The 57,219-nt window shown below is 34.5% G+C and carries 61 protein-coding genes, 1 other RNA gene and 10 pseudogenes (2 of these 72 only partly in view); 42 read left to right on the forward strand and 30 right to left on the reverse strand.

Features of this window, described 5'->3' with window-relative positions:
• From OPR57_RS07090 to OPR57_RS08215, 3 genes and pseudogenes are all read left to right on the forward strand, one after another.
• On the forward strand, window positions 1-27 hold the end of the coding sequence (locus OPR57_RS07090; protein ID WP_265036442.1) for an ankyrin repeat domain-containing protein. Its footprint begins 1,338 nt before the window's first position; the window shows 27 of its 1,365 coding nt (coding positions 1,339-1,365); the start codon falls outside the window, past its left edge; the stop codon is at window positions 25-27.
• A gap of 133 nt (window positions 28-160) precedes the next feature.
• Entirely contained in the window at window positions 161-1,666 is a 1,506-nt protein-coding gene (locus OPR57_RS07095; protein WP_265036443.1) for a type II secretion system protein GspD, read from the forward strand.
• 172 nt (window positions 1,667-1,838) lie between these two features.
• Window positions 1,839-1,892, forward strand: a pseudogene (locus OPR57_RS08215) (WPE palindromic element domain-containing protein); the annotation flags it as partial.
• 149 nt (window positions 1,893-2,041) lie between these two features.
• On the opposite strand, the gene OPR57_RS07105 reads toward OPR57_RS08215, so the two are convergent.
• Window positions 2,042-3,001: a P44/Msp2 family outer membrane protein gene (locus tag OPR57_RS07105; RefSeq protein ID WP_265036444.1), complete on the reverse strand. Its 960-nt coding sequence runs from the start codon at window positions 2,999-3,001 to the stop codon at window positions 2,042-2,044.
• A gap of 46 nt (window positions 3,002-3,047) precedes the next feature.
• Window positions 3,048-4,274 (reverse strand): tRNA (N(6)-L-threonylcarbamoyladenosine(37)-C(2))-methylthiotransferase MtaB, encoded by a 1,227-nt coding sequence (mtaB, locus tag OPR57_RS07110; protein ID WP_265036445.1) that lies wholly within the window; start codon window positions 4,272-4,274, stop codon window positions 3,048-3,050.
• Between the two features lie 169 nt (window positions 4,275-4,443).
• On the opposite strand from mtaB, the pseudogene OPR57_RS07920 reads away from it, so the two are divergent.
• Together OPR57_RS07920 and OPR57_RS07115 are read left to right on the forward strand one after the other, a co-directional pair.
• Window positions 4,444-4,545 (forward strand): annotated as a pseudogene (locus OPR57_RS07920) (terminase gpA endonuclease subunit); the annotation flags it as partial.
• 84 nt (window positions 4,546-4,629) lie between these two features.
• Window positions 4,630-5,536, forward strand: a pseudogene (locus OPR57_RS07115) (IS982 family transposase).
• A gap of 281 nt (window positions 5,537-5,817) precedes the next feature.
• On the opposite strand, the pseudogene OPR57_RS08220 reads toward OPR57_RS07115, so the two are convergent.
• A pseudogene (locus tag OPR57_RS08220) lies at window positions 5,818-5,898 on the reverse strand (WPE palindromic element domain-containing protein); the annotation flags it as partial.
• A gap of 87 nt (window positions 5,899-5,985) precedes the next feature.
• Window positions 5,986-6,222: pseudogene (locus tag OPR57_RS07125) on the reverse strand (IS5 family transposase); the annotation flags it as partial.
• A gap of 210 nt (window positions 6,223-6,432) precedes the next feature.
• Between OPR57_RS07125 and OPR57_RS07130 the strand changes: the two are divergent.
• The 16 genes from OPR57_RS07130 to ispG all read left to right on the forward strand — a co-directional run bounded on the left by OPR57_RS07130 (window position 6,433) and on the right by ispG (window position 16,545).
• Window positions 6,433-7,629, forward strand: a complete 1,197-nt coding sequence (locus OPR57_RS07130; RefSeq protein WP_406831688.1) for an IS4 family transposase — start codon at window positions 6,433-6,435, stop codon at window positions 7,627-7,629.
• Window positions 7,630-7,956: 327 nt separating this feature from the next.
• Window positions 7,957-8,292, forward strand: a transfer-messenger RNA (tmRNA) gene (gene ssrA, locus OPR57_RS07135).
• A 23-nt stretch (window positions 8,293-8,315) separates the two neighbouring features.
• Window positions 8,316-8,753 carry a ClpXP protease specificity-enhancing factor SspB gene (locus OPR57_RS07140; RefSeq protein WP_264338600.1) on the forward strand — a complete coding sequence of 146 codons (438 nt, stop codon included), beginning with the start codon at window positions 8,316-8,318 and terminating at the stop codon, window positions 8,751-8,753.
• Window positions 8,754-8,953: 200 nt separating this feature from the next.
• On the forward strand, window positions 8,954-9,172 hold the full coding sequence (locus OPR57_RS07145) for a hypothetical protein (RefSeq protein ID WP_006279413.1): 219 nt from the start codon (window positions 8,954-8,956) through the stop codon (window positions 9,170-9,172).
• A 67-nt stretch (window positions 9,173-9,239) separates the two neighbouring features.
• Window positions 9,240-9,446 carry a type II toxin-antitoxin system RelE family toxin gene (locus tag OPR57_RS07150; RefSeq protein WP_231115925.1) on the forward strand — a complete coding sequence of 69 codons (207 nt, stop codon included), beginning with the start codon at window positions 9,240-9,242 and terminating at the stop codon, window positions 9,444-9,446.
• 102 nt (window positions 9,447-9,548) lie between these two features.
• The gene (locus OPR57_RS07155) at window positions 9,549-9,770 is read left to right on the forward strand and encodes a hypothetical protein (RefSeq protein ID WP_095742622.1); all 222 of its coding nucleotides are present in this window, start codon (window positions 9,549-9,551) and stop codon (window positions 9,768-9,770) included.
• Entirely contained in the window at window positions 9,751-9,966 is a 216-nt protein-coding gene (locus tag OPR57_RS07160) for a type II toxin-antitoxin system RelE/ParE family toxin (protein WP_265036448.1), read from the forward strand. Before OPR57_RS07155 ends, OPR57_RS07160 begins: the two co-directional genes overlap by 20 nt.
• Window positions 9,967-10,149: 183 nt before the next feature.
• A complete protein-coding gene (locus OPR57_RS07165; RefSeq protein WP_265036449.1) occupies window positions 10,150-10,368 on the forward strand; it encodes a hypothetical protein in 219 nt (72 codons plus the stop codon).
• On the forward strand, window positions 10,359-10,637 hold the full coding sequence (locus tag OPR57_RS07170) for a type II toxin-antitoxin system RelE family toxin (RefSeq protein ID WP_265036450.1): 279 nt from the start codon (window positions 10,359-10,361) through the stop codon (window positions 10,635-10,637). The genes OPR57_RS07165 and OPR57_RS07170 overlap by 10 nt, the downstream gene beginning before the upstream one ends.
• Before the next feature lie 116 nt (window positions 10,638-10,753).
• Window positions 10,754-10,975: a hypothetical protein gene (locus OPR57_RS07175; protein ID WP_265036451.1), complete on the forward strand. Its 222-nt coding sequence runs from the start codon at window positions 10,754-10,756 to the stop codon at window positions 10,973-10,975.
• Window positions 10,966-11,241, forward strand: a complete 276-nt coding sequence (locus OPR57_RS07180) for a type II toxin-antitoxin system RelE family toxin (protein ID WP_265027394.1) — start codon at window positions 10,966-10,968, stop codon at window positions 11,239-11,241. The genes OPR57_RS07175 and OPR57_RS07180 overlap by 10 nt, the downstream gene beginning before the upstream one ends.
• 171 nt (window positions 11,242-11,412) lie before the next feature.
• Window positions 11,413-11,691 carry a YggT family protein gene (locus tag OPR57_RS07185; RefSeq protein WP_006279515.1) on the forward strand — a complete coding sequence of 93 codons (279 nt, stop codon included), beginning with the start codon at window positions 11,413-11,415 and terminating at the stop codon, window positions 11,689-11,691.
• A complete protein-coding gene (locus tag OPR57_RS07190) occupies window positions 11,692-13,797 on the forward strand; it encodes an FtsK/SpoIIIE family DNA translocase (protein ID WP_265036452.1) in 2,106 nt (701 codons plus the stop codon).
• 154 nt (window positions 13,798-13,951) lie between these two features.
• Window positions 13,952-14,425: a hypothetical protein gene (locus OPR57_RS07195; protein ID WP_265036453.1), complete on the forward strand. Its 474-nt coding sequence runs from the start codon at window positions 13,952-13,954 to the stop codon at window positions 14,423-14,425.
• Between the two features lie 196 nt (window positions 14,426-14,621).
• Window positions 14,622-15,239: a TRP75-related protein gene (locus tag OPR57_RS07200; RefSeq protein ID WP_265036454.1), complete on the forward strand. Its 618-nt coding sequence runs from the start codon at window positions 14,622-14,624 to the stop codon at window positions 15,237-15,239.
• 25 nt (window positions 15,240-15,264) lie between these two features.
• Window positions 15,265-16,545, forward strand: a complete 1,281-nt coding sequence (gene ispG, locus OPR57_RS07205) for a flavodoxin-dependent (E)-4-hydroxy-3-methylbut-2-enyl-diphosphate synthase (RefSeq protein WP_265037606.1) — start codon at window positions 15,265-15,267, stop codon at window positions 16,543-16,545.
• Window positions 16,546-16,555: 10 nt separating this feature from the next.
• On the opposite strand, the gene OPR57_RS07210 is transcribed toward ispG, so the two are convergent.
• The gene (locus OPR57_RS07210; RefSeq protein ID WP_265036455.1) at window positions 16,556-16,807 is read right to left on the reverse strand and encodes a hypothetical protein; all 252 of its coding nucleotides are present in this window, start codon (window positions 16,805-16,807) and stop codon (window positions 16,556-16,558) included.
• A 343-nt stretch (window positions 16,808-17,150) separates the two neighbouring features.
• On the opposite strand from OPR57_RS07210, the gene OPR57_RS07215 reads away from it, so the two are divergent.
• Entirely contained in the window at window positions 17,151-18,032 is an 882-nt protein-coding gene (locus OPR57_RS07215; RefSeq protein ID WP_265036456.1) for an Rpn family recombination-promoting nuclease/putative transposase, read from the forward strand.
• Window positions 18,033-18,036: 4 nt separating this feature from the next.
• Here the strand turns inward: OPR57_RS07215 and fumC are convergent, their stop codons facing one another.
• Complete coding sequence (gene fumC / locus OPR57_RS07220; RefSeq protein WP_265036457.1) at window positions 18,037-19,431, reverse strand: class II fumarate hydratase; 1,395 nt, start codon at window positions 19,429-19,431, stop codon at window positions 18,037-18,039.
• 105 nt (window positions 19,432-19,536) lie between these two features.
• Between fumC and OPR57_RS07225 the strand changes: the two genes are divergently transcribed.
• On the forward strand, window positions 19,537-19,665 hold the full coding sequence (locus tag OPR57_RS07225) for a hypothetical protein (RefSeq protein WP_265036458.1): 129 nt from the start codon (window positions 19,537-19,539) through the stop codon (window positions 19,663-19,665).
• Window positions 19,666-19,695: 30 nt separating this feature from the next.
• On the opposite strand, the gene OPR57_RS08100 is transcribed toward OPR57_RS07225, so the two are convergent.
• From OPR57_RS08100 to OPR57_RS07255, 6 genes and pseudogenes are all read right to left on the reverse strand, one after another.
• Entirely contained in the window at window positions 19,696-19,854 is a 159-nt protein-coding gene (locus OPR57_RS08100) for a hypothetical protein (RefSeq protein WP_237357337.1), read from the reverse strand.
• A gap of 52 nt (window positions 19,855-19,906) precedes the next feature.
• Entirely contained in the window at window positions 19,907-20,929 is a 1,023-nt protein-coding gene (gene cgtA, locus OPR57_RS07235) for an Obg family GTPase CgtA (RefSeq protein ID WP_265036459.1), read from the reverse strand.
• Entirely contained in the window at window positions 20,917-22,191 is a 1,275-nt protein-coding gene (gene eno / locus OPR57_RS07240; protein WP_265036460.1) for a phosphopyruvate hydratase, read from the reverse strand. The genes cgtA and eno overlap by 13 nt, the downstream gene beginning before the upstream one ends.
• An 80-nt stretch (window positions 22,192-22,271) precedes the next feature.
• Window positions 22,272-22,421: pseudogene (locus OPR57_RS08225) on the reverse strand (WPE palindromic element domain-containing protein); the annotation flags it as partial.
• Between the two features lie 82 nt (window positions 22,422-22,503).
• Window positions 22,504-22,845 carry a GIY-YIG nuclease family protein gene (locus OPR57_RS07250; RefSeq protein ID WP_406830905.1) on the reverse strand — a complete coding sequence of 114 codons (342 nt, stop codon included), beginning with the start codon at window positions 22,843-22,845 and terminating at the stop codon, window positions 22,504-22,506.
• Window positions 22,846-22,857: 12 nt separating this feature from the next.
• On the reverse strand, window positions 22,858-24,411 hold the full coding sequence (locus tag OPR57_RS07255; RefSeq protein WP_265036462.1) for a UDP-N-acetylmuramate--L-alanine ligase: 1,554 nt from the start codon (window positions 24,409-24,411) through the stop codon (window positions 22,858-22,860).
• 26 nt (window positions 24,412-24,437) lie between these two features.
• Here OPR57_RS07255 and OPR57_RS07260 point away from each other — a divergent pair, with 26 nt between their 5' ends.
• From OPR57_RS07260 to OPR57_RS07280, 5 genes are all read left to right on the forward strand, one after another.
• Window positions 24,438-25,112 (forward strand): septal ring lytic transglycosylase RlpA family protein, encoded by a 675-nt coding sequence (locus OPR57_RS07260; RefSeq protein ID WP_320157492.1) that lies wholly within the window; start codon window positions 24,438-24,440, stop codon window positions 25,110-25,112.
• A 131-nt stretch (window positions 25,113-25,243) separates the two neighbouring features.
• Window positions 25,244-25,477: a hypothetical protein gene (locus OPR57_RS08105; RefSeq protein WP_410541047.1), complete on the forward strand. Its 234-nt coding sequence runs from the start codon at window positions 25,244-25,246 to the stop codon at window positions 25,475-25,477.
• A 72-nt stretch (window positions 25,478-25,549) separates the two neighbouring features.
• Window positions 25,550-25,912, forward strand: coding sequence for a ferredoxin family 2Fe-2S iron-sulfur cluster binding protein (locus OPR57_RS07270; protein ID WP_265036463.1), 363 nt, complete (start codon window positions 25,550-25,552; stop codon window positions 25,910-25,912).
• Entirely contained in the window at window positions 25,905-26,945 is a 1,041-nt protein-coding gene (locus OPR57_RS07275; RefSeq protein ID WP_265036464.1) for a hypothetical protein, read from the forward strand. Before OPR57_RS07270 ends, OPR57_RS07275 begins: the two co-directional genes overlap by 8 nt.
• Entirely contained in the window at window positions 26,929-27,306 is a 378-nt protein-coding gene (locus tag OPR57_RS07280) for a cytochrome c-type biogenesis protein (RefSeq protein WP_265036465.1), read from the forward strand. The genes OPR57_RS07275 and OPR57_RS07280 overlap by 17 nt, the downstream gene beginning before the upstream one ends.
• 470 nt (window positions 27,307-27,776) lie before the next feature.
• Here OPR57_RS07280 and gltX read toward each other — a convergent pair whose 3' ends face one another.
• Window positions 27,777-29,099, reverse strand: coding sequence for a glutamate--tRNA ligase (gene gltX / locus OPR57_RS07285; protein WP_265036466.1), 1,323 nt, complete (start codon window positions 29,097-29,099; stop codon window positions 27,777-27,779).
• A 384-nt stretch (window positions 29,100-29,483) separates the two neighbouring features.
• The gene (locus tag OPR57_RS07290; RefSeq protein ID WP_406831669.1) at window positions 29,484-30,815 is read right to left on the reverse strand and encodes an IS4 family transposase; all 1,332 of its coding nucleotides are present in this window, start codon (window positions 30,813-30,815) and stop codon (window positions 29,484-29,486) included.
• A 102-nt stretch (window positions 30,816-30,917) separates the two neighbouring features.
• Here OPR57_RS07290 and OPR57_RS07295 point away from each other — a divergent pair.
• From OPR57_RS07295 to OPR57_RS07305, 3 genes and pseudogenes are all read left to right on the forward strand, one after another.
• A pseudogene (locus OPR57_RS07295) lies at window positions 30,918-32,312 on the forward strand (magnesium transporter MgtE N-terminal domain-containing protein); the annotation flags it as partial.
• A 62-nt stretch (window positions 32,313-32,374) separates the two neighbouring features.
• Window positions 32,375-32,689 carry a hypothetical protein gene (locus tag OPR57_RS07300; RefSeq protein ID WP_265036468.1) on the forward strand — a complete coding sequence of 105 codons (315 nt, stop codon included), beginning with the start codon at window positions 32,375-32,377 and terminating at the stop codon, window positions 32,687-32,689.
• A 123-nt stretch (window positions 32,690-32,812) separates the two neighbouring features.
• Window positions 32,813-33,241, forward strand: a complete 429-nt coding sequence (locus OPR57_RS07305; RefSeq protein WP_265036469.1) for a hypothetical protein — start codon at window positions 32,813-32,815, stop codon at window positions 33,239-33,241.
• Window positions 33,242-33,318: 77 nt separating this feature from the next.
• Here OPR57_RS07305 and ccmE read toward each other — a convergent pair whose 3' ends face one another.
• Genes ccmE through OPR57_RS07340 form a run of 8 tightly spaced genes read right to left on the reverse strand, consistent with a single transcriptional unit; the run spans window position 33,319 to window position 40,444 of the window.
• Window positions 33,319-33,711: a cytochrome c maturation protein CcmE gene (ccmE, locus tag OPR57_RS07310; RefSeq protein WP_265036470.1), complete on the reverse strand. Its 393-nt coding sequence runs from the start codon at window positions 33,709-33,711 to the stop codon at window positions 33,319-33,321.
• Window positions 33,695-33,832 (reverse strand): CcmD-like small membrane protein, encoded by a 138-nt coding sequence (locus OPR57_RS08230; protein WP_458694356.1) that lies wholly within the window; start codon window positions 33,830-33,832, stop codon window positions 33,695-33,697. The genes ccmE and OPR57_RS08230 overlap by 17 nt, the downstream gene beginning before the upstream one ends.
• Window positions 33,829-34,872 carry a biotin--[acetyl-CoA-carboxylase] ligase gene (locus OPR57_RS07315; RefSeq protein ID WP_265036471.1) on the reverse strand — a complete coding sequence of 348 codons (1,044 nt, stop codon included), beginning with the start codon at window positions 34,870-34,872 and terminating at the stop codon, window positions 33,829-33,831. The genes OPR57_RS08230 and OPR57_RS07315 overlap by 4 nt, the downstream gene beginning before the upstream one ends.
• A gap of 17 nt (window positions 34,873-34,889) precedes the next feature.
• Window positions 34,890-36,254, reverse strand: coding sequence for an NADH-quinone oxidoreductase subunit N (locus OPR57_RS07320; RefSeq protein ID WP_265036472.1), 1,365 nt, complete (start codon window positions 36,252-36,254; stop codon window positions 34,890-34,892).
• The gene (locus OPR57_RS07325) at window positions 36,251-37,693 is read right to left on the reverse strand and encodes a complex I subunit 4 family protein (RefSeq protein WP_265036473.1); all 1,443 of its coding nucleotides are present in this window, start codon (window positions 37,691-37,693) and stop codon (window positions 36,251-36,253) included. The genes OPR57_RS07320 and OPR57_RS07325 overlap by 4 nt, the downstream gene beginning before the upstream one ends.
• Window positions 37,694-37,696: 3 nt before the next feature.
• A complete protein-coding gene (nuoL, locus tag OPR57_RS07330) occupies window positions 37,697-39,553 on the reverse strand; it encodes an NADH-quinone oxidoreductase subunit L (RefSeq protein ID WP_265036474.1) in 1,857 nt (618 codons plus the stop codon).
• 4 nt (window positions 39,554-39,557) lie between these two features.
• Window positions 39,558-39,866 (reverse strand): NADH-quinone oxidoreductase subunit NuoK, encoded by a 309-nt coding sequence (nuoK, locus tag OPR57_RS07335; protein ID WP_265036475.1) that lies wholly within the window; start codon window positions 39,864-39,866, stop codon window positions 39,558-39,560.
• Window positions 39,857-40,444: an NADH-quinone oxidoreductase subunit J gene (locus OPR57_RS07340; protein ID WP_265036476.1), complete on the reverse strand. Its 588-nt coding sequence runs from the start codon at window positions 40,442-40,444 to the stop codon at window positions 39,857-39,859. Before OPR57_RS07340 ends, nuoK begins: the two co-directional genes overlap by 10 nt.
• A 150-nt stretch (window positions 40,445-40,594) precedes the next feature.
• On the opposite strand from OPR57_RS07340, the gene OPR57_RS07345 reads away from it, so the two are divergent.
• Window positions 40,595-42,508, forward strand: coding sequence for an ATP-dependent helicase (locus OPR57_RS07345; RefSeq protein ID WP_265036477.1), 1,914 nt, complete (start codon window positions 40,595-40,597; stop codon window positions 42,506-42,508).
• A gap of 331 nt (window positions 42,509-42,839) precedes the next feature.
• Window positions 42,840-44,168: an IS4 family transposase gene (locus OPR57_RS07350; RefSeq protein WP_406831693.1), complete on the forward strand. Its 1,329-nt coding sequence runs from the start codon at window positions 42,840-42,842 to the stop codon at window positions 44,166-44,168.
• A gap of 13 nt (window positions 44,169-44,181) precedes the next feature.
• On the opposite strand, the pseudogene OPR57_RS07355 reads toward OPR57_RS07350, so the two are convergent.
• Both OPR57_RS07355 and OPR57_RS07360 read right to left on the reverse strand, forming a co-directional pair.
• A pseudogene (locus OPR57_RS07355) lies at window positions 44,182-44,550 on the reverse strand (IS4 family transposase); the annotation flags it as partial.
• Window positions 44,551-44,739: 189 nt separating this feature from the next.
• Window positions 44,740-45,240: a Smr/MutS family protein gene (locus OPR57_RS07360; protein WP_265036479.1), complete on the reverse strand. Its 501-nt coding sequence runs from the start codon at window positions 45,238-45,240 to the stop codon at window positions 44,740-44,742.
• 92 nt (window positions 45,241-45,332) lie between these two features.
• Between OPR57_RS07360 and rlmB the strand changes: the two genes are divergently transcribed.
• The 3 genes from rlmB (at window position 45,333) to OPR57_RS07375 (ending at window position 47,433) form a co-directional block, all read left to right on the forward strand.
• The gene (gene rlmB / locus OPR57_RS07365; RefSeq protein WP_265036480.1) at window positions 45,333-46,094 is read left to right on the forward strand and encodes a 23S rRNA (guanosine(2251)-2'-O)-methyltransferase RlmB; all 762 of its coding nucleotides are present in this window, start codon (window positions 45,333-45,335) and stop codon (window positions 46,092-46,094) included.
• A 79-nt stretch (window positions 46,095-46,173) separates the two neighbouring features.
• Window positions 46,174-46,896 carry a Bax inhibitor-1/YccA family protein gene (locus tag OPR57_RS07370; RefSeq protein ID WP_265036481.1) on the forward strand — a complete coding sequence of 241 codons (723 nt, stop codon included), beginning with the start codon at window positions 46,174-46,176 and terminating at the stop codon, window positions 46,894-46,896.
• Window positions 46,897-47,433, forward strand: a complete 537-nt coding sequence (locus OPR57_RS07375; RefSeq protein ID WP_265036482.1) for a cytochrome c oxidase assembly protein — start codon at window positions 46,897-46,899, stop codon at window positions 47,431-47,433.
• 79 nt (window positions 47,434-47,512) lie between these two features.
• Here the strand turns inward: OPR57_RS07375 and OPR57_RS07380 are convergent, their stop codons facing one another.
• Entirely contained in the window at window positions 47,513-48,223 is a 711-nt protein-coding gene (locus OPR57_RS07380; RefSeq protein ID WP_265036483.1) for an ankyrin repeat domain-containing protein, read from the reverse strand.
• A gap of 115 nt (window positions 48,224-48,338) precedes the next feature.
• Between OPR57_RS07380 and OPR57_RS07385 the strand changes: the two genes are divergently transcribed.
• Window positions 48,339-49,325, forward strand: coding sequence for a quinone oxidoreductase family protein (locus OPR57_RS07385; protein WP_265036484.1), 987 nt, complete (start codon window positions 48,339-48,341; stop codon window positions 49,323-49,325).
• Between the two features lie 93 nt (window positions 49,326-49,418).
• Window positions 49,419-49,592, forward strand: coding sequence for a hypothetical protein (locus OPR57_RS08110; RefSeq protein ID WP_265036485.1), 174 nt, complete (start codon window positions 49,419-49,421; stop codon window positions 49,590-49,592).
• Here OPR57_RS08110 and OPR57_RS07395 read toward each other — a convergent pair.
• Both OPR57_RS07395 and ispH read right to left on the reverse strand, forming a co-directional pair.
• A complete protein-coding gene (locus OPR57_RS07395; protein WP_265036486.1) occupies window positions 49,543-49,716 on the reverse strand; it encodes a hypothetical protein in 174 nt (57 codons plus the stop codon). The genes OPR57_RS08110 and OPR57_RS07395 overlap by 50 nt on opposite strands.
• Before the next feature lie 26 nt (window positions 49,717-49,742).
• Window positions 49,743-50,672 carry a 4-hydroxy-3-methylbut-2-enyl diphosphate reductase gene (ispH, locus tag OPR57_RS07400; protein ID WP_265036487.1) on the reverse strand — a complete coding sequence of 310 codons (930 nt, stop codon included), beginning with the start codon at window positions 50,670-50,672 and terminating at the stop codon, window positions 49,743-49,745.
• 19 nt (window positions 50,673-50,691) lie between these two features.
• Between ispH and OPR57_RS07405 the strand changes: the two genes are divergently transcribed.
• Entirely contained in the window at window positions 50,692-52,527 is a 1,836-nt protein-coding gene (locus OPR57_RS07405) for a peptidoglycan D,D-transpeptidase FtsI family protein (protein ID WP_265036488.1), read from the forward strand.
• 3 nt (window positions 52,528-52,530) lie between these two features.
• Here OPR57_RS07405 and OPR57_RS07410 read toward each other — a convergent pair whose 3' ends face one another.
• Entirely contained in the window at window positions 52,531-52,803 is a 273-nt protein-coding gene (locus OPR57_RS07410; RefSeq protein ID WP_265036489.1) for a hypothetical protein, read from the reverse strand.
• Between the two features lie 191 nt (window positions 52,804-52,994).
• Window positions 52,995-53,702 (reverse strand): isoprenoid biosynthesis glyoxalase ElbB, encoded by a 708-nt coding sequence (elbB, locus tag OPR57_RS07415; RefSeq protein ID WP_265036490.1) that lies wholly within the window; start codon window positions 53,700-53,702, stop codon window positions 52,995-52,997.
• Window positions 53,703-53,972: 270 nt separating this feature from the next.
• Here elbB and OPR57_RS07420 point away from each other — a divergent pair.
• A pseudogene (locus tag OPR57_RS07420) lies at window positions 53,973-54,341 on the forward strand (IS4 family transposase); the annotation flags it as partial.
• 13 nt (window positions 54,342-54,354) lie between these two features.
• Here OPR57_RS07420 and OPR57_RS07425 read toward each other — a convergent pair.
• Window positions 54,355-55,551, reverse strand: coding sequence for an IS4 family transposase (locus OPR57_RS07425; RefSeq protein ID WP_406831627.1), 1,197 nt, complete (start codon window positions 55,549-55,551; stop codon window positions 54,355-54,357).
• Between the two features lie 101 nt (window positions 55,552-55,652).
• Between OPR57_RS07425 and OPR57_RS07430 the strand changes: the two are divergent.
• Both OPR57_RS07430 and OPR57_RS07435 read left to right on the forward strand, forming a co-directional pair.
• Window positions 55,653-56,003 (forward strand): annotated as a pseudogene (locus OPR57_RS07430) (patatin-like phospholipase family protein); the annotation flags it as partial.
• A gap of 33 nt (window positions 56,004-56,036) precedes the next feature.
• Window positions 56,037-57,219, forward strand: partial view of an IS4 family transposase gene (locus tag OPR57_RS07435; RefSeq protein ID WP_406831627.1) — the 5' portion only. 14 nt of this gene lie beyond the right edge of the window; 1,183 of the gene's 1,197 nt are visible here — the first part of the coding sequence; the start codon lies at window positions 56,037-56,039; its stop codon lies off the right edge, out of view.

Here is a 57,219-nt window from a genome sequence, read left to right on the forward strand (position 1 = left end):
ATTAGGGCTATGCTGGTCTACATTTAAGTACAAGAAGAGTATACAAAAAATACATAGCCAAAGCTAATACACGACAATTATCTGCTCGATGAAAATGAGATTAAATACATTTTTAATATTTTTATAGAAATCTATTAGTATAGATCTATACGCTGTTCTAATGGCTATTTTTAAATGCTTAATACTCCTCTTCATTATTTCTTGCACACACCTGCCTACTAAGCAACATCTCACTAATATAGACAACGAAGATCATCATGATATAGGTAGGCACGATTATTCGTTGCAACAATATAACACCTCTTTGGAAAGTAATGAATCGGCAATACCAGAAATTATGCCTTTACCAATAGAGTTTCCCGATCTCACAATCAGTAATCAGCTTATTTCTATTAATGTTAGTGAAGAAGTATCAGTAAAAGATTTGCTGATTGAGATAGGAAAACTTTCTGACGTTAACTTGGATATGGACCCAAAAATATCAGGTAATATTATTTTAAAGCTAAAAGATAAGGATATAAATGAAGTAATTCAGAGTATAGCAAATAGCGCCAAACTGCGTTACTCAACAAGTAATGGTGTAATTAGAATTGAGCAGGACTTGCCATACGCGCAAAATTATTACGTAGACTTCATCAATATTCAACATTCTGCTCAAAGCAGTTTCGTCATTAGTAACAATATTACTAACAGTGATGGAAGTAACGTTGATAGGGACTATAACAATGTTATGAAGTCTCAATACAGTAGTGACTTATGGAATTCATTAGAAAAAGGCTTGAATGCAATAATGGATGTTAACGGGGTGGATGATGGCGAATTCCTTTCATCCAACAGAGAAGCTGGTGTTATTATTTTGAATGCTAGAAAAGATATCCACAAAGCTGTTGAAGAATATGTTAATAAGGTTAAGAAGTTAGCGTCTTCTCAAGTAATGATAGAGGCAAAAATAGTTGAAGTTGTGCTAGATGACAAATACCTTTCTGGTATGAACTTAAATGACTTACACGATGGAACTAAGTCTATAGTAAATCAAGATAACTCCATTATTAACCTAGCAATGAACTTTGGTGCGGATGATCTAGGAGATTTAGTAAAAAATTTAGACAAATTTGGCACTTCAACTGTAATTTCAAGCCCTAGAGTACATGCTATAAATAATCAGCAAGCGATGATTTCATTTACTAAAAACCATATTTATTTTACTTCCGATATACAAAAAGATATTAGAAATTCTAACCAGACCTTAATTACCAAGATGAATAGCGTCCCAATAGGTGTTGTGCTAATAATCCAACCAAGCATTAACATTGATACTAGTGAAATATTCATGGATATACATCCAACTTTATCAAGAATTAACGGCTACGTTAAAGATCCAGATATAGAGTATGTTGCACAGCAGAGTAAAATGAAATTAAATAGCGACATTCCAATTGTTGAAATCAGAGAAATGAACTCTATGTTAAAAATTAAGAGCGGTGAAATTATGGTAATCGGGGGGCTTATAGAACATAGAGAAGATAAGCAAAGCTTATTGCACCAGAAGTCAAAAAGGCTAGCGAATAATATTAGAACAGTAGAAACTGTCATTTTTTTAAAAGCAACAATCGTACCAACATTTGGTTTGTTAGATAGAAAAGATAAGAATTTATATATATATTAAATGTATCCGTTCAGCAGAGTAGCAAAATAGGTAGACAAGATAAACCAAAAAATCAAGAAAAAGTGAGTTTACAACAAATGGTGTCATGCAAGTAGCTGACACATAACTGTACGAACATTTGTTTGCGAAGAAATGTTATAGCAGGTTTTGCCTTAAACACAAAGGTGTCATTCCAGTGCCCAGACACTGGAATCCAGAAAACTTAACTTTAAATGAGCATACCAGGTGAATGTACAATAAGAACTGGATCCCAGTGTCAAGCACTGGGATGACATCCTCCCTAGTGGATTCAAATCACAATGTTCGTAGAGTAAGCACTGACCACTTTTGCTTCAATATTTGCGATGCCCCTGAACAGATACTATTAAATCATTACTAAAAATTAAATATCAAACCAACTTCAATATTGTGAGTAGATATGTCATCTGCAACAGGTATCGGAATGCTAAAGTAACGATAGCCGAGAAAGGTTTTGATTTCTGGGATTATTGAATAATTAACACCAAGTTTTATTTGATAAGCAAACCAAGGAACATTGAGTGGCATTGAATTTTGGGGTGACCCATTAATCCTTTTTAATCTAAAAACTGTTGGCCCTATACCAAGACCGATGTACGGAGCAAATTGTGTATCCTGAACGCTGGGATTATAATAAAAGTTTAACAAAAACGCAAATATACTTGCTGATTTATCAAATACCGGAGGAGAATTACTATTTTCAATATTGACTATAGAATACATGGTTTCAAAATCAACTCGGCCATTTTCTCCAGCATAGTAACCTAAAGATATGCTGTTAAGCCACTGGAAATCAATTTTACCATCAAATTGCTGTATACTTTTAATTTCATTTGCCACTATATTTTTTATTATAAAACCATAATGACTTTCAACTAAAGTTAGGACTCTCTCCCCTATTGCCTTTATACCCTTTACAAATGTTTCTGAATTATCATGGTATACCTTACCACCGTTAGCGCTAACATAAAAATCAAGTTTTTTTGATTTTTCTTTTGTAGGCTCAGCTTGATCTGCAATACGTGACCACATATTTTTCTGATCAGCTACTTGGAGAATAGAAGGTTGTTCAATAGGACTACTTTCAAGTTCTTGATATTTTAAATCATTTATTAGTATTTCTTTTTCAGTAATCTCTTCAGAACGTATTATACTTTCATTATTGTCTGTTTCTAATCTTAAGGGTTGTGCTTCAATAATTTGCTCAATGTGTGTATTATTACTAATATAAGTAATAAAAAAATAGACACATGGAATGAAAATCAAAAATAAAGTAATAGATATTTTAGTTATAACAAATGAACCCATAATTATCATTTATAGTATAACTACTATATCATATATTTCTTTAATGTACAAAAAATTAAGGTAAGATACTTCCAATTAGATAATTATTTTCCACTCCTTTAACATTAACTTTCACAATACTCTTGGCTTGAGCTTTTGATTCAAGCTTTACTAATGCAAAATTTTCTGTTCTACCGACATTATTTTGCTCAACCAGAACACTTTGTTCAGTGCCTATCAAAGATTGATAAAAGCTATTCATCATTTCTCTATTCATTTCTCTTAAATTTTTTACTCGTTCTTTACGCACATTCTCTGGTACTTGTGGCATCCGTGCAGCAGGTGTATTCTTCCGCTCTGAATATGGAAAAGCATGTAGGTAAACTATATTTGTTTTTTTCAGTAAATCAACTGTATCCTGAAACATTTCATCAGTTTCTGTTGGAAATCCAGCAATAATATCAGCGCCAAATGCTATATTAGGCCTCAAGCTCTTCATTTTATGACAAAATTCTATCACTTGTTCTCTGTTGTGACGACGCTTCATTCTCTTTAGTATTAAATTATTACCAGATTGTAGACTCAAATGTAAATGAGGCATAAGTCTTGACTCATTAGCTATTAAATCCATTAATTCGTCGTCAACTTCAGCAACATCGATAGAGGAAAGTCTTAGCCTCTTCAACTCTGGTATATCTTTTAAAACTCTCCTAATCATTGAACCAAGTGATGGCTTACCCAACAAATCTGTACCAAAGTCAGTAATATCAACCCCTGTAAACACTACTTCTTGATATCCATTTTCTACAAAGATCCTGATTTGCTCTATAATACTGTTTATTGGCACAGATCGATTATTCCCTCTTGCCTCAGTAATTGAACAAAATGTGCAGCTATGATTACAACCATTTTGAATTTCAATAAATGCCCTTGACTTATCTTCAAATCCATTAATTAGAACAGGTTCTACTTGGTTATCACTGACTAAGATTTTATTGTCATTTAGTAAGTAATTTTCAGCTTTTAGCTTATCTTGATTACCGAGCACTTTACTTACACCAGGGATGCTACTGTAAACTTCTGGATCCAACTGAACAGCACAACCAACTACGATAATTTCTTTATTTGGATCATTTTTGTAAATCTTACGTATCTTTTGCTTTACCTGACGTTCTGCTTCGTTTGTCACTGCACAGCTATGCACCACAATAACATTTTCTCTCTTTGCTTTTTTTAATGCTTCTTTGATTAACTCACTCTCGTAAAAATTTAGACGACAACCAAATGTTATCACTTCATTCATGTTAGTATTTTTTGCTTTAATAGACCTAAATTATATCAAATATCCAAGCAAAGTCTCTTGCATGACTATTTTTTTTGTAAATAAATGCTATGCAAGCAGCAGACACTGGGATCTCAACAATTTTCACTCAGACACAGTATCACTCCTTCCTTTGCTTATTATCAACTATGTTTTAAAAGAAGGGGCACCAGGGTATTGTCATTTTCCAGAGTATACACCTGAATATTTTAAGCAACTTACTGCAGAACAACTAATTACCAAGGTAGTAAAAACGCGAATTCTGGATTAAAGGAGAATAGAAAAGGCAGAAAACAGGGTAAACTCAGCAGTTATAAAAAAATAGATGAGGTTACCCATGGAAGATATAACAAAACTGTTTTGTTTGGTCGATGATTTTTGCAGAGATATAGAGAAAAATTTTGCAGGTAAACTACTGCCAAATGGTAAAAAACCCACAAGAACAACGGAAATTGAGCACTCCGAAATCATGACAATAATCCTGCTATATCAACAATCTCCGTGTAAAAATTTCAAAACTTTCTATCTACATTACCTAACGTTGCTCTACAAATCAGAGTTTCCAAAGTTGCCTTCATATACCAGGTTTGTTGCTCTAAAGCCTAGGTTTTTGTGGCATTTAGCAATGTTGTTGCATTGGCTTTGTGGACAGTCAGAAAACACTGGAATTTCATATATAGACACAACTCCCATTGCAGTTTGTCATGCAAAAAGAATATCCAAAAACAAAGTTTTTGCTGGAATTGCAAAATTAAGCAAGAGTACTTACGGCTGGTTTTTTGGTTTCAAATTACATATGGTAATCAATGAAAATGGTGAAATTCATGCACTTACGCTAACAAAAGGCAATGTTGATACCTGTGCCAAATCTGACGGAAAAATTAACCGGCCTTTTGTTTGGTGACAAAGGTTATATTGCAAAAGAGCTTTTTCAGAAGCTGTTTGACCGAGGTTTGAAACTTGTTACCAAGGTGAAAAAAGGTATGAAAAATGCATTAATTTCGCTAAATGAGAAGATTTTACTGAGAAAAAGGTCTATCATTGAGACTGTTTTTGGTTACCTAAAAAATAGACTAGAAATTGAACACACTCGCCATAGATCCCCTGTTAATTTTTTGGTTCATATCTTTTCTACTCTCATTTCCTATTCCATCAAATCCAAAAAGCCTTCTATTTCCTATACTTTCTTCCTTAATCCAGAATTCGCGTTACTACGGGGTTTCTTTGCCTTTTTTCCTGCTTAGTAAATTTCTTAAACACTTGCGGTGTAGGTTAGTTGCAAGTTAAAAGCAGCTAAATCGCTCTTAATCAAGCGTTTTAGAATAAAAAAAACGCCGATATTTTAGTACATAGTAAATAGCCAACCACCACGGGGTTTCTTTTGCCTTTTTTTTCGTTTGGTAAATTTCTTAAATATTTATGGCTAAACGACAACCGTCATCCCGCTACTTGTTAGCGGCTAAGGGATACCGCGAATGAATCGCGGTATGACATAGGACTGCTGTCATTCCAGTGCTCCTTTTTTTGTCATCCCAGTGCTTGAAACTGGAATCCAGCCTTTATTATGCAGCCACTTGGTTGAAATTAAGTTTTCTGGATCCAAGTGTCAGCTACTTGGATGACACCATTCTTTTTTCTGGATCCCAATGGGCTTTGTTGCATAGCACCTTGTATTGGATAGATCAGGAAAAACTTATGTAGCCATTTCAAACTTAGGCACGCCTATTTCGATAAATTTATTCAGCAAATAACACTTGAGTAGCAGTTCCTTCCCACGATTAATTTCAGATTTGTTCCGAAAATTAAACCTGAATGTTTGTTTCAGTTGCGAGAAAAAACTTTCTACATAAGATCTTTTTCCGTAGTTTGTTTGCTTTTTCCACCTCTTCATTCCATCTTCGCTGTATGACTTTATTAGTCTAATTGCAGCTTTTAGTTGGTAATACCATAATGGAAATTTATCATTCATTTTAGAAACTACTATAGTAGCGGAATGACGATTTTTCAAATTGTCGGTAAATCTAAGTCAGTTTAGCTATCATACGCGTCAAGTTAAGGAAAAGTGTAAGTAAAATTGATAGAGTGAAGGAAAAGAATAAGGTATAAGTTCTTCTTGGATATGTGAATGAGAGAACTTACAATGGACAGAATAGCTTGCTTATCAAAAGACCTCAATGAATTCTTTAATGAAAAAGCAGACGAAATATCAATTGCAGTAGGTTTTATAAAAAGAAAGAGAAAACTTAATGGCTCATCATTCATAAAAGCTATGGTTTTTGGTAACATAGGAGTTGATGATTGCAGCATAGAAACAATGTGCCAATTGCTAAATGAAGACTCGATAGAAATTACAAAACAGGGTTTGGATTATATTAGCCTGCCCAGTAGCATGGAAGATATGTACAAAGGATATGGGAGTAGCTATAGAGATTGTGAGAGTAATACCAAATCAGGAATAAAGCTGCAGTTAGTCTTTGATTACCTGAACCAAGCGCTAGATAAGTTAAATTTAATAGAAGGAATAAGGTCGGATCAAGGTTATAGGGATTATCTGAACGGTTTATCAGCCAATGATTTGCTAATATTTGATTTGTGCTACTTTGTGCCTAGTTCTTTTAAACAGATTGATGAAGCAGGTGCATATTTTGTTAGTCGTTATAAGTCTGATACCAATATATATGATATAGAAACAAATCAAAAAATAGAGTTGTTGGAATGTTTAGAAGGTCAATCCCTTCTAGAGATGGAAGTGCTATTAGGAAAAGAAGTAAAAATTAAAGTGAGAATTATATGTCAAAAATTAACTGAAGAACAGTCTATAATTAGAAGAAGAAGGGCTAATAAGTTAGCAAAATCACATGGATATACATCTTCTCAAAAGAATCAAAAATTGCTGGATTGGTCGATATTCATAACTAACGTTCCAGAGAGTAAAATCAGCGCTGAACAAGTATTAACAGTTTACAGGGTAAGATGGCAGATTGAATTATTATTTAAATTGTATAAGAGTCACATCAGGCTTGACGAACTTAAAGGAAAACCATACAGAGTATTATGTGAACTATACGCTAAATTGTGCGCAATTCTTATATTTCATGGAATAGTTGGTTGTATAAAACTGAAAGAGAATACAGAGCTGAGTTTAACAAAGGCATTCATTGAATTAAAAAGAAGGATTAGGGAGTTGTTTTTAGCGTTAAGCAGTAAAATTAATAATTTGAGAATTTTCCTGAAAAAACTTACCACAGACTGGTCACAATTTTCTGTGAAAGATAGATATAGAAAAACTAGAGTATCCACCTTAAGTTCATTGAATTTTCTTACCCTTGCTTCTTAACTTGACGCGTATGCTTAGGTATACAGTCCCAAAGTGTGATGGTATGGATTTAGTATAAATAATTCAGGATACTTGTGTCCACTGGTTACATATAAATGTGTAACCATAATTCCTCCCGATGGTAACTTCTTATATATCATACCATCACACTTTGGACCTAAGCACTCCGTTTAACAAGCTAGAACTGCTATATTTGAATACATAGAAATTTTTACAATAAACAGCGTAAGCATTCTGCTATTAATTATTGCATTCCTGAACATTTTATTCTTTTTGTAAAAAATTTTCTTAACTTTCTCTCCTCTTTTTCTGGGTAAGGTCACATAATATCTTGACATTTATTTAATGTTGCTATATAATAGTTATGTACATTTTGTGTACTATAGCAATAAAATCACCCTGTAATAGGTGTATTGGACCCGAGGGCAGTACTCGGCGCCTCCACCATATTTTTAATTTATATGGGGGCGAATAAGGATCGACATGCATAGTAAAGATGGTAGCTTTGCTCGGTTAGACACCACCGCTAAGAGTTCATAATTTAAATGCAAACGATAACTTTGCTGCTGGTAGTAATGAATGTTGTGTTGCTGCTTAATTTAGCACAACCAATTTATTACTAAAGCACGGTTCAGGGAACGCCGGGTAACAGAAGTTCCCCCAAAATTTACGTATGTGAAAGTTATATGGAGCAAACAGATTACAAAAAACTGCTTAATTCTGCTAAGTTTCAAGTTATCAAAAAGACTTTAGATGTTATATCAGGTAATGGTTTTATCCCTCACTTAGAAATATTATTTTTCACATATTTTAATGGTGTGACCATGCCAGATCGTTTGAAAAAGTCATACCCTACTCAAATGCTTATTATATTACAGCATCAATTCTATGATTTAAAAGTTTCTGAGGATAAATTTAGCGTCAATTTGAGTTTTCAAGGAAAACAAGAGCGAATTACTATACCGTTTTTTGCTATTAGTGAGTTTCGTGATAAAATTTCAGGAGATGTTTTAATATTTGACAAAATCAGTATCGACTCTGATAAAGAATACAAAAGTGAAAAATGTACTGAAAAACTATCAAACGGTAGTATTATATCCATAGATCAACTGCGTGATGAGTAACTGCTCATCTTTATAAACAAAAAATATTAATAGAAAAAAGTGGTCTAACTTAAGTAATAGAATAGAGGGTAAATAAATATGCTAAATCTTTAATTATTTATTAACGCAGGTGGCAAAATTTTTCTTACATATCATCAACTTCCTTTATTGAAAAATTCAGAAAAATGTTGTATAATTACTAGTAGACTTTGGTAAAACATATGACAGATTCAGGAATTAGTATAACTTTTGACCCAAAAACTTCACATAACCTTACTAAGTTAGCTGAAATCACCAAGGAATCCGTTCAAGAACTAGCAAAAAGGTTAGTCATCGAAGGAATCGAGTGCGAAGTAGAAGATATTGCGTTATATAAAACTATTAAGGAATGTGAGGATGTAGACTGGAACACAGTACTATCTGAAAGGGAGAGGACATAAACTGAAATACGATATTGTCTACTCAAAAAACTTTACTGAAAGAGATTTTCTAAATCTTCCAAAAACAATAAGATCAAGGATTACAAAAGCGATAAACGAGCGGCTTACAACTGATCCAATTAAATTTGGTAAACCATTACGTGGCAGGCTAAAAGGGTATAGAAGAATAAGGGTTAGTGATTATCGAATTATTTATACTGTAAATATTGCAAAACATAAGGTGTTTGTTGCTACAGCAGGACATAGAGACACCATTTATGAGAAGGCTACTTGATAAACATTAAATATATTTTTATACAGCCCTCCTTCCTTTCTTTATTGAAAAATTAAAAAAAATGTTGTAAAATAGCTATAGTAGTAGACTTTGGTAAAACTTATGGTAAATTCAAAAGTTAGTGTAACTTTCAACCCAGAAACTTCGCAGCATCTTGTTGAACTAGCTAGAGCCACCAAGCAGTCTGTTCAAAAATTAACAGAAAAGCTAGTCAAGGAAGCAATCGAACTTGAAGCGGAAGATATTGCATTTTCCAAAATTATTAGGGAGTTAAATTCTGATGATGCAGAAGAAGTAGAGGATAGTGAAGACATCTGGAAATAAGCAATACACCATTAAATATCTAAAGCATGTTCTTAAAAGAAATTTGCCTTCCTTGCCGGAAGATGTAAAGCCAAGTATTAAAGATGCAATAAAAGAGTATCTTGAGACTGATCCTATTGGTAACGGTGTGTTGCTACGCAAGAGATTAAAGGAACATAAAAGAATAAAAGTTGCTGATGTATTGTCTACCGTGTAAATACTGCAAAACGTATAGTAATTATTGTTTCAATAGGACACAGGGACAATATTTACAAGTAGGCAATATTGGACCTACTGAACATTAAATATATTTTTATACACCACTCCTTCCTGATCCATTTTCCTTATTGAAAAATTAAAAAAAATGTTGTATAATTATTAGTGGACTTTGGTAAAACACATGGCAGATTCAGGAACTAATATAGCTCTTAGTAAAGAAACTTTAGAGGACCTTACCCGCTTATCTAAAGTGAAAAAACAGCCCGTTCAGAAGCTAATAGAGGAGTTAGTACAAGAAGCAGTTGAACATGAGGAAGATATGGCGCTGCTCAAGCTCTCCATTCAACGCAATGTTCCAGGTGCAGAAACAGTTGATTTTGAAGACATTAAGTGGGATTAGAGTATTATAAAATCAAATTTCTAAAGAAAGTTAATGAAAGAGATTTACCAGCTCTTCCAAAAACAATAAAGTTAAGTGCTTTAAAAGCCATAAAAGAACGTCTTACAGTCTCTCCTGATAAAGTAGGTAAGTCTTTGTCACATGAGCTTAAAGGACATCGTAGAATACGAGTAGGCGATTACCGTGTAGTTTATCAAGTAAATAATTTAGAATGCATAGTAACAATTACTGGAATAAGACATAGAGAATACATATACGATTGTCATTAAAACAGTTACTATAAACACTATATATATTTTTATACACCACTCCTTCCTGATCCATTTTTCTTGTTGAAAAATTAAAAAAAATGTTGTATAATTGTTAGTGGATTTTGGTAAAACTTATGGCAGATTCAGGAACTAATATAGCTCTTAGTAAAGAAACTTTACAGCACCTTGCCGAGCTAGCTGAGCTCACTAAGCAGTCTGCTCAAGAATTAGCAGAGAAACTACTCAGAGAAGCAATTGAGCTTGAAATCGAGGATTTTTTAGTATCTAAAATTTCTGATGAGCGTGATGTTGAAGGTGCAGAAACAGTTGATTTTGAAGATATTAAGTGGGATTAGAGCGTTACAAGGTTAAGTCTCTAAAGAGTGTTGTTGAAAAAGATTTACCAAACCTTCCAAAGACAATAAGGCTAAGAGTTCAAAAGGCTATAAAAGAACGTCTTACAGTTGACCCAATAAATTTTGGTGAACCACTACATCATAACTTAAAAGGACGTAGAAGGCTAAGAGTTGGTGACTATCGTGTAATTTACAGAGTAAATCAATTAGATCATATAGTAACTATCACAGAGATAGGACATAGAGATGATATTTATAAGAAATAAATATCAACATTAATATATATTATACACCACTCCTTCCTTATCCATTCTCTACCTTAGGTGGCTTTGCGCAGCTCAAAAAATGAAGTTTTTTTTGGTTCAGCAAAAACAACATTTTGAGTTTGAAAAGGCTAAATACTTGTCTTTTATATAACTTTCGTGTAATAGATATGTATGCATCCAATCATATATCTACTCAATACGTTACTTGATCTTTATAGCTTCATTCTAATATGTTGGGTTGTCCTAAACTGGCTGGTTAAACTTAATATGGTGAACATATATAATGAAACTGTCAGTAGCATAATGCACATCTTGAACCAATTGACATATCCACCACTAAAGATTATTAGAAGATATATACCACCGTTCAACGGATTAGATTTATCTATAATGATATTGCTAATAACAATTCACTTTGTAAAATATACAGTAGCTTACTACTTTAGGTAGATGTTAAAAAAATATCTAAAATCAGCAATATATCTATCCCTTTTAATATATATATATATATCAGTTTTTAGCTACAACTATAAAGATCCTTCCTTAAACACGGCTACAAATGAGGAAGTGACAAATTTAGGTGGAATAGTAGGTTCATATTTAGCTGATATATTGGTTCAATTTCTCGGATTAACTAGTGTTACAATAGCTACAACCATAGTTTACTTGTTGATCTTCAGGCCAGCAAAAAGGCTGCTGAAAATTCTCTGTTTAATATTAATCAATTTAGGGATATGTGCTATATTTTCGCTAGGCGTCACTGCAAGGTACAGACACAGTGGAATAATAGGGAATGCACTCGTTAATAACTGCCCGTTTTATGTATTTGTGATAGTAACATCAATAGGTCTTGTAGGATTGATTGGTTGGAAGAGAACAATTTACTCTCTATTCTTCTTATGTAAAAAAATAGCTTACTTATTTGTAAATGTTCCATTCTTCAGATCACATAAAACTGCTGAATATTCAGTTGCACCATTAGTAGTAGAAGAAAAACATAGAACTAAAATCACTACTAAACAACAACCAAAAGAAAGACAGAAAAAAGCTACCGAGGAGGTTTTAAGTGAGTTTAAGTTTCCAAGTATCCATTTACTTTCTAAAGCAGAGGAGTCTTTGCAGAGAAAACAGCTGAATGAAATGGAGAGCAATAAAAATTTATCTCTGCTGGAACAAGTCCTGAGTGATTTTGGCGTGCAAGGAAAAATTATCAGTGTATGCTATGGGCCGGTTGTGACTTTATACAAACTTGAACCACAAGCTGGTACGAAATCTGCAAGAGTGATCGGCCTTGCAGATGACATTGCACGTTCGATGAGTGCACTCTCTGCACGTATTTCAATAATTCGTGGGCAAAATGCCATGGGAATAGAATTGCCGAACAAGGAACGGGAAATTGTAATGCTGCGTGATTTGCTTGAATCACCAGAATACCAAAATGCAAACTTAAATCTCCCAATTGCGCTTGGCAAGGAAATAAGCGGAAAACCAGTGATTGCAGATCTAACCAAAATGCCTCACTTGCTCGTTGCTGGAACCACAGGGTCTGGTAAATCAGTTGCGATTAACACTATGATTCTGTCGCTCGTTTATCGATTAAGTCCTGACGAATGCAAGATGATAATGATCGACCCAAAAATGCTTGAGCTTTCAATATATGATGCAATACCGCATCTAATAACGCCAGTGGTAACAGAGCCAAAAAAGGCTGTAATTGCTCTTAAGTGGATAGTGAAAGAAATGGAAAACCGCTATCGCATGATGTCGTATTTGAATGTACGCAATGTTATAAACTATAATCAAAAAATCACAGAAGCGATGAATAGTGGAATAGAATTGGAGCGCGTTGTGCAGATTGGCTTTAACTCAACAACAGGTAAGCCTTTGTTTGAAAAAATACCAATCAAGATGGAGACATTTCCGTATATTGTAGTGATCGTGGATGAAATGGCAGATTTGATGCTTGTTGCCGGCAAAGAAATAGAGTGCTCTATTCAACGCTTAGCTCAGATGGCTCGTGCTGCAGGAATACACATCATAATGGCAACACAACGTCCATCTGTGGATGTGATAACAGGTGTGATAAAAGCAAACTTTCCAACAAGAATCAGTTTTGCTGTTACTTCTAAGATAGATAGCCGCACAATACTTGGCGAACAAGGGGCTGAACAATTGCTCGGTATGGGTGATATGCTCTATATGGCCTCTGGTGGTAAGATTATTCGAATTCACGGCCCATTTGTAAGTGATAATGAGGTGCAAGATATAGTTGATCATCTGAAAATGCAAGGTGAGCCAAACTACATGGAGGAAATCACTAAAGAAGATGAAAATTCTTCTACAGAGTCACACGATGAAACGGAGGATGAAGAAAATGACCTCTATAACCAAGCAGTGGCCATCATTCAAAGAGATCAAAAAGTTTCAACCAGTTACATTCAACGACAACTTAGAATAGGCTATAACAGAGCTGCAAACATTGTTGAAAGAATGGAAAAGGAAGGCATTGTCAGTGCTCCGAATTACTCAGGGAAGAGAGAGATATTGGTTGAATAACAACCTTGTAATACCTTCATTTAAGTTTCCGCACTTTCAAAAAGCAAGTTAAACAAAATTATTAAAAAGTCAATACATAATGACAATTGATTTAATACTAATTTAAGTACTGAGAACGTATAATTATAATATATTAATTAACTAGGGGGTAAAAATGAGTGTGACTAAATGGATATTAGGCTTTGATAAGTCAGATATAACAGCATTGCAGGGAAGTCAACAGAGTGATGCTGAGCAGTTTCAAAAGGTGTTTAGTGCATTAAAAGAATGGCAAGAAGCTCAAAAGATTGATGCTAAACAGTTTGAAGAGGTATTTAGTGCATTAAAAGAAAAGATTGGTACTGAGCAGTTTCAAGGTATGCAAGAGCACTTGAACGGCCTGCAAGAAAAAGTGGAAACACTTACAGAAGCAGTAGGAGAACAAGAAAAAACACTACTAATTTGTACCATAGCCACTGCTGTTGCCGTAATAGCGATAACTTCTTTTGTTGCATTCTGCATCTATCAGGGAGTTAAACTTGAAAAGGAGAAAGAAAAGAACTCGTCTAAAGATACGCCAGACGCAAAACTTAATAATGTAGATGCTATCGATGGCAATGAAAAGAAGCATATGCAAATGCCAGACTAAGCTGCATAACACTCTTCTTGAAAAGGTGTTACGCAACTTGTAACACCTTACTCTTCTCTTAGCCTATGTAGGTTTTTGATAGTAAATATATCACTTTTTAGAAAAATATTTGTATTGTAAAGTTAGTAAAGATTCTGGTTTACTTAAAGTTTGTTAATTGCTATCTTTTAAAACACGATATTTACTATAGCACCATATGCTTAGGATTTTTTCTAAAGTTTTGTTTATATTAATGTTTTTGGTTTCTAGCTTTTTTACTGTGCATAGTGCTGAAGCTAAGTCTAAGATAAAGCTCAGTAAGAGATACATACCTCCTGGTAACCCTGGTGGTGCAAACTTTCATACAGATGAGGATTTTGCTGAGTCATATAAACTGTATGAGAAGCGTAGGGAATTGCTCAAGAAAAAAAAGTCACAAGATCGAGCTATAAATAAAGAAGATCTAATCAAAAAATTAAAAGAGAAAAAAATTGCTAGTCTTGATAATGAGCCAAATGACGTGGAAGCTTGCATAGTCGACGATGAAGAGAGCGTTATGATAAATCAGCATGGTATTAATATCGCACGTTTAAGGGGTGCTGTATTTATAGATCAAGAGCCAGTTTCCCAGTATGAAAGCGAGCAGCATGAACAAGAAGAGAAGAAAGTTACTTCAACACGAGAAAAGAAAGTTTCTCCTATAAATATCACTATAAAAGAAACTCCATCAAGAAGAATGTGCTCACATGATTCTATTGCTAATTTGGATAACGTAGATGCTTATAGTTTGAATGGTTCAAGTTCATTTGGCAGCGTAGCTGACACGGTAAAATAGTATCACAATATTGGCCATTAATAATATGCTAGATAAAGACCTGATATTGAGTGATGATGCATATGAATTATCGCCGATTTCCAGGCACAAAACTCATGTTGTAGAAGTTGGAAAAGTAAAGATAGGCGGAAATAATCCTGTAGTTGTACAATCTATGGCGCTTGGTGTGCATATAGATTCTGATAATATAAAAAGTAGCGCAAAACATTATGCAAAAGAGATAACAGAACTAGCACGTACAGGTTCAGAATTGGTGCGAATTGCCTTGAACTCAGAGGAGGTAGCAAGAGCAATACCTTATATAGTAGAAGAGATAAATAAAGAAGGTTTTGATGGTAAAATATTGGTAGGCTGCGGTCAATATGAGCTAGATAAATTAGTTCAAGATTATCCAGACAACATCAAAATGCTGGGTAAAATTAGAATTAATCCAGGCAATATAGGCTTTGGCGACAAACGTGATGAGAAGTTTGAAAGGGTGATAGAGTATGCAATAATGCACGATCTTCCGGTTAGAATTGGAATAAATTGGGGTAGTCTTGATAAATACCTTTTGCAAAAATTGATGGATAAAAACTCTTCGCTTAGTAATTCAAGGCCTTCTGATGTTATACTGCGCAAAGCACTTGTAATGTCTGCTCTTGATAGTGCAAAAAAAGCTGAAGAAATTGGTTTAAATTCAAACAAAATAATCATTTCATGTAAAGTTAGCAAAGTGCAAGATTTAATTTTAGTTTATATGGCACTTGCAAAATCTTCCAATTATGCACTGCATTTGGGTTTAACTGAGGCTGGTATGGGCAATAAAGGTGTGGTGAATACCGCAGCAGGGCTTACTTATTTATTGCAAAATGGCATTGGAGATACAATACGGGCTTCTTTGACTCAACGTCCTGGTGAATCGCGTACTAATGAAGTGGTGGTGTGTCAGGAAATATTGCAGTCTATAGGCTTGCGATACTTTAACCCTCAGGTTAATTCATGTCCTGGTTGTGGGCGCACAAGTAGCGATCGTTTTCGTATATTAACTGAAGAGGTAAATGGCTATATAAAAACTCATATGCCGATGTGGAAGAAAAAAAATCCAGGTGTAGAGCATATGAACATTGCTGTTATGGGATGCATAGTAAATGGTCCTGGAGAAAGCAAACACGCAAATTTGGGAATCAGCTTGCCTGGATATGGAGAAAAACCTGTTTCAGCAGTCTACAAAAACGGCAAATATTTCAAAACTTTACAAGGTGATAATGTCTCTGAAGAATTTAAGGCAATTATTGATAATTATGTGAAGGAGCATTACACGTAACCTTTCACGGTTAATTAATAGATAAATCGCAAATAAAAAAGAAAATTAAACCTTGTTTTTCTTTTTTCGTTATTAATACATTTATAACACAATTGAGTTTTAATAATTGGTATGAAAAGCTTTTTACGAAATTTCTTGCACTATCTTCTGTCATCCCAGTGCCCTGACTACTTGGATCCATATCTTTTTTTCTCTGGTCACGCGCTACCCAGGACGTGGTGTACAAGAATCCTACTAACTTTACTATTAATTCTATTTCCACTTCTAGCATCATCTATAAGCATTGAGGACATCGAAGAAAATTGCGATTACGAATATTACCCTAAATTAGATTCTTCTTCTGCTGATGAGTTACACGTTATAAAGCGAAATTATTATAGATACGGTAAGGAATTAAAAATACTAGCAGATGAGAGGATAAAGGAGATCACTTTAGGCACTAGTGATGTAACCAGACTGCATTCTGTGATTTTTAGCAAAACACGATCTTTCATTTGAGCTTTCTTCAATTTAAAGTAAATACAGAAAATTGCTATTTCCAAAAATATGGTTGAATAATTGTTAATAATAGTGTATAATTATTAATATTTTCAAGCATTTTTGTCATGGCTCTTTCAAAATTTCTCGATCCTCGCAATGATTTGTGTTTCAAAAAAATCTTTAGAACGGAAAAAAATAAGAATATCCTGATCCACTTTTTGAACGATATTTTAGGGTTTACTGAGATAAATGCAATACAAGAAGTTGAATTCTTAAGTACTATCATGGATCCCGAAGTTGCCTCTGATAAACAAAGTATTGTTGATGTTCTCTGCAAGGATTCTATTGGTAATAGGTTTGTAATTGAGATGCAGCTTGCTCGTGATAAAGGTTTTGAGAAACGTGCCCAACTGTATGCTGCTAAGGCTTACTCAAGACAATTAGATAAATCTGGAAATTACATTGATTTAAAGAAAGTCTTCTTTATTGCTATATCAAATTGTAACTTACTTCCTGAAGAAGTTGATTATATCTCTACTCATAATATACGTGATATAAAAACCAACGGCCATTACTTAAAAGATTTTCAATTTATCTTTATAGAATTGCCCAAATTTTCAAAAAGTAAAGTAGAGCAGCTAGAAAGTACAGTAGAAAGATGGTGTTTCTTTTTTAAATACGCAGAAGAAACAACAGAAGAGGACTTAAAAGAGATAGAAGAAAAAGCACCAATAATAAAGCTAGCATATGATGAGTTAGATAAGTTTCGTTGGAACGAAAAAGATTTAGTAGCCTATGAAGAAAGGATAATGGATCTACGAAAAGAAGAAGCCATTCTTGAATACAGACTTGATCTTGCTACTGAAAAAGGCAAAAAAATTGGTAAAGAGGAAGGGAAAATTGAAGTCGCAAAAGCAATGCTGGCTAATAATGTTGATGTCAACACTATTGTCAAGTTTACTGGCCTTTCTATTAGTGAGATTGAAGAATTAAGTGGAAATCTGTGAGCGGTTACAAATAATTTACCATTTCTTCTGGTTTCACTATCCTTTCAAACTCCTCCTCAGTGAGCAGTTGAAGTTTTGCTGCTGCTTCTTTTAGAGTGATATTTTCTTTATAAGCAAGCTTCGCTATTTTTGCTGCATTGTCGTACCCTATATGCGTATTTAATATAGTGACCAACATCAACGACTGATTCAGTAAATCTTTTATCCTCTTTTCATTTGCTTTAATACCAACTACACATTTTTCTGTAAAATTTAAACTTGCGTCAGCTAAAAGTCTTATAGACTGCAAAACATTGTAAATTATCACTGGCTTAAACACATTCAATTCAAAATGACCGTTTGAACCACTAATGGTCACAGCAACATGATTTCCCATAACTTGAGTGCACACCATAGTTACTGCTTCACACTGAGTTGGATTTACTTTACCTGGCATAATTGAAGAACCAGGCTCATTTTCCGGTAACATTATTTCCCCAATTCCGCATCTTGGACCAGAACCAAGCAACCTTATATCATTTGCAATTTTCATTAAACTGACTGCTACTGTATTGAGTGTTCCACTGAGCTCAACCAAAGCATCATTTGCGGCTAGCGCTTCAAATTTATTGTCTGCTGAAGTAAATGGAAGATTAGTAATTCCTGCAACTTGGCTTGAAAAATCTTCAGCAAAACCCTTTTTAGTATTGAGTCCCGTGCCAACCGCAGTGCCACCTTGTGCAAGCTCGTATATACCACTTAAAGTTGATTTTACTCTCTCTATCCCCTTTTTAATCTGGGCTGCATAGCCAGAAAACTCCTGTCCCAGTGTTAGGGGCGTTGCATCTTGCAGATGAGTACGTCCTACTTTTATTATATCCTTAAATTCCTGAACCTTATTATCCAGCACCTTATGCAATTTTTCAAGATTTGGAATAAGCAAGCGGTTTATCTGGTCTGCTGCTGCTATATGCATTGCTGTTGGAAAGGTGTCATTTGACGACTGACCATAATTCACATGATCATTTGGATGTATCGGAGATTTACTACTCAAATTACCACCTAAAATCTCTATTCCACGATTGCTGATTACTTCATTCATATTCATATTAGTCTGCGTTCCGGATCCGGTTTGCCAAACAACAAGCGGAAATTCATTATTAAATTTGCCATCTATTACTTCCTTTGCGGCTGCGCAGATTGCTTCCCCTACCTTATTATCTATGCTACCCTGCTTCATGTTAACACGTGCTGCTGCAAGTTTTACTATTGCTAATGCTTTAATCAGAGGCTCTGGCATTTTTTCTGTGCCAATCTTAAAATTTTCTAAAGAACGCTGAGTCTGCGCTCCCCAGTAATGTTCACTTGGTACTTTTACTTCCCCTAAGCTGTCTGATTCTATTCTCGTCTTTCTATCCATATTTTCCTCCTGGTGTTATGCAAACTGGTTCACTACATAATTTTTTCATGCCTACTTTTTGGTTAATTAAATCATACTAGATCCAAGTAGTCAAGTGTATGAACATTGCAATTTTCAGGTAACTTGCATGGTAGATGTATAACTGTACGAACATTGTCTAGCAGGAGGGTGTCATCCCAGCACCCCTATGATGTCATCCCAGTGCTTGACACTGGGATCCAGAAATTTTATTAAGTTGGTAAGCATAAAAGTAGCCGTTTTATGTTAAAATACAACGTTTTGATGATTATGAAAAGGCTGGATCCCAGTGTCTGGGCACTGGGATGACACCATCTGCCACGCAAATTGCCTGCAAATTGCAATGTTCGTACAGTTGTGTGGTAGATGCAAGTAGCTGACACTGGGATTTGTTGTGTTTAACAAAAACAAATGTTCGTACAAATATATTCTAGTTATATGATAAAATAAATGAAATTCACATCTTAAAAGGATCATATACATCGATTTCCTTAGAATTACTCTTTTTCAATTTTTCACTTAATAATCTTAAAATAGGCTGTAAATCACCATTAATTGATAAGCACAGCACTTCTTTATTGAGATAATTAGCTAGGTGATTCTTCTTTTCCAGAATTTCTGCTTCCCTCAATAAGTCGCATTTGTTTAATACTACAATCTCTTCTTTTTCAACAAGATCACTATTGTAAAGTTCCAATTCATTATGGATACAACTATAAGCCGAAACAACGTCATCGTGAGTTACATCGATTAAATGCAATAAAATTTGACACCTTTCTATGTGCTTTAAAAATTTATGTCCGAGCCCAATTCCAAGGTGAGCATCAGTAATTATTCCAGGAATATCTGCTATTACAACTTCGCTATCATCCACTTTTACCATGCCTAAATGAGGTCTTACGGTGGTAAATGGATAATCGCCTACTTTTGTATCGGAATTTGAGCAGCGAGTCAAAAATTTTGATTTACCTGCGTTTGGCATGCCAATAATTCCAACATCTGATAAAACTTTTAGTTTTAATAATACATGTTTTTCTTCGCCAGGCTGACCGTAAGTAAAATGTCTTGGTGCCTTATTAGTAGAAGATTTAAAATTAGTATTTCCAAGTCCACCTTTTCCACCCTGTGCTATTAAAAATTCCATATCAGGCTTGTCAAGATCGACTATTATCTCTTCACTTTCTTCATCAATTATTTGTGCACCGACTGGAACTTTAAGTATAACGTCTTTCCCTGCTGTGCCAGATCTATCCCTGCCTGCACCATTTTTTCCACTATCTGCTTTAATGTGTCTTCTATAACGAAAATGAAGCAAAGTGTTGAGATTAGCGTCGCTGATGAAAACTATGTTTCCACCCTTTCCTCCATTACCACCATTTGGACCACCAAATTCAACGAACTTTTCTCGACGAAAACTTGCACAGCCATCACCACCGTCACCGGCTTTTAAACACAATTTTACTTCGTCTATAAAACCCATGCTAACCCACGATAATATTTAGCATCCTTTCCTAATGCGCTTTCTATTCTGATTAGCTCGTTATACTTCGCGAGTCTATCAGAACGCGATAGCGACCCGGTTTTTATTTGCCCACAATTTGATGCAACTGCTATGTGGGATATTGTTGTGTCTTCTGTTTCACCTGAGCGGTGAGAAATAACAGCTTTATAGCCATTTGATTTTGCCATTTCAATAGCAGCAAAAGTTTCTGTTAACGTCCCTATCTGGTTTGGCTTGATCAGTACAGCGTTTGCCATTTTTTCCTCTATTCCTTTACGTATTAGTTCACAATTTGTAACAAACAAATCATCCCCAACCAATTGAATTTTACTCCCCAATTTTGCAGTAAGTAATTTCCAACCTTCGTAATCCTCCTCACTCATTGCATCTTCTATAGAAATTATTGGATATTTTTCCACAAGATTACAATAATATTCGGTCAACTCTTCTGAAGTAAGCCCCTTACTTTCAAATTTGTAAATTCCATCTTCATAAAAAGTAGATGAAGCAACATCAAGGCCTAGTGCAAAATCACATTTTGTTGAATAACCTGCTGATTCTATAGCGTATATGATCAAATCAAGTGCTTCTTCAGTACTTTCAATATTTGGTGCAAAACCACCTTCATCCCCTACATTTGTGCTATAACCTTTTTTCTTAAGAATGCTACGTAAGTTATGAAACACCTCCGCAGATATTCTAATTGCTTCACTGAAAGTCTCAGCACCGACCGGAAGAATCATGAATTCTTGGAAATCGAGCTTATTGTCTGCATGTACTCCACCATTAATTATGTTAATGAGTAGAACCGGCATAACACTCGTCTGCTCTCTTCCCAAATATCTATATAGCGGCATTTTGAAACTGTTTGCTGCTGCTTTTGCAACCGCAAGAGACACACCCAAAGTTGCATTTGCTCCAAGTTTTGATTTGTTTTGTGTTCCATCCAGTTCAATTAATGCTTTATCAATTGCATTTTGGTCCGCTGCATTCATTCCAATGATTTTATCTGTTATCATTCCATTTACAACTTGAACAGCTTTCAGCACTCCCTTACCACAATACCTTTTCTCATCTTGGTCTCTGAGTTCCAAGGCTTCCAGTTTACCGGTTGAAGCTCCAGAAGGTACAGATGCTCTGCCTACTGCTCCATCACAGAGCCCAATCTCTACCTCAACGGTTGGGTAACCCCTGCTATCTAAAATTTCTCTTGCAAATACGTTATTGATTATCTTATTCATTGCATTAACCCTTTACTAGATTCACAATTGTGTGCACGGAACGTTCTGTCTCGGAAGATGTTATCCCAGCGCTGTAACATTTCAGTGTATGAACATTGCAATATACAGGTAATTTGAGTAGCGGATGGTGTCATTCCAGTGCTTGACACTGGAATCCAGCTTTTACTATACAGCCACCTGGTGTGCTCATTTACGATTAAGTTTTCTGGATCCCAGTGTCTGGGCACTGGGATGACATCATTCTTAGTGGAAGTTACCCCCATATCACAACGTTCGTACAGTTGTGTGCTTCGACACTGGGATCCAGTTTTACTACACAATTTTATCATATAAATCCTCCCAGTCTGGATTCTCTTTCTCGATTAAATTCATTTTCCATTTTCTTTGCCAACTTTTTAAAAGCTTTTCTCTAGTAATAGCTAAATTTATGTCTTGGAACTCTTCGAAATAAACCAATCTATAAACACCGTATTTTGACGTAAAACTAGAAACAGTTTCACTTTTATGTTCATAAATTCGTTTTATCAAATTTGATGTCACACCTACGTATAAAGTTCCGTTGCGTTCACTTGCAAGTATATAAACATAATAACTCTTCATATATAGTTGACTGGATTCCAGTGTCAAGCACTGGAATGACACCGGTACTTGCATTTATTCTATCGTTTAACTAGATGTTTGTATAGTTTCTGCTATGAGCTTCGCAGCTTCCTTTGCCAATTTAGCTATATTACTACCAGCACCAATAAATAATACTATATCACCTGGACTTGTCGAATCACTAATAAAATGTGAAATGAGCAAAGCATCATTCATAATTTTTGTGTTATTACTGACTAGAGCTTTCTGTATATCATCAATTCCACAACCAGGAATGGGCTTATCTTCTGGAGGATGAACAGGAGTAAGGATGACATAATCAAACATCATGAAAATTCGTATGAATTCATCAAAAAAATTACGAATGCGAGCAAAACGAAGTGGTTCGATAATTCCTATTACTTTTCCTTTAGTAATCGAACGTGCAGCCGTTAAAGTTGCATATATTTCATTTGGATGATGGGCATAATCCTCAATTAACTTAACACCTTTGATATCAGCAATTAAAGAAAATCTTCTTGCTACTCCTTTGAATTCCAAAAGGCCTTTTTTAATCTCTGCATTGCTAATCTCGAGCTTTATCGCAACTGATATTGCAGCTAAGGCGTTGCTTACTTTGTGAATACCTATTGCGTTTGATAGTACTGTGTTTTTTAAAGGGCTGGATCCCAGTGTCAAGCACTGGGATGACACCCATTTTTTTTGAAACAACATCAGCGTCTTTTCCTGTTGCTCCTTCTCCTTTGTCATCCCAGTGCTTGACACTGGGATCCAGTTATTTTGAACCATACAACTATCATCAATAAACACATCAAATTCTATGCTGTTAGCATGCTGCTTAATATTAACAGCTTTAATATTGGCATCCTCAAATCCAAACATCACAGAGTTACTTGCATCATAATTAATGCCTACAGAATCAGGCAAAACTGCAAAATCTGCTTTGCTTATAAACTGAGAAAACGCATTTTTAATATTGTCGAATGTACCATAATGATCCATATGATCGTCGTTAATACTCGTTATGACAGCAATATTTGCAGGAATTTTTAGCATGGTTCCATCAGACTCATCAGCTTCGATTAAAAAAATGTCACTCTTTCCAAGTTTTGAATTACTCTGGTATGAATTTAGTATTCCTCCTACAATTACAGTCGCATCAATGCCAGAATGATCAAAAATGGAAGCAATCATTGCTGTTGTTGTCGTTTTTCCACTTGAGCCTGAAACTGCTATCACATATTTATCTCTTAAAAGTTCAGCAAGCATGTCTGATCTATGCAAAACGATTTTATTGTTATTTTTTGCTGCAATTAACTCCACATTATCAGATTTTATTGCAGAAGAATGTACGACTATTTGAGCTTGGCTTATATTATCAGCATTGTGACCAATAAAAACCTCTATACCTAGCTTTTGTAACCTATCTACATTGTTGTTTGACTGCGCATCACTGCCTTGAACTTTGTAATTGGAATTGTGAAGAATTTCAGCAATAGCGCTCATTCCAATTCCACCTATACCAATAATATGTATTATTCCTTTTTGAGTTTTGTTAATATTTAGCAGTAGATGTTTACTCATTACTAAATTTATTATAGTATAATTTAAAATCCTCATAGTATCGAACCCTCTTACCGAATACAATGATAAAAAACCTAGCCTTCCTATGTCTAATATTCGTTTTGATGAGTAGCTGCAGTGTTAGCAACAGGTTTAATTGCACTGCAGGTCATTATAAAATTGGCAGCAGCTACACAATAAATGGTATAACTTATTATCCAAAAAACTGTAAACACTATGAAGAGATAGGGATAGCGTCGTGGTATGGAATAGAAGATCATGGCACGCTTACAGCAAATGGTGAAGTGTTTAACCGTCACTTGATCTCTGCAGCGCATAGGACTTTGCCCCTACCCTGCTTTGTTCTTGTCACTAATTTAGAAAATGGAAGAAAGCTTGTTACAAGGGTTAACGATAGAGGGCCTTTTATTGAAGGCAGAATAATAGACTTATCAGAAAAAGCAGCTCAAGTCTTAGGATTTCATAAATCTGGGCTTGCAAAAGTAAAAGTCCAATACCTAAGAAAGATGTCAGAACAATTGATACAAAATACTCCTCATTACCGAAAGCAATATGAAAAAGAAATGCAGAAACGTCACCCGAAACAAGACAGTGCAGAAAGTAAGGGATATGTTGCATTTTTTAAAAATGCTCAGGCTGCTAAATCAGCTGCATCAAAGCTTCGCAATCAAGGAATAAAAAATGTTAGATTGCTTTTTAAGAACGATCAATATTGCGTGAAAGTGAGTGATAGGTAGTGGTGAGTGCAGAATTTGAAAGATTTGGTTAATGTAAGGAACGCTGGCTAACTATTGTAAGTTAAAAATGTGATATAAAAAAGATATCAACAATTTATAGCTATACCGCCGCGGCGCTAACAAGTAGCGGGATGACGGGCTTATCGTCACGCCACCGCGAACCGTCATACCGCGATTCATTCCATAGCTGTACGAACATTGAAATATGGCACATAGTAAACGATGTCATGAAAGTAGCTGACACTGGAATCCAGCCTTTATTATGCAGCCACTTGGTTGAAATTAAGTCTTCTGGATCCCAGTGTCTAGGCACTGGAATGACATCATTCTTTTTCCTGGATCCCAGTGTCTGGGCACTGGGATGACAAAGAGTTTGCAAATATTAGTTATTACCTGTAGGATATAGAGAAATTAGTAAGGATTTTAATAGGAATAATATGCCATCTGTTACTTTTATTTTACCTGATGGGAGTAAGAAAAGCTATGAAGCTGCAGAGGGAGAAACTCTGCTCAATTTAGCCCACAGAAGTGATCCAGATCTGCTTGAAGGTGCATGTGAAGGTTCTCTTGCTTGCTCTACATGCCACGTGATTATTGATCCAGAATTTTATGATGCTGTAGAAACGCATAATCCCATATCTGATGAGGAAAATGATATGTTAGACCTAGCTTTCGGCTTAACAGAGACGTCGAGGCTTGGATGCCAAATAAAAATCACAAAAGATATCAATGGCTTGTGTGTAACCATACCAAGGGGTACAAGAAACATATCATTAGATAAACAGGTGAATCATGCGTAAGATTTTTATCTATATTATCATCTCTTTACTCTTGTTTATTCCTGTAGCGTATAGTGGTTTTTGGTATTTTTCTGCATGTAAGGTAAAAAATCTTTTAGCTGAAACAATACTATACATTAACGACGAAAAATTTGATATTTCACATGATTTTAGTGGATTTCCTTCTAACCTAATTTTCCGTGTGACAAACCCAAAGTTTTCCAATGAGCAATTAACCATCTCATCTGATGCTTTATTGATAAAAAATAGATTGTTTGATAAATCAGTATATATCTACATACCAAGCAATGAAGTCAACATTGCTGTTCATGGTGATGAGAAAAAGAATATAAAATGCCACACAAACGATAGCAGCCACTTTGTTGTTAGACTAAACGATTTACCATCTTCATTGCGATTCAACAAAAATAGTACCGTGATAGACTATATAGATACACTTCGTTACGAAGATTATGGATTAAAATGTGATGTTTTAGAAAATCAGCAAAGTGTTATAACTGAAGTGAATGATAAAAGCAATTACATTCAATTTCACCTCGATAAAGAACCAAGTGGAAATACTAAACTAGGATTTGATTTTTATACTTATCGGTATAAAAATACTGCAAGTCCTGAAAGTTACCTTAGTATCGACACTAAACTTGATTACGAATTTGTAAACCACATCTCAGCTTCCAGAATTAATTTCAACATAGAGAAATTTTTAATTCAAAGTAATAATTTTTCTCTTGCTGCAGATGGTGGAGTGCAAAATTATAATTTGGTTACGTCTTCATTTAAAGACAAAATCAACGTGGCTATATCAAATTATAAAGAATTAATCTCGTTTATGATTGGTGACTCAAAAACTTCAGATGTGTTTGAAAAATTAATGTCTTCCTTATCAGAAAAAACAACTGATAACAGCGTTCAATTTTCAATAAAGTACGATGATGATGTAGGGTCAAGCTTTATTGGAAAGTTATCCACCACTGATTTTATGAACCAGCTCAGTAAAATAACCCAATTAACCAAGGATGAGAGCAGTAGTTAGTTTACTTTTCATATTGATATTCCACTCAGGCGTAAATGCTTTTACTCTGGATAATAAATTCAGAGATAAAAGCATGGAAAAACGAGCAACCAGTTTATTTGAAATAATAAGGTGTCCAATATGTTCTGGCGAATCATTGTCTGAATCTGGATCTCAGATCGCGTATGATATGCGAGAAGCAATTCGTAAAAAAATCAATGATGGATATACTGATGAAGAGATAATCTCAGAGCTAAAAAATTCTTATGGAGATTCAATTATAATCGTACCATCTAGCACTTACATTTTGTGGTTTATTCCACTTACAACTCTGCTTATTGGGTGTTTTCTAATACGAAAATACATCAATACAACCACTTAAACCTTTTATATATAGCTAAAGTGACTTAGGTTGACGATTTGATAAACCGTCATCCCGCTGCTTGTTAGCGGGATCTATGCTAAGATACTGCGAATGAATCCACGGCTGTACGAACATTGCAATTTGCAGCCCCCTCTCGCTGTTCTAGTGCTTCCTTCTTCTGTCATCCCAGTGCCAAGATCCACAACTGTACGAACATTGTGATTTGAGAACAATCTCTGTCAGGAAGGGTGTCATTCCAGTGCGTGACACTGGAATCCAGCCTTTCCATAATCATCAAAACGTTGTATTTTAACATAAAACAGCTATTTTTATGCTCGCCAACTTAATAAAATTCCTGGATCCCAGTGTCTAGGCACTGGGATGACACCATTTGCTGTGCAATTTACCTTCAAAAATGAATGTTCGTACAGCTATGGAATGAATCGCGGTATGACGTAGGGATTGCATTAGCTATAATTCTTTGGTTTTCACTTTTCTTTTAACCTTGCAATGATATTTTCTTTGCCGATAAAAATTAATAATTTAGCGAGCTCTGGTCCTGTTTCTGTTCCTGTTAAAGCTGAACGCAACTGCGTAAATAGGTCTTTTGCCTTTATATCCACTGTTTGTCGAATAGTTTTTACCCATTCTGACAACGTGTTTTCATTACAATCACCTTGGGGCAATGCATTGAACGCAATTTTTATAAGCTCCTTATCAAGAATCACAGGCTCTATATCGGATTTGCATATTTTCCACCACTTGGCCACCTCAGAAAACCTTTCTATATTGTTCCTTATAAAATACCAAAACTCTGAGGAGTCCACTCCAATTTGATTTAAACGGTCTTGCACCATTTCAAATGGCATTTGTTGCAGCACTTTGCTATTTAGCTTATATACTTCACTCAAGCTGAATTGTGCAGATGCTGAGCTAAATTTTTTAATGTCAAATGAGTCAATTAAAGACTGTATGTCAACATAAGCTTCTATCGGATCAGATGTTCCAAGTTTTGCTAAATAGCTAATTAGCGCAATTGGTTCAATTTCATCTTCTTTTATAGATTTGATATCCAGCCCGCCTTTCCGTTTCGATATCTTGCTATCATCAAAATGTAGCAGAGAAAGGTGAGCAAACATAGGAATTTTCGCTTTTAATGCTTTAATCATTTGGATTTGCACTGCTGTATTAGTTACATGATCTTCCCCGCGTACAATATGGGTTACATTAAAGTCAACATCATCGATAGCAGAAGGTAACATGTATGTGTACATTCCATCTTCTCTTTTTACCACAGGGTCGCTGATGCTATTGGTTGCAATATTTATTTCGCCTTTAACTTCATCATTCCATTTAACAACCTCATTTCTATCCAACTTAAATCTAAAATGTGGTCTTCTTCCTTCTTGCTCATAACGAATTTTCTCTTGCTCAGTTAGAAGTAACGCGCTTCTGTTATATACCGGGGGAAGTCCTTGTTTTAACTGCAATTTTCGTTTAATTTCTAACTCTTCTCTTGTTTCATAGCATGCATAAATATGCCCTTCTTTTATTAACTGCAAGAACACCTCGTTATAGCGCTCAAAGCGCTCTGATTGCTTAAAACTTGCATCCCAATCGATACCAATCCATTTTAGGTCTTCTATGATATTATTTATATATTTGACATCTGAACGCTGAAGGTCAGTATCATCAAAACGGAGTAAAAATTTTCCATTTTGATTGCGTGTGTACATCCAACAAACCAGAGCAGTTCGTACATTTCCTACATGGAGATAGCCAGTTGGGCTTGGAGCGAATCTTGTTAGCATTTAAACAGCAATATTGTTTACTCTAATTTATTTTAATTTTATATAAATATACTGCTAAAGCAAGCGAGATCTGTTTCCTACTCTTCTTTCTTGGCTGATCCATAATTAGCATTAAAGAACTACGGTTTATTGGCATGGAAAAGGCTACTTGAGTATACCAAGCAAGAATCTAGCAGCAACATTAACTGAAAATGTCTGTAATACCACTGTAGTAAGGCTATATGCTTTTGTTTGAAAGCAAAGAACAGCTAAAACGTAACCGAAAAATGTAATGTTTTTTCACCAAAATCAAACATTTTAAGCGTATTTTCTCTGGATTTAGCTGAGGTTTTTATGGGTTTTCTAAATTTTGTTGGGGCTCTTATATGGCCCATACGCGTCAAGTTAAGAAGCAAGGGTAAGAAAATTCAATGAACTTAAGGTGGATACTCTAGTTTTTCTATATCTATCTTTCACAGAAAATTGTGACCAGTCTGTGGTAAGTTTTTTCAGGAAAATTCTCAAATTATTAATTTTACTGCTTAACGCTAAAAACAACTCCCTAATCCTTCTTTTTAATTCAATGAATGCCTTTGTTAAACTCAGCTCTGTATTCTCTTTCAGTTTTATACAACCAACTATTCCATGAAATATAAGAATTGCGCACAATTTAGCGTATAGTTCACATAATACTCTGTATGGTTTTCCTTTAAGTTCGTCAAGCCTGATGTGACTCTTATACAATTTAAATAATAATTCAATCTGCCATCTTACCCTGTAAACTGTTAATACTTGTTCAGCGCTGATTTTACTCTCTGGAACGTTAGTTATGAATATCGACCAATCCAGCAATTTTTGATTCTTTTGAGAAGATGTATATCCATGTGATTTTGCTAACTTATTAGCCCTTCTTCTTCTAATTATAGACTGTTCTTCAGTTAATTTTTGACATATAATTCTCACTTTAATTTTTACTTCTTTTCCTAATAGCACTTCCATCTCTAGAAGGGATTGACCTTCTAAACATTCCAACAACTCTATTTTTTGATTTGTTTCTATATCATATATATTGGTATCAGACTTATAACGACTAACAAAATATGCACCTGCTTCATCAATCTGTTTAAAAGAACTAGGCACAAAGTAGCACAAATCAAATATTAGCAAATCATTGGCTGATAAACCGTTCAGATAATCCCTATAACCTTGATCCGACCTTATTCCTTCTATTAAATTTAACTTATCTAGCGCTTGGTTCAGGTAATCAAAGACTAACTGCAGCTTTATTCCTGATTTGGTATTACTCTCACAATCTCTATAGCTACTCCCATATCCTTTGTACATATCTTCCATGCTACTGGGCAGGCTAATATAGCTACTATCCAATAGCTTAATGCTTCTAAATTGCTTCAAAATTCTGCAATCAACCTGTAAGCTGTTTTTAAATAAAACTAAAGATTCATTATACATTCTTTTCATAAATTCCACTGCTTCTTCAGTAAATCTAAAATCCAAACCCTGTTTTGTAATTTCTATCGAGTCTCCATTTAGCAATTGGCACATTGTTTCTATGCTACAATCACCAACTCCTATGTTACCAAAAACCATAGCTTTTATGAATGATGAGCCATTAAGTTTTCTCTTTCTTTTTATAAAACCTACTGCAATTGATATTTCGTCTGCTTTTTCATTAAAGAATTCATTGAGGTCTTTTGATAAGCAAGCTATTCTGTCCATTGTAAGTTCTCTCATTCACATATCCAAGAGAACTTATACCTTATTCTTTTCCTTCACTCTATCAATTTTACTTACACTTTTCCTTAACTTGACGCGTATGGTTACATATGTCTGGAGGAAGAAAATGAAGGAAATCTGGTAGACAAAGATTATAAAAGTGATTCTAACTTAGATTATGTAAAAATTAACCATACATTTGTATATTACGGTAATGAGTTGGCTAAGTTATCATATACAAGACAACCTGATCGGACTCTCAAAAATCAGTGTAACAGTTCTATTGAATCAAAAAAATTGGAATACAAATATGTAACATGGGAAGATTCAGATACTGGCAACAATAAATATTATTTTTCAGACGAGGCAGGAAATATAATCGATTCACCTGACAATGAGGTATTACAAGACATTATGTTATACTACGGTGAGAGACATATAAGAGATGTGCTACTGTTGCTATCAAGCGCGTTTGCCAAAGTTTTTGTCGAGGGCCTAACAGACGACCAACTAAAAACCCTTGCCAATACTCTTAGTAACGAGCAACTGCAAAAAATAACTCCTGAACTGAATTCAAATCAACTGCAGGTCCTTTTACAGAATTTAACAGATAATCAACTACAAAGAATAATTCCTGAGCTGAGTTCAAGCCAACTGCAAGTTCTAGTCCAACACTTAATAGATGAGCAACTCCAAGCTTTAGTGGATCACCTAACTGACCACCAATTACAAACTCTCGCTCAGGAACTAAATCCAGAAAAGTTACAAATAATTGTTCCTATTTTAAATGATACTCAGCTTGAAGCTCTAGTGAGAGACTTAAATCCAGAGCAAGTAAAAGAAATTTTACCTCACTTAAAAGTGGATCAGTTCAAAGCACTTATTAAAACTTTAAATGACGAGCAATTTACAGTGCTTGCAAAAGACTTGGCTGAGCACCACTTGACAATACTTTCTAAAGAATTAGAAGGTGACCAGTTGAAAGCTTTAGTAAATAGTCTGCAAGAAGACCAACTGAAAGACTTAGTTAATAAGCTTGATCATGAGAAACTCGAAGCAATTGCTCAGGATTTAACTGATTCTAATAAGATTCAGATTATCATTAAGTCTTTAGTTGATAATTCAGAAAAACTTCAAGCTTTTGCTCGCAATATGTCTAATGAGCAGTTTAAAGAACTTTTGGATAACGTAGGAGCAGAAGAGCTTAAAGACATCATTCACAAACTGCCTTATGAGAAAGTGACAGCTGTGATTGGTGATCTCAGCAATCAAGATCAGTCTAAAGCTATTATTGATGCATTAAAAGAGAAGTTTGATGAACAAAACAAGAAACAAGAGGAAATGAAAGAAAAACTTGAAGAACTTAAGGAATTGCTGGAAGGTGATGATATAGTTAACCCCAATCAATTTAGCTATCAACATTCTTCTGTAGTAAATGAAGAGTATTACCTTAACAGTAATGATGCTTATACTGTTCAGGATTACTCCATATCTGTTTAGCAGATTACAGAAGATAATGAATAACATTATTTTTAATATTATTATTTAAGGAGTTAATAGATATGAGTAATTTAACAGAAGATAAAAAATTTAATGTGGAGTTAATTGAGACACCATTAAAAGAGATATCAGGAACTAAAGGGATGGTACAAACTTCGACATTTGTAGGATCAGTCAATTCCATAATAAAACATATCAATAATGTAGTAAGCCAAACCACACAGCACTTATCTACAATAAAGAAGGAAATTGGTGATAAAGATTCAGTTTTAATTGAGAAAATCGATAAATTGAGAGATGAAGTAGATTCATTCACGGATTCTGACATAACAAATCCCAACACCTTTTTTTCTCCAGAGTTAAATCCACTAGGATAGAAAATAGCTAATAATTAGCAAAAATAAGAAAAAGTAATAGCCCAGTGGGCTATTACTTTTTTCACATACCACTTCAATGTAGCTGAATTGATTTTGAAATTATAATTTTTTATAGGAGTTAATATGAGTAATTACAGTATAAAAGAAAGCGGAGAAGACTTTGAACCAGTAAGCAGAATAGTCGAAGACGAATATAGAATAATAAACGACATAGAGGTCAAAATTAAGCCTAAATCTTTTGAGAGCGATAAAGAAAAGAATGCACATGTCAAGTATGTCCACACAATTCTAGATAAACTAATCGCAGATTTAAACGACACATTTGTTCCTAAATTGAATAATGAGCTGAAGGATTGTCAAGATGAAATGGATCTATTGTATAAAAATTTAGATAGGCTTGAGATGATAGCTATGGAGACTGAGAAGGATTATGAAACTTTGATGGAAAACCTTAACAACCTAAAAGAAGAGGTTGAAAATTTAAAAACAGGAACAACTGGTGGTGATAACATAGATGAATGGACAGCACCAACCCATCCTGATGTATTGTGATAGTTAAGAAAGCAACAGCTTGCTAGCAGGCTGTTACTCTCTCTACATACTATTTCAATATAGCCAGATTAAGGAATCTATTTTAAAACTTTCGGCATATAGTTCTCATCATGTTTTGCAAACGCCTTATCTGCAAGAAAAGTACTGTTATCAGACATTTTACCTTGCACAACAATACCACTTTTTTCTGAAAACATTGGTGGAAGTATTCCCTGATATTTCACCATAATGCTCTTATTAAAATCTGTCATTTGAAAAATCACTTCACTTTCGCTCCGTATCACACTATCTTCAACAACTATACCACCAACACGGATTGGCTTTTGATTATTTGGCAAGACTATGGCTTCACTTACTGTATAGAAAAATGAGATATTTTCTTTGAGTGTTGTTAAAATAAAAAAGACTATGCAGCTTAAAAAGCAGAAAATTCCTGAAGTTATAAGTAATCGCTTATGTTTCTTCTTCATTATTACTTTTAAGGCTTTCTAGAATTTTTTTACTTTTAGTATAGCAAGAAATGGTAAAAATCAGTTCTCCGGTAATCAAGATAAAACTAATAAGGTAAGCAAAAATCACATACGTATTCATAATGCATTATCAATAAATAACTCACCCGCATCAAAATAAATTAAGCTTCCATCCTTTTGCTGCAGCACCAATTTACCACTTTTATCTATATCAGCAAAAATTCCTTCATGCAATTTGTCAGCTAACTTTACACTGATTTGTTCATTCAGCTTAAATGCTCTTGTGAGCCACATTTTTCTTATAGCATAAAACCCATCAAATAGCCATTGCTTTCTTATCTTATTAAAATTTATTATTAATTCCTTTGATAGATCTATGTTAGACACAGACTCACCGTAATTGCTAATGCATGTTGTTCCTGGAAGTGGTGCATGATTGACATTAATTCCAATTCCTATAATGAGCCAATTCGAATTGGATCTTTTTTCAAGCAATATTCCACTTATTTTCTTGCCATCAATAAGGACATCATTTGGCCACTTATACTGGAGATTTAGACCATTTATAAATGACAGTATAGTATTTCCAACAGCAAGAGCAGTAACAAAAGTCAATTCTGTTAATTTGCCAACTTGATTCATTAAACCTCTTTCTGTCATCCCAGTATTTTCCCCACTGCTTGACGCATAACTATGCGAACATTGCAATTTGCAGGTGGTATGTGGTGTCATTCCAGTGCGTGACACTGGAATCCAGTTCTTATTACACAGTTGCCTGATGTGCCCATTTGTAATTAAGTTTTCTGGATCCCAGTGTCTGGGCACTGGGATGACATCATCCTTGGTGGGAATACCACAACGTTTGTACAGTTGTGTGCTTGACCATTCTTCTTGATTTCTAGATTCCAGCGTCACGCGCTGGAATGACACCGAAAGCTGGCTTTCATTCAGATAATCGTTAAAGAGGTTTATCACCAAACTCGCACAGAAATTACCCTCTGGAGAAATCCAGTTTTTTCCAGTGCGCCCTCTACCCTCTGTTTGTTTATCAGCAACAATAACGGTTTCATTTGATATTCCTTTATCAATTAAATCCAACGCTTCTTTATTAGTGCTTGAAACTTTTTTGTAATGATGAATATGAAAACCCTCAGGGATCACCTTGTCAGCCCTTTAGTTCAATGAGTGAGTAAAACGTACAAGAAAAGAACGAGGTTGATCAGTGAAGCCACTGAAGTGATAATGAATAGACCCTTAGAATAAGCAACCTTATTACCACTAGCTTTATCAAAATACATAGTTTTTATGATATTTAGATAATAGTAACACGATATAACACTTGCTATTACAAGAATCAAGGACAGGCTGATAAAGCCAGAATTTATTAAACTTTTGAATATAAAAAATTTAGCGATAAAACCCGCAAGTGGAGGTATTCCCGACATCGAGAGTAACAGTACAGAAAGATGAAATGCTACAATTGGGCGTTTCTTCCCTATACCAGACAAGTTTGCAATATCACAATCGTCATCGTCAATTTGTACGAGATATGAGAATAGCCCTATGCTTGTGATGATATATATCACCAGATACATTAAGGCACTATCTGTTCCTGCTTGTGTAAAAATAGAAAGTGAAGCAAATATAAAACCAATGTGACCAATTGAACTGTAAGCAAGCAGCCTTTTTAAGTTTTGCTGACGCAAGGCCCCAAAAGCTGAGATAAGCACAGACAATGCTGAAACGTATAAGAAAATAGGCTGAACATAACTTTTTACATTTACTAACTCTTCATTCATCAATCGAATTAAAAATGTTACAAGTGCAGCTTTTGGAGCTGTAGAAAAAAACGCAGTTACTATGGTAGGTGCACCTTGATAGACATCTGGAGCCCACATATGAAAAGGAGCAATAGCAAGCTTGAAACACAAACCAGTTAGGACAAAGACTAACCCAAAAACTATTCCATAAGTTATCTGATGGTTTTGCAAGAATGAACTGAGCTCAGAAAAATTGGTCTGCCCTGTATATCCATAAAGCAATGACATACCATACAGCATAATGCAGGAAGATAACGCACTGAGTGTAAAATATTTCACTCCTGCTTCACATGAATAAATCGAATCTTTATTAAAGCTCGCAAGAACATATAAAGATATACTCATCAACTCAAAAGCTAAGTAAAAAGAAATCAGACTATTTGCTAAAACTAAAGTTATCATGCCAAATAGCGCAAAAAGAATCAGTATTGAAAATTCATATTTATAGTCATATTTTGATAAATTCAGCATCAAAAGTATTAAAATTCCTGTGCTGAGAATTAACCCTTGGGCTGACCTGATATATAAATTGAGTTTTAACAACGAATTAAAGAGAAAAATTTCATTGTTTTCTGCCGAAAGAATTAAAATAATCAAAGTTACCACTGTGCAGCCAAGTGCTAATAAGTTGATAGTTCGGCGGTTAAATATGATCCCAAGCAGCAGCAACACTAACGAAGAGATAATAGAGAACGTTTCCGGCAATATCTGTATATAATTCATAGCGCATTATATTTGACTAACAAGTTTGCCATACATGGCTTCAAATAATTCAGTGCAAGGGTTGGGTAGAATCCAAGCAAAATAACAAACACTGCAAGCAGAATTAAGACAGAAAATTCTATGCTATCCAAGCGGTTATTTAATAATTTAGAATAGCTAACCCCCCATATTATTTGCTTACATAAATTCAGCATATAAACTGCGCTTAAAATAGTGCCAAGTGCGATAAATCCTGTAAAAAACCCTATGCTCTTAAATATCCCAACCATAGCCAAAAACTCACCTATGAACCCAGATGTTCCAGGTAGCCCTATTGAAGCCATTGAAAATAAAATGAACATAAAACCAAATTTTGGCATTGTGTTTACTATGCCAAAATACTTTGCAATCTCCAAAGTTCCAGTTCGAGTATATAGCATTCCAACACATAAAAATAAAGCAGCAGAAATAAGGCCATGACTAATCATTTGAAATATGCTACCCAGTACTCCTTCCTCACAAAATGAAAAGAGGCCAGCAGTAACGATCCCCATATGTGCTATTGAAGAATAAGCTATTAACTTCTTTATATCATCTTGAGCAAACGCAACTAGAGAAGCATATATCACCGCAATAATGCTCAGCACAACAACGAAATTTGAAAAATACAAACTTGCCTGAGGAAGCATTGGAATAGAAAACCTTAAAAATCCATATCCCCCCATTTTAATAAGCAAGCCAGCTAAAATCACAGATCCAGAAGTTGGTGATTGCACATGCGCATCAGGAAGCCAAGTGTGAAATGGAAACATCGGTACTTTTATTGCAAAAGAAATAAAAAATGCAATCCACAGCAATGACTGCACTTCAAGATCAAGGCTTGGCACTAATGTAGCTAATTTTTGTATATTAAACGTTCCAAAAATGCTATAGATGTACACCAATCCAAGTAGGAATAATAATGAGCCAGTTAATGTATAAAGAAACAACTTAAACGTTGCATATACCCTGTGTTTTCCTCCCCAGATGCCAATAATAAAGAACATTGGTATTAAAACAGCTTCAAAAAACACATAAAAGCTTATAGCATTCAGTGAAACGAAAAAACCGACTACAAAACTCTCAAGCAGTAGAAACAATGCCATATATGGACTGAGGGTCGTATAGCTCATTTTGCAGTTGTAGAGTATACAAATTACAAACAAGAAAGTTGTAAGCAGAAGGAAAAGCAACGATATACCATCTATCCCTATTCCTACATTCTTGATTGGATAGCTGACAAACTGAAAGTCCGCATTGTTATAATCAAATTCTATACAAGCTACAATGCTAAGCAAAAATGGAAGTACAGCAAAAAATAGGGCAAGGAATCTTAAGTGTATAGATTGATGATTAATCCTGATTAAGGGTAAAATCAACGCTCCTATCAGTGGAAGCAAGAATATACTAAGTAACAACACCTTCTATTTAATTCCAATAATATATAAAGCACCGATTATTAAAGTAACAAACATAATAAATGCATAATCAAATATATAACCAGTTTGCAACTTTACAGAACTTTTTGAACATTCATTAACCAACCTTACAACACCATTTGGTCCAAATGAATCAATAGCCTTAACATCAAATTTCCATAGAAGCCTAGATATAAACCTTATCGGTGCAATGATAACAAACTCATATACCTCATCAAAGTACCATTTATTCTGCAAAAACTTAAGTAAAAATTTACTCTTAATTTGCCTAATTACTTGATATTGGTAAATTAGGTACGCAAGTGCTATTCCACTTAGGCTCGCTAAGGTTGGCAGTAGTTTTATAAAGAAATTATGAATTCCATGCTCATCAATCATCACTAAACTTGATTTCCAAAACGCATTACTAGTTATGTTCAAAATATTTGCTCCCCACACTCCAGAAAATACCGAACCAAAAGCAAGTATCAGTAATGGTATAAGCATAATCTTTGGTGCCTCATGTATATTAATTTTACTTTGTTTTTGGCTGTGGAACACAAGAAGGAATAACCTCCAAGAGTAAAACGCTGTGAAGAATGCAACAACTAAGCTTATTATAAAAGCAAAGCTATCCGTGCTATAAGCATGTTCAATTATCAAATCCTTTGAGTAAAAACCTGCAAATGGAAATATTCCAGAAAGTGCAAGAGATCCAATCCACATGAGAGTGTAAGTGCAAGGGATTTTCTTCCAGCAATTTCCCATTTTCTGAATGTTTTGCTCATGATGCATTGCATGAATCACGTTGCCAGCACCAAGAAATAGTAGAGCTTTAAAAAAAGCGTGTGTCATTAAATGAAAAATAGCAATATTGTAAGCAGAAAGCCCACATGCCATGAACATATAACCAAGTTGACTGCAGGTTGAATAAGCAATTATTTTCTTTATATCGTTCTGAGTAATTGCAACGGTGGCTGCAAAAAAAGCAGTGAGTGCTCCAACGATAACTATTAATTCTCGTGCCACATTTGATAACTCAAACAATGGAGAACACTTTGCTACTAAAAATATACCTGCTGTTACCATCGTTGCTGCGTGAATAAGTGCAGAAACAGGAGTTGGCCCTTCCATTGCATCTGGCAACCAAACATGTAAACCAAGCTGTGCAGATTTACCCATACAGCCAATAAAAAGTAATATGCATATTATATGAGTTACTTTGAATTCACAGCAGAATGCCCTAATGTTCTGCGTGCCAAGAAGATCAGTTGTGTCAAAAACTTCAGTAAAATTCAAAGAGTGAAATGTATAATAAATAAGAAAGATTCCAATCAATAGTGAAAAGTCTCCTACCCTATTCACAACAAATGCTTTAATTGCTGCATTATTTGCAGAATATTTTTGGAACCAAAATCCTATGAGTAAATAAGAACATAGGCCAACCCCTTCCCAGCCAAAAAAAAGCTGCACGAAATTATCGCTTACAACCAGCACAATCATACAAAACGTAAATAGCGATAGGTAAGAAAAAAACCTCGACTTCCCCTTATCATGCTCCATATAACCGATAGAGTAGAGATGTACTACCAGTGAAACGGTGGTAATAACAATCAGCATTAAGGATGAGAGAGCATCCACACTAATTGCCCAATTTACTTTTAATACACTTAATGAAAATAGAGGAAATAAAACTAAATGATAGTTTTCAGAGAAGGTGAGAAAAACATACCAAGATAAAACTGCAGATATTCCAATCCCTGCCGTTGTAATTAACTGACCAAAAACATCCTTTCTAAAAAGTGCTGCAAATAGCGAACCAAAAAGTGGCAAAAATACTATTAATTTCAGTATATCCATCATACTTTCATTCTTTCATTAAATTTGCTTGTTCAACATCTATATTGCCACGGCTTCTATAATATACAACCAATATTGCAAGCCCAACTCCTGACTCTGCTGCCGCAACAGTCAACACAAACATCACAAAAATTTGCCCAACTATATCATTCATAAAGGCAGAAAAAGCAACTAAGTTGATATTAATTGCCAGCAATAATATTTCTATTGATAACAATATATTGATTATGCTCTTACGGTTGATGAAAATACCCCACACTCCAATAGTGAACAAAATAGCAGCAACTATCAAAAAGTGATTTAATCCTATTTCCATTCTACTCCTTTTCCAAATTTAGCCTTAATCAATCTTACAGATGAAGATTGTGTCAATTGCTTTAATACATTCTGTTTTTTAACTCCTTTTTTCTTGTCCTGCAAAGTAAGAGCAACTGCACCAACAATTGCAACAAGCAGCAGAATACCAGAAAGATGAAAAGCGTACATGTAGTCGGTATACAGCAAATTACCAATAGCTTTCACATTATTGGTATTATAGTTTATAACATTGCTTATATTCGGTGCTGAGCTGCGGATTACAAAGCTGATGACTAGAAAAAACACAACACACAACATAGCACCAAGAGTGCAATGCTTTGCAAAACCCTGGCGCAACCTTATGTAGTCAATATCGAGCATCATAACTACAAAGAGGAACAACACCGCAACCGCACCGATGTATACTATCAGCACCATCATAGCAATGAATTCAGCTCCAAGGAGAATAAAAAGCACTGCAGAGTTAACGAAGGTGAAAATTAAAAATAATACTGCATGCACAGGATTTCTTACACTAATTACGCATACAGCAGATAAAATGCTAAGAATTGCAAAAAAATAAAAGAAAAAAGGCATCGATACTTTAACTGCAACAATAGTTACTAATTTAAAGTAACTATCGTGGTAAAGTCAATATTATATTAAACAACTGTTCTATTCAATAAAACCTTTACAATATTTCGATCATAGGTTTAACTTTACGAAGTTATAATCTATAGGGCTACAATGAACGATTATCTCTCACTGCTAAATCCAGAACAACAATCAGCTGTAACTAACATAGATGGACCAGTTTTGATACTGGCAGGAGCCGGAACCGGAAAAACAAGAACGATTACTTCAAGAATAGCACACATAATTAGAAATGGTCACGCTTATTCTGATGAAATATTAGCTGTTACATTCACAAACAAAGCAGCAAATGAGATGGTATCAAGGGTACTTGAGCTAACGAGCACAAACATACCATGGCTTGGCACTTTCCATGCAATTGCAGCAAAAATTTTGCGCCTGCATGCAGAAATTGTGGGCTTAAACCCCAATTTTACAATCATTGGTGTGGATGACCAATTACAGGTAATAAAAAACGTCATGAATGAAATAAGCCCTGATTACCTATCAGAAAAATGCAAGACCATTATGAATATTATTCAGCAATGGAAAGAGAAGTGTTTGTTGCCATCTGAAGTGGAAGATATTCAATCATTTAGGCCAGTATATGTAACTGCACTCAAAGTCTATCACCAGTATCAGGAAAGGTTGAAATTTCTTAATTCTGTCGATTTTGGTGACTTATTGCTATATAACATACAACTCTTCAATCAAAAGACCGAAGTTCTGTCCTACTACCAAAACAAGTTTAAATATGTCATGGTAGATGAATATCAAGATACAAATGCAATACAATATCTTTGGCTAAAATACCTTGCAAAAGAGCACTCAAATATTTGCTGTGTAGGAGATGATGACCAGTCGATATATAGTTGGCGTGGTGCAGAAGTTGAAAATATTTTGAAGTTCTCCGATGATTTTAAAAATGCAAAAACCTTCAAGCTAGAGTGTAACTACAGGTCAACATCCCACATACTTGCAACTGCGTCATATGTTATCAATCACAATAAGACTCGCTTAGAAAAAAAATTGTGGACAACAAACATTGAAGGGGAAAAGGTAAATCTAATAAAATTATGGGACGGAAAAGCTGAAGCAAGGTTCATAAGCGAACAGATATTAAAGCTCAATAAATACAGATTTAGTGACATTGCAGTGCTGGTAAGGGCCACTTTTCAAACTAGAGTTCTCGAAGAGTATTTTATAAAATATTCAATTCCCTACAAGATTATAAGTGGCGTAAAATTCTACGAACGTCAGGAAGTCAGGGATATAATTGCATATTTAAGACTTGTTACAAACAATAACGATGACTTAGCTTTCGAAAGGATAGTAAATCGGCCAAAAAGAAGCATAGGAGCTACAACTCTAAAGAAAATATACACGACTGCTCAGGATAATAAAATTTCTTTTTTTGAGGCAGCAAAAATACTAGTTAATAGTAATCAAGTAACTGAAAGAATTAAACTCTCACTCAACGATTTTTTAAATAAAATTAAAGCTTGGGAAGAAATAGTAAGCGTAAAACCACTGCATGAATTCGTTAAAATCGTAGCAAACCAATCAGGGTATATTGAAATGCTTGAAAATGATGAGGTAACAGGCTTAGCACGAATAGAAAATGTCAAAGAGCTCATCTCATCTTTAAAAAATTTCGATAATGCCACAACTTTCTTGGAGCATATAAGTCTGGTGATGGAAGTGGATAATATGAATAACGATGATACTGTATATGTTATGACTCTTCATGCAGCCAAAGGACTTGAATTCCCGTGCGTGTTTCTACCTGGTTGGGAAGAGGGATTATTTCCTCATCAGAGATCTTTTGATGACAAAAGTGGTAAAGCTTTAGAAGAAGAAAGGAGACTCGCATATGTTGGCATAACCAGGGCAAAGGAAAGGTTAATCATTTCATGTGCAGATAGGAGGGAAATTAACAACCAGTGGCAACCGATGCGCACTTCTCGGTTCATTAAAGAATTGCCAAGAGAAAATGTTGAGGTAATCAAGAGTAACGCCTACTGTTGAAGCTATAACTGCAGCCCTTACTACATGAGGAAGATATAGCGATAGTCAAACTCGCTATCCAACGTGACACCCGAAATGCAAAATTCATTAGGCATGAAGACGTCAACTGGGAATAAGTTTTCTAATTGCACATAAGTCAACAATAATTTTCACACAAATCAAAACAGCATATCTTCTCCATAATCCTTGGTAATTTTACATAAGTTAAAAGTAGCATATGGTTCTCTCTGCCATACGCGTCAAGTTAAGGAAAAGTGTAAGTAAAATTGATAGAGTGAAGGAAAAGAATAAGGTATAAGTTCTCTTGGATATGTGAATGAGAGAACTTACAATGGACAGAATAGCTTGCTTATCAAAAGACCTCAATGAATTCTTTAATGAAAAAGCAGACGAAATATCAATTGCAGTAGGTTTTATAAAAAGAAAGAGAAAACTTAATGGCTCATCATTCATAAAAGCTATGGTTTTTGGTAACATAGGAGTTGGTGATTGTAGCATAGAAACAATGTGCCAATTGCTAAATGGAGACTCGATAGAAATTACAAAACAGGGTTTGGATTTTAGATTTACTGAAGAAGCAGTGGAATTTATGAAAAGAATGTATAATGAATCTTTAGTTTTATTTAAAAACAGCTTACAGGTTGATTGCAGAATTTTGAAGCAATTTAGAAGCATTAAGCTATTGGATAGTAGCTATATTAGCCTGCCCAGTAGCATGGAAGATATGTACAAAGGATATGGGAGTAGCTATAGAGATTGTGAGAGTAATACCAAATCAGGAATAAAGCTGCAGTTAGTCTTTGATTACCTGAACCAAGCGCTAGATAAGTTAAATTTAATAGAAGGAATAAGGTCGGATCAAGGTTATAGGGATTATCTGAACGGTTTATCAGCCAATGATTTGCTAATATTTGATTTGTGCTACTTTGTGCCTAGTTCTTTTAAACAGATTGATGAAGCAGGTGCATATTTTGTTAGTCGTTATAAGTCTGATACCAATATATATGATATAGAAACAAATCAAAAAATAGAGTTGTTGGAATGTTTAGAAGGTCAATCCCTTCTAGAGATGGAAGTGCTATTAGGAAAAGAAGTAAAAATTAAAGTGAGAATTATATGTCAAAAATTAACTGAAGAACAGTCTATAATTAGAAGAAGGGCTAATAAGTTAGCAAAATCACATGGATATACATCTTCTCAAAAGAATCAAAAATTGCTGGATTGGTCGATATTCATAACTAACGTTCCAGAGAGTAAAATCAGCGCTGAACAAGTATTAACAGTTTACAGGGTAAGATGGCAGATTGAATTATTATTTAAATTGTATAAGAGTCACATCAGGCTTGACGAACTTAAAGGAAAACCATACAGAGTATTATGTGAACTATACGCTAAATTGTGCGCAATTCTTATATTTCATGGAATAGTTGGTTGTATAAAACTGAAAGAGAATACAGAGCTGAGTTTAACAAAGGCATTCATTGAATTAAAAAGAAGGATTAGGGAGTTGTTTTTAGCGTTAAGCAGTAAAATTAATAATTTGAGAATTTTCCTGAAAAAACTTACCACAGACTGGTCACAATTTTCTGTGAAAGATAGATATAGAAAAACTAGAGTATCCACCTTAAGTTCATTGAATTTTCTTACCCTTGCTTCTTAACTTGACGCGTATGAATATAGCTACTATCCAATAGCTTAATGCTTCTAAATTGCTTCAAAATTCTGCAATCAACCTGTAAGCTGTTTTTAAATAAAACTAAAGATTCATTATACATTCTTTTCATAAATTCCACTGCTTCTTCAGTAAATCTAAAATCCAAACCCTGTTTTGTAATTTCTATCGAGTCTTCATTTAGCAATTGGCACATTGTTTCTATGCTGCAATCACCAACTCCTATGTTACCAAAAACCATAGCTTTTATGAATGATGAGCCATTAAGTTTTCTCTTTCTTTTTATAAAACCTACTGCAATTGATATTTCGTCTGCTTTTTCATTAAAGAATTCATTGAGGTCTTTTGATAAGCAAGCTATTCTGTCCATTGTAAGTTCTCTCATTCACATATCCAAGAGAACTTATACCTTATTCTTTTCCTTCACTCTATCAATTTTACTTACACTTTTCCTTAACTTGACGCGTATGGTTTGTACAATTGTGCGCCGTGCGCTGCCGAACACTGATTTTTATATGGTTATACAAGAAAAATTAAGGCTTAAAAGGAATTTTAAGTATCAGGACTCAAGGTTTTTATTCCTTCTTAATAAAACATAAAAAGCCCCTTTATCACCATGTTTTTTCGTAGCTTGTTGGTAGTATAGAACCATATGCTGGATTTTAGTATCATTTAACCATTTATTTAAGTTACTCTTTATAGTGTCTGTTTTACCTGTTGCACTGCCGTATCCCGTAATTACCAATAAACATCTATTTCCTGCTCGATAATTTTTGATAATAAAATCTATCAATTTACAGTAAGCATCCTCTATATTATAGCCATGCAAATCGAGCTTATCGCTTATAAAATATTTACCCCTATCAACTTTTGATTTTGTGTTTTGGTCAAGACAAAATGATGAGTTACTATTATTGGTATTAAGAAAATTCCCTTGTAAGTCGGAGGTACCTTTATCAACCATAGACTTTATATTTACTTTATGATCAACTTTCAAAGTAACTTTTCCACATTCTATTGGCTTAACATTTTTTTGCCAATCCAACTCATCGTCCGACATAAACGCATTAATCGAATTGTATAATTTTACAACAATATCCAAACATAGTAAAATGTTGCTTATTCTATAAAAACCCGATTTTCAATAATACGATGAAATCGTCAAAAACTAATGAGAATTTTTGGCTGTATGGAAAGCACACCTGCATTTCAGCACTGAAGAATAAAAATAGGCGGTGTATAGAACTGTTAGCAACAGAAAATTTCTATAGAGAACACGAAAAAGAAATTAGGCAATGTGTAGACAGTAAGGGCATTAAAGTTCGATTAGTAGAAAACAAAATACTTAATGACGTTTTACCCAAAGGTGCTAACCATCAGGGAATTGCTTTAAATGTTGCCCCTATTCTTTATAACTTAAGCATTGAAGAAATAGCAAACTCAAGCGACAGCTCTACTATAGTAATTTTAGATCAAGTCACTGACACACACAATATAGGATCAATTCTTAGAACATCAGCTTGTTTTAATGTTGATGCAGTGGTTTTACCACATAATCATTCACCTGGCGAAAATGCATCTATTGCAAAAGCAGCAAGTGGAGCATTGGATATTGTTCCGCTAATATACGTTACAAATATAGTAAAAACTATGCAGTATTTAAAAAAGGTCGGCTACTGGTGTTACGGGTTTGATTGCAATGCTGGGGAGGATATAGAGGAAATAAAGAGTTTTGGAGAAAAAAGAGTGATCATTTTTGGTTCTGAAGAGAAAGGAATGCGGAGGTTAGTTAAAGAAAATTGTGATTATCTTTTAAAGATCCCAATATCAAACGTAATTGACAGCTTAAATGTTTCAAATGCAGCAGCAATAGGCCTATATTCTATTTATATTAAAACAAATGCCAGCGCATAGCTGTTTATAATAAAAATACTTGATAAAAATGTGGTTTTATATTATAATGTGTTAAATAATGGACAAAAGGAGTTATATTATGTCTTATATGAGAAATGAACAGGATATTCGCTCTCAAGGCGTTTACTATAGCGCTGGGCTTAGAAGTTACCTAACTAAAGTATATAATTACATGGCTTTAGCTTTGGGCGTCACAGGGCTTGTTGCATTCCTAACGGTATTTTCTGGTCTTTTTCAAGTAATTCATTATAATCCTGTGATGCGATTTGTAGTAATGCTATCTCCAGTTGCGCTGGTGTTCTACATGTCTTATAGAATTCAACACCTAAGTGCTCAGTCTACCGTTACTATATTTTTCTCGTTCTCAGTATTAATGGGGCTTTCCTTATCTTATGTTTTCATAGTTTATACTGCAGAAAATATAGCAAGGGCGTTTTTCATTACATCAATCATGTTTGGCTCTATGGCTTTATATGGTAATACTACAAAAAGAGATCTTACAAGTATGGGCTCTTTCTTGATTATGGGAATCTGGGGGTTAATCATTGCGTCTATAGTAAATTTATTCCTTGGAAGTAGTCCTCTCTACTTTGCAATATCATTTATATCAGTAATAGTGTTTACTTTAATGACTGCGTATGATGCTCAAAGAATCAAGGACGTTTATTATAAATATAACGACGGATCAGAAGTCGCTACTACTAAATTGGCAATACTCGGTGCAACTAATCTTTATTTTGACTTTATCAATATATTCCTCAATTTACTCAGGTTACTTAACTTGTTCAACAATAGGGATTAGATGTTTTCCTTTTTAAGGAAAGGCAGTAAGAGTTCTATAGTTTTCTTTTTAATATCTTTAGTTTTTTTGATGTTATGTCTTGCATATGCATCGGTCCCTCTATACAGCATTTTTTGTAAAGCTACCGGGTATGGTGGCACAACAAGAAAAGTGACTAACACAATAACAAGTGGAACTGACCAAAAAATCAGGATTCATTTCAATGCTGATATAATGTCCGATCTACCTTGGGAATTTAAATCAGAAACTAACTACGTTGACGTAAACATAGGAGAACAAAGTTTAGCGTTTTATTACGCAAAAAATCTATCTGATCAGCCTTCATTTGGTATGGCAGTATATAACGTTACGCCTTTCAAAGCAGGTAAGTATTTCAATAAAGTTGCATGCTTTTGTTTTGAAGAACAAATGTTGCTACCAAAACAAAAAGCAGCTATGCCCGTATCTTTCTATATAGATCCTGAGATAATGCTTAATAACAACACAAAAGATTTGAGCGAAATAACACTATCATACACGTTCTTTAAGCTTAAGTAACAAACTTTTTCCTATGTTATCCAAGCAGCGTGAGCTAGAAGAAATGCGTTGTTATTTAAATAATAGTTATGCAATAGATCTATTGAATTGAGCAGGAGCTCTTATTTGCTTTTTGCGCACTGACTTTCTGTGTTTCAGTGTTTGGTATTGCTGAATCAATCAATTCCCATCCTTCATTATTTGCTTCACAAGCATTCCAACATTGAGCCAATTCCTTATTATTTTTTACAGAATCTGGCATTTCTATGTTGGGATTTTTTTCTAATGTATGCTTAATTAGAATCTTACAGCAATCTTCGCAGTTAATTGACTTATCTGTACCATATAATTTAGTAACACAATCTAAAGCGGTATTTCCACCGTAGTGTTTATGTGGGCTATCACTTACCCCAGCTTCTATGAGAGCCTTTAACATGTCTGGAGAACGCGTCAAAGCGCAGGCATGTAAATATCCTTTTTCGCTTTGCACGTTAGCCCCTGCTTTTATTAAAACTTGCGCTAGATTTGGTAAAACGCAAGGTTTGCAATTAATAGCAATAGAAAAGAGACTATCTACTGGAAAGCCATCATAGTCTTTCAAATCAAATTTGTGATCAATATTAAAACCTTTTTTTTCCCAAGAAGTGTATAAATATTTATAATAGTTTTCTCTGCTTGAAGTTCGCATTCCACTTTCTAGCCTTTCTTTTATTTTTTTTATTACATTACTAGTATCTAAATCGTTATCTTCATCCACTTTGTACAACACATTATACAAACCACTATAAAGCGAATTTTCTCTATCCATCATAATTTATACCTTAAAACTATTAATATACGCTTATATAGTATATAAACTCTAAATAACATTTTGCAAAATATTAATTGTTAGATAACATAATCAAAGTTTTTATCTTACATTCATCATGGTTAGAGCTATACAAATAAAAAAAACTGGGGGACCAGAAGTATTAGAATTTGTAGATAAGAGCATAGGTGAGCCAAAAGGCGAGGAAGTCTTAGTGCGTCACACAACTATCGGCTTAAATCGTTATGACTTGGAGCACAGAAAAGGTACGCGCAAAATTAAAAATTTACCATCAGTGCTTGGGGTAGAAGCGGTGGGAGTTATTGAAAAGCTTGGTAAAAAAATCAGTGATGGGTTGAAGGTTGGAGACAGAGTTGGATATTGCACAGCTCCTCCAGGGGCATATTGTGAAAAGCGCATTATACACCAGAAATATCTGATAAAAATCCCAGATGACATATCTGATGAAGTTGCTGCTGCAGTGCTGTTTAAAGGTATGACAGCTCACTATTTAGTTAATCAATCTTATAAAATCATACCTGGTGCTTTCGTGCTAGTTCATGGAGCTAATGGTGGCTTAGGGCAAATAATATGTCAATGGGCAAAGGATAAAAAAGGTGTAGTGATAGGTTCTGTAAGCTCTGATGAAAAAATGAAGATAGCTTTACAAAGTGGCTGCACATACGCAATAAACTGCAATGATAAAGACTTCGTTTCTAAAATTATGGAGATTACGCAAAACAGAGGAGTAGGTGCAGTGTATGACCCCATAGGTTACGCTACAAGCAAGCTCTCTTTTGAATCTTTAGGCAGGTTCGGCATATACGTTTCCTATGGGCAGATATCAGGTAACGCTCCTATTAGTTTTTCTTTACTTAGTTCACGTTCGTTATTTGCAACTGGAACCTCAATATATCATTATAAGCATGATAGATTCACATTAGTGCTTACCACAATGGAAATCTTCGAGATGATAAGAAAAAAACTTTTAACTGTACGGATCAATAAAAAATATAAATTTGATGAAATAATTCAAGCCCATCGCGATATGGAAAATAGAAAAGCGAGTGGGTTAAATATTATTAAAATCTCTCAAATAAATTAGTAATTTAAATTAACCATTCATTAAATTATATCAACTAGAATTGTATCTGTTCAGATGCATGGCTAATGTACAAATACTGAAACAAAAATTTCAGTGCTCCCTTTCTTGTCATTCCAGTGCTTGACACTGGAATCCAGTTTTCTTTACAAATTCACCAAAAGTGCTTCATTCTATAACGCAAAACCCATACTCACCAAACCCAATGCATTACTTGCAATTAAGTTTCCTGGATCCCAGTGTCTGGGCACTGGGATGACACCGTCATAAAGGAACCAGTGTCAGCTACTTTCATGACACCCTTCTGGTAGGCCAAAATCGCAATGTTCGTACAGTTGTGGAATGAATCGCGGTATGACGTCTTAGCTATAGATGCTGGTTTGTGTGATTTCAAGAGAAGCTTAATAGATAAGTTGTGTTTTAAACCAGATTCGGTATTTTAAACTGAACATTTTCAATAATACCACCTGGCATAACTGAAATTTTTACACTCAGGTTTACTTTTAGGTAGTCCATTAATTCATCAACTAATATGTCAGGAGCGGAAGCACCTGCGGTGATTCCTATCTTTTCTACACCCTGAAACCAGCTTTTATTCACACATCTGTAATTATCAATCAAGTAGGCTCTTTTCCCTCTGGCAGTGCACAGATCTAATAAGCGGTTTGAATTTGAGCTATTTTTACTTCCTACAACTAACACCATGTCTACAATTTCAGCTAGCTTTTTAACAGCATTTTGTCTGTTTTGCGTTGCATAGCATATGTCCTTTAAATCTGGACCTGTTATGCTTGGAAACCTGAGCTTTAGGGCAGCAATAATTTCACGGGTATCGTCGATGCTTAACGTGGTTTGTGTAACATAAGATAAATTATCTGGATCTTTAACTTTTAAATTGCGTACGTCCTGCACAGTTTGCACTAAAATGATAGGATTATTTACTCTTCCTCTAATTCCCTTAACTTCTGGATGGTTTTCATGCCCAATGAGAATTAGTTCTTTACCACCGTTTTCATACCTTTTTGCCTCTTTATGCACTTTGCTGACTAAAGGACATGTTGCATCAATCACTTGAATACCCTTTCTTTTTGCCTCAACTTCTATATTTTTTGATACTCCGTGCGCGCTGAAGATCAATATTCCTCCATTATCTTCAATTTCCTCGATACTGTTCACAAAAACCACTCCTTGTCTCTTAAAGTCCTCTACTATATATTTATTGTGAACAATTTCGTGTAGCACATAAACTTGGCACTTGTTTTTGTATTTTTCTAAAGTAATAGCTAATATGTCCACAGCTCTTTTTACCCCGGCACAAAAACCTCGCGGCTCAGCTAAGATAATTTCCATTTTGTCAAATCAAGTAAATATGCAAGCATTACTTAAAAATAAGCTCCGCTCACTGTGTTTTATAGTACCATTATTTACGTTTTATATAATAATTATTTTTCGCATATTCTCTTTAACATTTGATCAACCTACTACTTCAGAAAATTTTAGAAAAGATAATATAGTACATAAACAACCTGATATTTTAGATAAAAATGGAGTGGTAATAGCAACAAATGTGCCCACAACATCACTATATACAGATGCAACCAAAGTAAAGAATCCGGAAAGTATAGCAGTACAACTGTGTTCTATTTTGAATGATCTTGAATACGAGAATTTATATAGAGTACTTACTTCAAAAAAGAAATTTGCTTGGGTAAAACGGCACTTGACTCCAAAAGAACTGTTAGCAATAAAAAACGCCGGCGTGCCAGGAATAAACTTCTATAACGATGTAAAACGTATATATCCTCACAGTAATTTATTTTCACACGTGCTTGGTTACACTGACATAGATGGTAACGGTATTGCAGGAGTTGAGGCATATATAAGTAAAAACAAACAACATTCTGTTATCCAAGTACCTGATATACAGTTGTATGAATGTTGCAACTTGAAAGCAATGCCTGCACAGCAATCCCCCACACAACAGATCCAGTGCGTGACACTGGGATCCAGATATAAAAATACTGACAAATTACGTGATGAACAACGGATTCCAGAAACATATGTCAAAAACAATGTTTGTGATGAAATTGCGCATAAAACTGGATTCCAGTGTCAGTGCACTGGAATGACACCAGACCAAGCTTCTGCACAATCTTCTGTCATCCGACAGGGATGGTCACGCTCTGCTGATCAATATGTTCAACTATCCTTAGATACACGAGTGCAAAGCATAGTGCATGAAGAGCTAACTAAAGCTGTAAGCAGATATCAGGCACTCGGCGGAGTTGGAATTGTTTTAAATGTGAGAAATAGTGAAGTCATCTCGATGGTCAGTCTACCTGATTTTAATCCCAACCTACAGAATAAGGCAGAAGACGTACAAAAGTTTAATCGCGCCAGTCTTGGGGTGTATGAGATGGGGTCGGTATTAAAATACTTTACAATAGCCGCAGCGCTTGATGCAAACGTTACAAAAACTAGCGATTTATATGACGTATCAACACCAATCACCATTGGAAAGTATAAAATTCAGGATTTTCACAAATCTAAAATTCCAAAAATTACTGTGCAAGATATATTTGTAAAATCATCCAACATTGGTGCAGCAAAAATTGCAGTCAAATTAGGTATTGAAAAACAGGTAGAATACTTTAAAGCTATGAAGCTATTTTCTCCTTTGAGAATAGAAATACCAGAAAAATCTACACCGATAATCCCGGATAAATGGAGTGAAAACACTTTAATAACAGCATCTTATGGTTATGGCATAGCTGTAACTCCTATACATCTTGCACAAACTGCAGCAGCATTAATCAACAATGGGATATTTCATAATGCAACCTTGATGTTGAATAAAAGAAGTATAGGAGAGCAAATTATCTCAAGAAGAACTTCCAGGGAAATGAGAAAATTATTACGCGCAGCAGTAACAGATGGCACTGGCAGAAAAGCAAAAATAAAGGCATATTCAATAGGAGGAAAAACTGGATCGGCGGAAAAAGTTGTAGATGGTAAATATAGTAAAGATGCAAACATAGCGTCATTTATAGGAGTGCTGACTATGCTTGACCCAAGGTATATAGTGCTAATTGCTATTGATGAACCTCAAGGAATGCACCACACCGGGGGAATAATTGCTGCGCCTATAGTAAAAAACATTATAAATAAAATAGCACCTATACTAAATGTTACACCTGAGATGTAAAGATTATGATTGCTTTACTATAACTTCAAATCTATCATTACCAAAATCCTTATTAATATACCAAGAACCATCATCTTTAGTTACAAATTCAAGACCTTTAAGGTCTCTTTTTATTGTCTTTCCATTTTGACCATCAATAGCGATATTAATATCGAATGTAATAACGTCTAGATTTATCATAGCTTCTTTCCCGCTGCACGAATTTAGACTGAACTTGCCTAACATGACATCATTAAAACTCACTTCCCGTGTATAGACATCACACTGACCGTCCATACAACACGTAGTTTCAATATAGAAAAGGTCTGACATATAAAACACCTTACGTTTATAAAAAAAGAACTAAATATATATAGCTACTACGCCATACCGCTATAGTCAGTAAAGCTAGAGCACTTTAGCTATAATACAGCTAGGAATGTAAAATTCAACAGTTAATTGTGTAAGGAAGTCTAAATTACTATATCTTAGAGGAATGGTTGTTTAGTTTTTTTGTTAATCTTTTTTACCATGCTGTCAATCATATGCTTTATCCCTTGATATACAGAGTATGTACTTTCGTCGCTACGCATATAAGCAGAACAGGAAAATACATTATACTCTTCGTCTTCTATTGATAACCCTGTATCGCACTTTATGTGTTTGCCGCCAAGCTTCTCTATCAACTGTTCTTTGTCATCTCCTATAGTTACCTTAATCTCACTTTTTCCTTTACCTATCTTGCTACTTAAAATTGAAACAATGATGGCTGGAGATATGCATATTGCTCCTATTGGCTTTTTTGTAACAAAAAATTCTGAAACTAATCTTTCAAATTCAGGCATTATTGTCACCATGTCTTTATTTTCAGCTAAGTCAGATAAATTTTTGGCAACCCCATATCCACCAGGTACAACTAGCATGTCAAAATTTTCAGCTTTGGCTTCTTTTAAGTCATATATTTCGCCTCTTGCGATTCTTGCTGATTCTGCAAGCACATTCCTTTTTTCTTTCACTGCCTCCTTTGTTTTATGATTCATAACTTGTGTGATATTGATGTCAGGTGCAAAGCATTTAACATCCACTTCCTGCTGATCAAGCACAAGCAGACTTAAAACCGCTTCTCTTACCTCTGCACCGTCAAGGTGACCACACCCTGATAAAACCACAGCAGCTTTTAATTTTTTTTCACCCATAAAGTACCTTGATTTCATATAATCTAGATATTTTAATACAAATTCTATATTTGGAAAGGGGTATGTTATATCAATTATAATATAATTAATAACTAGTATGTATAATTAGGCATATTTATAATTGATAAGAATTGAATATGGTACAAGGTGGTGCAGCAGGTACTGGTAACCATACGCGTCAAGTTAAGGAAAAGTGTAAGTAAAATTGATAGAGTGAAGGAAAAGAATAAGGTATAAGTTCTCTTGGATATGTGAATGAGAGAACTTACAATGGACAGAATAGCTTGCTTATCAAAAGACCTCAATGAATTCTTTAATGAAAAAGCAGACGAAATATCAATTGCAGTAGGTTTTATAAAAAGAAAGAGAAAACTTAATGGCTCATCATTCATAAAAGCTATGGTTTTTGGTAACATAGGAGTTGGTGATTGCAGCATAGAAACAATGTGCCAATTGCTAAATGAAGACTCGATAGAAATTACAAAACAGGGTTTGGATTTTAGATTTACTGAAGAAGCAGTGGAATTTATGAAAAGAATGTATAATGAATCTTTAGTTTTATTTAAAAACAGCTTACAGGTTGATTGCAGAATTTTGAAGCAATTTAGAAGCATTAAGCTATTGGATAGTAGCTATATTCATACGCGTCAAGTTAAGAAGCAAGGGTAAGAAAATTCAATGAACTTAAGGTGGATACTCTAGTTTTTCTATATCTATCTTTCACAGAAAATTGTGACCAGTCTGTGGTAAGTTTTTTCAGGAAAATTCTCAAATTATTAATTTTACTGCTTAACGCTAAAAACAACTCCCTAATCCTTCTTTTTAATTCAATGAATGCCTTTGTTAAACTCAGCTCTGTATTCTCTTTCAGTTTTATACAACCAACTATTCCATGAAATATAAGAATTGCGCACAATTTAGCGTATAGTTCACATAATACTCTGTATGGTTTTCCTTTAAGTTCGTCAAGCCTGATGTGACTCTTATACAATTTAAATAATAATTCAATCTGCCATCTTACCCTGTAAACTGTTAATACTTGTTCAGCGCTGATTTTACTCTCTGGAACGTTAGTTATGAATATCGACCAATCCAGCAATTTTTGATTCTTTTGAGAAGATGTATATCCATGTGATTTTGCTAACTTATTAGCCCTTCTTCTTCTAATTATAGACTGTTCTTCAGTTAATTTTTGACATATAATTCTCACTTTAATTTTTACTTCTTTTCCTAATAGCACTTCCATCTCTAGAAGGGATTGACCTTCTAAACATTCCAACAACTCTATTTTTTGATTTGTTTCTATATCATATATATTGGTATCAGACTTATAACGACTAACAAAATATGCACCTGCTTCATCAATCTGTTTAAAAGAACTAGGCACAAAGTAGCACAAATCAAATATTAGCAAATCATTGGCTGATAAACCGTTCAGATAATCCCTATAACCTTGATCCGACCTTATTCCTTCTATTAAATTTAACTTATCTAGCGCTTGGTTCAGGTAATCAAAGACTAACTGCAGCTTTATTCCTGATTTGGTATTACTCTCACAATCTCTATAGCTACTCCCATATCCTTTGTACATATCTTCCATGCTACTGGGCAGGCTAATATAATCCAAACCCTGTTTTGTAATTTCTATCGAGTCTTCATTTAGCAATTGGCACATTGTTTCTATGCTGCAATCACCAACTCCTATGTTACCAAAAACCATAGCTTTTATGAATGATGAGCCATTAAGTTTTCTCTTTCTTTTTATAAAACCTACTGCAATTGATATTTCGTCTGCTTTTTCATTAAAGAATTCATTGAGGTCTTTTGATAAGCAAGCTATTCTGTCCATTGTAAGTTCTCTCATTCACATATCCAAGAGAACTTATACCTTATTCTTTTCCTTCACTCTATCAATTTTACTTACACTTTTCCTTAACTTGACGCGTATGGTTTGCTAATAATCCTGCTGCTTGTGCATATGCAAGTGGTAAAAGGTTAGTTCCAAATGATGAGATTATACTGCTATCAATAGGTACTGGTGGAACAAATAGAAGTATAAAGTATGCTAACTCAAGGAGATTTGGCAAAATAGGGTGGATCAAGCCACTACTGAATGTGATGTTTGCTTCTGGATTGGATTGCGTTGATTATCAACTAGAACAAGTAATAGATGATAAATACATAAGAATACAATCGCAATTGAAAGTAGCATCGACTGAGATGGACAATATTACCATACGCGTCAAGTTAAGGAAAAGTGTAAGTAAAATTGATAGAGTGAAGGAAAAGAATAAGGTATAAGTTCTCTTGGATATGTGAATGAGAGAACTTACAATGGACAGAATAGCTTGCTTATCAAAAGACCTCAATGAATTCTTTAATGAAAAAGCAGACGAAATATCAATTGCAGTAGGTTTTATAAAAAGAAAGAGAAAACTTAATGGCTCATCATTCATAAAAGCTATGGTTTTTGGTAACATAGGAGTTGGTGATTGCAGCATAGAAACAATGTGCCAATTGCTAAATGAAGACTCGATAGAAATTACAAAACAGGGTTTGGATTATATTAGCCTGCCCAGTAGCATGGAAGATATGTACAAAGGATATGGGAGTAGCTATAGAGATTGTGAGAGTAATACCAAATCAGGAATAAAGCTGCAGTTAGTCTTTGATTACCTGAACCAAGCGCTAGATAAGTTAAATTTAATAGAAGGAATAAGGTCGGATCAAGGTTATAGGGATTATCTGAACGGTTTATCAGCCAATGATTTGCTAATATTTGATTTGTGCTACTTTGTGCCTAGTTCTTTTAAACAGATTGATGAAGCAGGTGCATATTTTGTTAGTCGTTATAAGTCTGATACCAATATATATGATATAGAAACAAATCAAAAAATAGAGTTGTTGGAATGTTTAGAAGGTCAATCCCTTCTAGAGATGGAAGTGCTATTAGGAAAAGAAGTAAAAATTAAAGTGAGAATTATATGTCAAAAATTAACTGAAGAACAGTCTATAATTAGAAGAAGAAGGGCTAATAAGTTAGCAAAATCACATGGATATACATCTTCTCAAAAGAATCAAAAATTGCTGGATTGGTCGATATTCATAACTAACGTTCCAGAGAGTAAAATCAGCGCTGAACAAGTATTAACAGTTTACAGGGTAAGATGGCAGATTGAATTATTATTTAAATTGTATAAGAGTCACATCAGGCTTGACGAACTTAAAGGAAAACCATACAGAGTATTATGTGAACTATACGCTAAATTGTGCGCAATTCTTATATTTCATGGAATAGTTGGTTGTATAAAACTGAAAGAGAATACAGAGCTGAGTTTAACAAAGGCATTCATTGAATTAAAAAGAAGGATTAGGGAGTTGTTTTTAGCGTTAAGCAGTAAAATTAATAATTTGAGAATTTTCCTGAAAAAACTTACCACAGACTGGTCACAATTTTCTGTGAAAGATAGATATAGAAAAACTAGAGTATCCACCTTAAGTTCATTGAATTTTCTTA

This window comes from Wolbachia endosymbiont (group A) of Anomoia purmunda (genome assembly GCF_947251545.1).
Taxonomy (GTDB): domain Bacteria; phylum Pseudomonadota; class Alphaproteobacteria; order Rickettsiales; family Anaplasmataceae; genus Wolbachia.

Excerpts from the sequence above, each read along its gene's own strand:
- OPR57_RS07165 (WP_265036449.1), top strand. The coding sequence starts at position 10,150 with ATGGCAGATTCAGGAACTAATATAGCTCTTAGTAAAGAAACTTTAGAG.
- fumC (WP_265036457.1), bottom strand. The coding sequence starts at position 19,431 with ATGGATAGAAAGACGAGAATAGAATCAGACAGCTTAGGGGAAGTAAAA.
- ispH (WP_265036487.1), bottom strand. The coding sequence starts at position 50,672 with ATGGAAATTATCTTAGCTGAGCCGCGAGGTTTTTGTGCCGGGGTAAAA.
- OPR57_RS07200 (WP_265036454.1), top strand. The coding sequence starts at position 14,622 with ATGCTTAGGATTTTTTCTAAAGTTTTGTTTATATTAATGTTTTTGGTT.
- OPR57_RS07345 (WP_265036477.1), top strand. The coding sequence starts at position 40,595 with ATGAACGATTATCTCTCACTGCTAAATCCAGAACAACAATCAGCTGTA.
- OPR57_RS07300 (WP_265036468.1), top strand. The coding sequence starts at position 32,375 with ATGAGTAATTTAACAGAAGATAAAAAATTTAATGTGGAGTTAATTGAG.
- OPR57_RS07375 (WP_265036482.1), top strand. The coding sequence starts at position 46,897 with ATGTTTTCCTTTTTAAGGAAAGGCAGTAAGAGTTCTATAGTTTTCTTT.
- OPR57_RS07290 (WP_406831669.1), bottom strand. The coding sequence starts at position 30,815 with ATGGACAGAATAGCTTGCTTATCAAAAGACCTCAATGAATTCTTTAAT.
- OPR57_RS07145 (WP_006279413.1), top strand. The coding sequence starts at position 8,954 with ATGACAGATTCAGGAATTAGTATAACTTTTGACCCAAAAACTTCACAT.
- OPR57_RS07140 (WP_264338600.1), top strand. The coding sequence starts at position 8,316 with ATGGAGCAAACAGATTACAAAAAACTGCTTAATTCTGCTAAGTTTCAA.
- OPR57_RS07130 (WP_406831688.1), top strand. The coding sequence starts at position 6,433 with ATGGACAGAATAGCTTGCTTATCAAAAGACCTCAATGAATTCTTTAAT.
- OPR57_RS07250 (WP_406830905.1), bottom strand. The coding sequence starts at position 22,845 with ATGCAAGTACCGGTGTCATTCCAGTGCTTGACACTGGAATCCAGTCAA.
- ccmE (WP_265036470.1), bottom strand. The coding sequence starts at position 33,711 with ATGAAGAAGAAACATAAGCGATTACTTATAACTTCAGGAATTTTCTGC.
- OPR57_RS07305 (WP_265036469.1), top strand. The coding sequence starts at position 32,813 with ATGAGTAATTACAGTATAAAAGAAAGCGGAGAAGACTTTGAACCAGTA.
- OPR57_RS07340 (WP_265036476.1), bottom strand. The coding sequence starts at position 40,444 with ATGCCTTTTTTCTTTTATTTTTTTGCAATTCTTAGCATTTTATCTGCT.
- OPR57_RS07380 (WP_265036483.1), bottom strand. The coding sequence starts at position 48,223 with ATGATGGATAGAGAAAATTCGCTTTATAGTGGTTTGTATAATGTGTTG.
- OPR57_RS07255 (WP_265036462.1), bottom strand. The coding sequence starts at position 24,411 with ATGAGGATTTTAAATTATACTATAATAAATTTAGTAATGAGTAAACAT.
- OPR57_RS07155 (WP_095742622.1), top strand. The coding sequence starts at position 9,549 with ATGGTAAATTCAAAAGTTAGTGTAACTTTCAACCCAGAAACTTCGCAG.
- OPR57_RS07275 (WP_265036464.1), top strand. The coding sequence starts at position 25,905 with ATGCGTAAGATTTTTATCTATATTATCATCTCTTTACTCTTGTTTATT.
- OPR57_RS07360 (WP_265036479.1), bottom strand. The coding sequence starts at position 45,240 with ATGTCGGACGATGAGTTGGATTGGCAAAAAAATGTTAAGCCAATAGAA.
- OPR57_RS07370 (WP_265036481.1), top strand. The coding sequence starts at position 46,174 with ATGTCTTATATGAGAAATGAACAGGATATTCGCTCTCAAGGCGTTTAC.
- nuoL (WP_265036474.1), bottom strand. The coding sequence starts at position 39,553 with ATGATGGATATACTGAAATTAATAGTATTTTTGCCACTTTTTGGTTCG.
- OPR57_RS07270 (WP_265036463.1), top strand. The coding sequence starts at position 25,550 with ATGCCATCTGTTACTTTTATTTTACCTGATGGGAGTAAGAAAAGCTAT.
- rlmB (WP_265036480.1), top strand. The coding sequence starts at position 45,333 with ATGAAATCGTCAAAAACTAATGAGAATTTTTGGCTGTATGGAAAGCAC.
- OPR57_RS07385 (WP_265036484.1), top strand. The coding sequence starts at position 48,339 with ATGGTTAGAGCTATACAAATAAAAAAAACTGGGGGACCAGAAGTATTA.
- OPR57_RS07185 (WP_006279515.1), top strand. The coding sequence starts at position 11,413 with ATGCATCCAATCATATATCTACTCAATACGTTACTTGATCTTTATAGC.
- OPR57_RS08105 (WP_410541047.1), top strand. The coding sequence starts at position 25,244 with ATGACGGGCTTATCGTCACGCCACCGCGAACCGTCATACCGCGATTCA.
- OPR57_RS07410 (WP_265036489.1), bottom strand. The coding sequence starts at position 52,803 with ATGGACGGTCAGTGTGATGTCTATACACGGGAAGTGAGTTTTAATGAT.
- OPR57_RS07215 (WP_265036456.1), top strand. The coding sequence starts at position 17,151 with ATGGCTCTTTCAAAATTTCTCGATCCTCGCAATGATTTGTGTTTCAAA.
- elbB (WP_265036490.1), bottom strand. The coding sequence starts at position 53,702 with ATGGGTGAAAAAAAATTAAAAGCTGCTGTGGTTTTATCAGGGTGTGGT.
- OPR57_RS07195 (WP_265036453.1), top strand. The coding sequence starts at position 13,952 with ATGAGTGTGACTAAATGGATATTAGGCTTTGATAAGTCAGATATAACA.
- OPR57_RS07175 (WP_265036451.1), top strand. The coding sequence starts at position 10,754 with ATGGCAGATTCAGGAACTAATATAGCTCTTAGTAAAGAAACTTTACAG.
- OPR57_RS07105 (WP_265036444.1), bottom strand. The coding sequence starts at position 3,001 with ATGATAATTATGGGTTCATTTGTTATAACTAAAATATCTATTACTTTA.
- mtaB (WP_265036445.1), bottom strand. The coding sequence starts at position 4,274 with ATGAATGAAGTGATAACATTTGGTTGTCGTCTAAATTTTTACGAGAGT.
- eno (WP_265036460.1), bottom strand. The coding sequence starts at position 22,191 with ATGAATAAGATAATCAATAACGTATTTGCAAGAGAAATTTTAGATAGC.
- cgtA (WP_265036459.1), bottom strand. The coding sequence starts at position 20,929 with ATGGGTTTTATAGACGAAGTAAAATTGTGTTTAAAAGCCGGTGACGGT.
- ispG (WP_265037606.1), top strand. The coding sequence starts at position 15,265 with ATGCTAGATAAAGACCTGATATTGAGTGATGATGCATATGAATTATCG.
- OPR57_RS07425 (WP_406831627.1), bottom strand. The coding sequence starts at position 55,551 with ATGGACAGAATAGCTTGCTTATCAAAAGACCTCAATGAATTCTTTAAT.
- OPR57_RS08230 (WP_458694356.1), bottom strand. The coding sequence starts at position 33,832 with ATGAATACGTATGTGATTTTTGCTTACCTTATTAGTTTTATCTTGATT.
- OPR57_RS07260 (WP_320157492.1), top strand. The coding sequence starts at position 24,438 with ATGATAAAAAACCTAGCCTTCCTATGTCTAATATTCGTTTTGATGAGT.
- OPR57_RS07405 (WP_265036488.1), top strand. The coding sequence starts at position 50,692 with ATGCAAGCATTACTTAAAAATAAGCTCCGCTCACTGTGTTTTATAGTA.
- OPR57_RS07350 (WP_406831693.1), top strand. The coding sequence starts at position 42,840 with ATGGACAGAATAGCTTGCTTATCAAAAGACCTCAATGAATTCTTTAAT.
- OPR57_RS07095 (WP_265036443.1), top strand. The coding sequence starts at position 161 with ATGGCTATTTTTAAATGCTTAATACTCCTCTTCATTATTTCTTGCACA.
- OPR57_RS07280 (WP_265036465.1), top strand. The coding sequence starts at position 26,929 with ATGAGAGCAGTAGTTAGTTTACTTTTCATATTGATATTCCACTCAGGC.
- nuoK (WP_265036475.1), bottom strand. The coding sequence starts at position 39,866 with ATGGAAATAGGATTAAATCACTTTTTGATAGTTGCTGCTATTTTGTTC.
- OPR57_RS07320 (WP_265036472.1), bottom strand. The coding sequence starts at position 36,254 with ATGAATTATATACAGATATTGCCGGAAACGTTCTCTATTATCTCTTCG.
- OPR57_RS07190 (WP_265036452.1), top strand. The coding sequence starts at position 11,692 with ATGTTAAAAAAATATCTAAAATCAGCAATATATCTATCCCTTTTAATA.
- gltX (WP_265036466.1), bottom strand. The coding sequence starts at position 29,099 with ATGCTAACAAGATTCGCTCCAAGCCCAACTGGCTATCTCCATGTAGGA.